The organism is Brevundimonas sp., assembly GCF_035627475.1.
Taxonomy (GTDB): Bacteria; Pseudomonadota; Alphaproteobacteria; order Caulobacterales; family Caulobacteraceae; genus Brevundimonas.
On record NZ_DASPLR010000015.1, the window covers coordinates 54130 to 103760 of the forward strand.

A 49631-nucleotide genomic window follows, 5' to 3' on the forward strand; every position below is an offset into this window, starting at 1 on the left:
GGTCGGCACGGGCGGGACCATCACCGGCGTCGGACAGGTGCTGAAAGCTCGAAAACCGTCGGTGCGGATGATCGCCGTGGAGCCGACGGCGTCGCCGGTCCTCTCCGGAGGCGAGCCAGGTCCTCACAAGATTCAGGGCATCGGGGCAGGGTTCATCCCGGCCAACGTCGATCGCTCGGTGATCGACGGGGTCGAGCAGGTTTCGAACGAGGACGCCTTCGACATGGCCCGCAAGGTGGCGCGCGTTGAGGGAATCCCCGTCGGCATCAGTTCGGGCGCCGCGCTGGTCGCCGCTTTCCGGCTGGCGGCCCTGCCAGAGAACGCCGGCAAGGTCATCGTGGCCATCATTCCCAGCTTCGCCGAGCGCTATCTGTCGACGGCGCTGTTCGAAGGTCTCTAGGCGCCAGGGACCTGTGAGCGGGTCGCGCACCGTCACAGCCGGTTAACCCGGCGGGCCTTAACCTTTCCGGCGACATGTCCGAGCCCGCTCTCACGCCAGAGGAAGCCGCGCCGCCAGGCGCCTTCCGCGCGCGCCACGCGCTGCTGAAGCGTCTGGCCGATGTCGTGTCCCTGCCGACCAGCCGGATCAACAGCTTCGAGCGCTCCGTCACGGGTGACCTTCTGGTCGAAATGCTGCGCCTCGCGTCGCACGATGATCGCAAGCGCGTGGCGGCGCGGCTGGCGCCGCTGGCCGAACTGCCCAATGCGCTGGCGCGGATGCTGCTGCGCGACGAGGCGGATATCGCGGCCCTGCTGATCGAACAGTGCGCGTCGCTGTCCGATGCCGACCTGGTCGCCTGCGCGCGTGATGCGGGACCGGATCACCGGTTCCTGATGGCCAATCGGCGGGGTCTGTCGGAGGTGGTCACCGAAGCCCTGATGAGCTTTGGCGAGACCCAGGTGATCGAGGCGGTGCTGCGCAATTCGACGGCCCGGTTGAGCCAGGTCGCCGTTGAAGGCGTGGTCAGCCTGAGCCGGACCGAGCGCGGGCTCTGCCACCATCTGCTGAAGCGGCCCGAGCTGAGGCCGTCCGGCGCCTATGTGATGTTCTGGTGGTGCGATCCGGATGACCGCCGCACCATCCTGCAGAGGTTCGCCGTCTCCCGCGAGGTCATGCAGGAGGTGGTCGAGGACGTCTTCGCCATGGCGGCGGAGGAGAACTGGCAGGATCCGGTGTCGCGCAAGGCGCTGCAGTTCATCGAGCGGCGACAGAGAAACCGGGCCGCGGTCGAGAAGAGCCCATACGCAGGACTTGAGCAGGCAGTCGAGGCGGCCGCCGCCAACGGCCTGACGCGCGAGGTGGCGACGGAGATCGCCTACCTTGCGGGGGTCAAACCAATCACCGGCGCGAAGATCCTGGGCGATCCGGGCGGCGAGCCGCTGGCCATCCTGTGCAAGGCGACCGGACTGACCAAGTCGAATCTGGCCGGCCTCTGGCGATCGATGCGGCGACCCGAAACGGAGGCCGACGGTTCGGTTCATCCGGCATGGGAACGGGTCCAGATCACCTATGACATGCTGGCCGTCGACCGGGCGCAAACGGTGTTGCGCTACTGGAACTGGTCGTTGTCCTCGGCCCTGACCCCGGCTCTACTGAGGGCCATCCGGGATGGCGAGGAAGACGAGGTGGACGACTATTCGACGCCCGAACGCGCGGCGATGCTGGCGCTGGCGGAAAACTTCGGCCGTTGATCTCCGCACCAAGTAGAGTGCTGCTAGTCTGATAAGCGCATGCGCTATGCCTAATGAATACGCTATTGCGTGAATCATGCCTGATCTATATTGAGCGCGCGACAGGCTGGCGATGAACGTTCGGCCGATCCAAATCCGATCACAAAGGTGAGGCCGCGCGCATGGAAGACAACTCGCAACTGCTCGAGATGACCGCCGACATCGTGTCGGCCTATGTCGGCAACAATAATGTGCAGGCCGCTGAAGTTCCGGGCCTGATTTCCAGCATCCACGCGGCCTTGTCGCAGGTTTCGAGCGGCGCCGTCGAGCCCGAGCCGGAACCCAAGGAGCCGGCTGTTCCGGTCCGCAAGTCGATCACACCGGACTACCTGATCTGCCTGGAAGATGGCCGCAAGTTCAAGTCGCTGAAGCGCCACCTGCGCACGAAGTACAACATGAGCCCCGAGGAATACCGGGCCAAGTGGGGCCTGCCGAAGGACTATCCGATGGTCGCGCCAAACTACGCCAAGGCGCGTTCGGACCTGGCCAAGCAGATGGGCCTGGGCCAGGGCGGCCGCAAACCGGCCCGCGCCGCAGGCCGCGCCAAGAAGTAGTCCGGCGCCAATAATCGGCTGAAGCGGCCGCTCCGGTGACGGGGCGGCCGTTTTGCATCGGGGATCAGGCGGCCTGCGCGCCGCGCCGCATGCGCCAGAAGCGCAGGGTCCTGAGCGCGGCCTCGCGGGTCAGTTCGGCATACATGCGGGCGTAGGAATGCGCCTTGGCCATGGCGTCGCCGTCGTCGTTGAGCAGAACGACCGCATAGGTCAGGAACAGGGCGCGATCGAGATCGGCGGCCTTGCAGACCACCGCCAGCGCATCCAGTTCTCGCCGTTCGACGATCTGGCGCGCGGTGTGGAAGTCGATGTCGGCCAGCTGGGCCAGGGCGATCAGGAAGGCGGTTCGGCCCCCCGTCCGGTCGCCCGAGCGCAGGAAACGGGCGAGCATCTGGGGGGTGAGCTGCCCCGCGGCCCTGAGTTCTTCGACATAGGCCGAACATTCGGGGTAGTCGGCCGGCAGGGCGCCGTCGTCGGTGGCGATGCGCGCGCGACCAGCGGCCAGGGCGCTTTCCAGCAGGGCCGGGTCCATGCTGGCGTTCTGTTCGAGGATCCGGTTCCGCAGCCGCGCCTCGACGACGAAATACATGTCGTTCAGCAGGTCGGGCGGCAGGGTGGCGCGCGAAACCGTGGCCTCGTGCAGGGCCGGATTGACCTTGGCCCGCTCGACGGCCGCCTCGGAAGCCTTGCGCGACAGCCTGGCGCCGTCATTGCGCAGCAGAGTCCCGAGGGTTTCGTCGTCGCCGCGCTCGACGATGACGTCGGAAACGGCTTCGGACACCGAAGGACGGGCGGAGACGGCGCGCAGGTGATCCTGTCCGTGGCGGCGCACCACCCCCAGCAGATCCTCGTCGGTGAGGACGGGCGAGGCGGCCAGGACCGCGCCGGCGACCGCGGCCTCATCATTGGCCAGACGTCGGATCAGGGTGTGCGGCGCATCGGGAGCGTTGGCGAAGCGGGCGGACAGTTCGGCCCGGACGGCGCTTTCCATGTCATCGGCCAGCTTGACCAGGACGGCGTCGTACAGGGTGTCCTCGGCGGCGGTGCGCGGCGATCCGCCGAAGAAGTGATCAGTCAGTTCCCGCAGAAGGGTTCGCCGCTTCTCGCTGGATTCCTCCTCGGCGAGGGCGATCAGGTCAGGCAGACGCGACAGTGTGGACGTCTCGCTCACTGGTGGTCCCCGTCGGACGAGGCCGGTACGGGGCGCATGGACCCGTTGCGATCGCGGATGAGGGTTGGTCCGGCCTCGGGCTCCGCGAGATCCTGCGTCGCCGGGGTCTCCGCCATGGTCAGCACCAGGGCGTCGACATAGGTCGGCTCAGGCATGACCATGGCGTCAGGCTCGCGCCCGTTCTGCCGATGCACCGAATAGTAGCGGGCGCCCTCCCGGGACGGCCGCTCTCCGGAGTTCGCCACTTCCATGACGCGTTCGGGCTCGGGAGGCGCGCTGGACCGCGCGGCTTCGGCGCGCGGCGCCCCCTGTAGGGACGAGGCGGAGGCGGAGGCGGGCTCGGGCCGGGGCGACGCCGGCGCGGTCTGCTGCATCCGGAAGACGGGGGCGTCACGGCGGGGAGCCATCGGGTCCGCGGACGCTGGAACTTCGGCGAGGGGCGCGGGCGCCGGATAGATCGCCTCGGCGGGCGCCGGTTGGCCCCGCCGGCCCTGGTCGGGCAGGTATTCGGGTTGGGCGGGCGGCCGCGGCGCGGGCGCGGACGGAGGCGGGGCCGCAACGGCCGTGGGGACGGCGGGCGAAGCCGGAGCCGGAGCAGGAGCGGGGTCGGGCGCCGCCGGCTTGGGCTGAAGCCATGCGTTGGCGGGCGTCAGGGTCCGTCGAGCGGCTCCAGGCGCGGGCGACAGGCCGCGGGGGGGCGCCGGCTCAGGCGCGGCGAACCCGCCGTGCGGGATGACGCGGTTCGACCGGCGGAGGTCGGCCCGGGCCGAAGAGGGCTGGGCATCGTCGCGGGCAACGGAAGCCGCCGCTTCGCCACGACCCTGCCAGGAGAGGTAACGGAGACCCTGCGCCTGTCCCGCCGACGGGGCCGACCGGTCGGGGGCCGGGCCCGATGACTGGGCCGAGGCGACGCTGGCGAGCGCGAGCGCGCCGGTGGCGGCGAGGGCGGTGGCAGCGAGGGTCGAGGCGCGGCGCAAGGGCAGGCTCCGGGCACGGGAACTGGAGCGCGACGGTAGCCGTGCGGGGCTTAACCCGCCGCTAACGCGGCGCCCGTTCAGGCCAGCCGCCGGCGTACGGCGCCTTCCAGCGCTCCGACCGCGGCGTGCAGGCCCAGGCCCATGAACATCAGGCAGGCGAGGGCGGCGAGCATGTCGGCTGTACGCAGGCGATTGCCGGCCTCGAGCAGTCGCCAGGCCAGACCCTGCGTCGCCCCGGAACCGGAGACGAACTCGGCCACCACGGCGCCGATGATCGACAGGCCGGCGGCGACCCTCAGGCCTTCGAGGATGAAGGGCAGCGCCGTGGGCAGACGCAGACGGATCAGCCGCTGGATTGGCGAGGCGCCGTAGAGGTCGAACAGCCGTTCGAGGTCCGGGTCGGCGGACTTCAGGCCGGTGAGGACACCCGAGAACAGCGGGAAGAAGGCCACGGCGGCTGCGAGGGCGACGACGGCCCGGTCGGCATGGTCGAGGCCCGCCCAGATCAGCACCAGCGGGGCGATCGCCACCACCGGGGTGACCTGCAGGGCCACAGCGAGCGGCCGGACGGCCCGTTCGGTAGTCTGGTCCAGAGACACCGCCAGGGCCAGGCCTCCGCCAAGCACAAAGGCGGCGAACAGCGCCTGGAAGGCCATCCAGAAGGTGGCGAGGGCGGACGACAGCAGCAGCGGGGCGCGCTGGACCAAGGCCAGGCCGACGGCGCTCGGCGGCGGGAGCAGGTAGACCGGGACGTTCAGGGCGCGGCAGGCGATTTCCCAGCCGACGAGCAGAACCGCGACAAGGAGCAGGGACGGAAGCAGGCGGCTCATGCCGAGGAGCCGCTCTCAGCGGGGAGGAGCGCCATGGAGCGAGCCAGTGCAGCCGCCAGCTTCTCGACCGCCGTACGATAACCGGGGTCGGCTCGCCATCCCTCGGGCCTGGGCAGCGCCCCGGGAGACGCGAGTTCCTCGACCACGTCTCCGGTCGCAGCGTCGAGGACCACGGCCCTGTGGGCCAGATAGACCGCCTCCTCCACGTCGTGGGTTACGAAGACGATGGCGGGACGCGGCGACCGCTGGGCCCAGAGGCGGTGCAGGTCTTCGATGAGGCGCCGCCGCGTAACGCTGTCCAGGGCGGCGAACGGTTCGTCGAGCAGAAGAAGGTCGGGTTCGGTGACGAGCGCCCGGGCGAGCGACACCCGCATCGCCATGCCTCCGGACAGCTGGCGCGGACGGGCCGACAGGCGGTCGCCGAGGCCGACGGCATCAAGCGCGGCAGCGGCGCGGGTCCGGGCTTCGGCGCGGGGAATGCCTGCCAGTTCCAGGGGCAGGGCGACATTGGCGAGGACGCTGGCCCAGCTCATCAGGGTCGGGGCCTGGAAGACGAAACTGGTCGTCGCGCCGGGGGTGCGGGCGACGGCGCCGGACGCGGGTGTCTGTTCCAGGCCGGCGAGGAGCCGGAGCATCGTCGACTTGCCGGCGCCCGATGCGCCGACAAGAGCCAGTATCTCGCCGGGATGAACGATCAGGTCGAGCGGCCCCAGCGGCCGCCGGCCGGGAAAGGCGATCACCACTCCGGACAGGTAGGCGGCGTACTCCGGTCCAGAGTCGTCGGCGCCGCGCAGCCTAGCCACGGCCGGGCAGGTACTGGGTCGTGAAGGCCTGACGCCAGTCGAGGCCGGCCGGATAGACGCCCGCCTGGGACGTCACCTCGAAGAAGGCCTGCCAGCGTTCGGACGTCATGGCGCCCAGACCGTAGAGGGCGGCGTCGCCGCCATCGACGATGCCGTGCGCCTTCAGCTTGGCCCGCGCCTGGTCGAGGATGTCCTGGGTCATGTCCGGGTTGTCGCGCCGGATGAGGGCGTCGGCGGCCTTGCCGTCGCCCTGGATGTAGTCGCGCCAGCCCTCCGCCGAGGCGGCGATGAAACTGCGCAGGGCGCGGGCGTTGTCGCGGGCGAAGGCGTTGGGGGCCAGCACCATGGTCGCATAGGAGGGATAGCCCTCGTCGGCCAGCAGGAAGACCCTGGGCGTGAAGCCGGCCTCCTTCTCGATCGTGTAGGGCTCGCTGGTCAGATAGCCCTGCTGCACAGCCCGTTCATCGGCCAGGAAGGGGGCGAGATTGAACGTATATTTGCGGACCTGATCATCGGTGAAGCCGTATCGGGCCTTCAGCCAGACCCAGAAGGCGTTGATCGAGGCGTCGGCCAGCAGGATGGGTCGGCCGCGCAGGTCGGCGATGGAGTTCAGCGCCGGATCCGGATGCGCGATCAGGACCTGCGGGTCCTTCTGGAAGAAGGCGGCGACCGCTTTCACCGGCGCGCCCTCGGCGACAAGGTTCATCGGGATGAAGCTGTTGGAGCCCATGCCGAGCTCGACGGCCCCCGAAGCCAGCAGTTGCGGCACGTTGACCGACGGGCCGCCCTGGATGATCTGCACGTTGAGGCCGCGCTTCTCGTAGGCGCCGGAGGCCAGCGCCTGGTAGAAGCCGCCGTGCTCGGCCTGGGCGCGCCAGTCGGTGGCGAAGCGGAGCCGGACCCGACCGTCGTCGTCGACGGGAGCTTCGGAGCGCCCGCAGGCGGCCAGCGCCGTCGTTACCGCCAACGCCCCTGCGCCCGCGATAAGGGTGCGGCGGTCAGGCGACGATGGACGATTCCCGCGACGGTTCATGGCCTTGGTTTACGGCTCAGGCCGAGGGAAGGAAAGGGAGGGTTTTGGGGCGCGTCAACGGCCAAGCGGGCGCCAGAATTGAGCGAGGGGACGAAGATCCCCGCAAGCGGTTCTCCTCGTCCCCTCGCCAAGTCCGGGTTGGACTTGGCCATTGAGGTTCAGAACCCTGGCCTCAGCATCAGCGAGGCGAACCCCGGTGATGGTCGGCTGTATTCTGTCGCGCTCCTGGTCTCCGGCGTTCCACGAGGTCGAGCCCCGCGCCGTCCATCGATCCCGATCCGGTTCCTTCAGGGTCTTCCGGGGCCGAAGCCTTCGAAGAGCCCTTTGGGCCTTGATCCTGCCCCCCGCTCGTTAAGGTCCGAAAACCCCCCGGTAGCATCAGGTCAGAGAGCCGGGCCGGTCCGCTTTGAGCCCCGGGTCTCCCCGGATTTCCGCGCCGCCGTGTCCCTCGGCCTGTTGACGTTCGCGCCAAATCGGTTAGACGGCAAGCGCCCGAATCCGGCCGGCTGTGCGGAACCGCCCCGGCCCCGGTGGATAACCCTGTGCATATCTGTGGGCGGACTGAATTCGCGTCAGCGGATCAGGTATTTGCGTTTTCCACAGAAAGCCGACTTAAGCGCCCAGAGACTCGCGTTTCGCCTCCAATTCCAGCCATTCCTCCTCAGCGGCGGCGAGCAGGGCGCGGGCCCGGTCTGCGTTGGCGGTGGCGCGGTCGAAGGCCTTGCGGTCCCGGGTGTAGAGATCGGGATCCGCCAAGGTCGCCTCGTGGCGGGTGATGTCAGCGGGGAGGGTGGCGAGCAGTCCCTCGAGCTCTTTCAGGCGGTGGGTGTCCTTGAAGGACATCTTCGCCGGCTTTTTCGGCGTGGGAGGTGGAACGGACGCCGGCGCCGGCATCGTCTCGGCGCGGCGAGCCGCCTCCTTGTCCTGCGGGCGGGGATTGGCGCCGGGCTGCAGGAAGCCCGGGTTCTGGCGGATGAAGTCGGTCCAACCACCCGGGGTTTCGACGATGTCGCCTCGGCCGTTCATGGCGATCGTCGAGGTGGCGAGCCGATCGACGAAATCGCGGTCGTGGCTGACCAGGATAAGGGTGCCGTCGTAGGACTCGAGCAACTCCTCAAGCTTGTCGAGGGTGTCCATATCGAGGTCGTTCGTCGGCTCGTCGAGGACCAGCATGTTGGCGGGCTTGGCAAGCGCTCGCGCCAGCAGGAGGCGGTTGCGCTCGCCGCCCGAGAGGGTGGAGATCGGCTGGCGCAGCTGACCTTCCTGGAACAGGAAGTCCTTGGCGTAGGCGGCGACGTGTTTCGACACGCCCCGGACAAGGACGGAGTCGCCGCCGCCGGGCGTGAGGGCGTCCCACAGCGTCGTGTCGCTGCGCAGGCCCTCGCGGGACTGGTCGAGATAGACCGGGTCAAGATTGGCGCCGAGACGGACCGTGCCGCTGTCGGGCTCGAGCTCGCCGAGCAGGATCTTCACCAGCGTGGTCTTGCCCGCGCCGTTCGGCCCGACGATCGCCAGGCGGTCGCCGCGGATGACGCGGGTCGTGAAGGGCTTGATGACCGTGCGCTCGCCGAAGGACTTGGTGACGCCCTTCAACTCCGCGACCAGCTTGCCGGACGTCACGCCGGAATCCACGCCGAGGTTGAGTTCTCGAGGAACGTCCTTGAGCCGTTCGGCGCGGTCGGCTCGCAGGGCATCCAGGGACCGGGCCCGGCCCTCGTTACGGGTGCGGCGGGCGGTGATGGAGCGGTAGAAGGTCTCGGTCTCGCGCTCGATCGTCTTCGTCAGCCGTTGCAGGGACTGGGCTTCTTCTTCCTGGACCTTTGCGGCCCATTCGTCGAAGGCCGCGAAGCCCTTGTTGAGGGTGCGGACGCGGCGGCCCTCCAGCCAGTGGCACGACTGTGTGACGCGGTTCAGGAAGGCCCGGTCGTGGCTGACGACCAGCACGGAGAAGCGGGCGCTGAGCAGCTCGTTCTCGAGCAGTTCGATGGCGAGGATATCGAGGTGGTTGGTCGGCTCGTCGAGCAGGAGGAGGTCGGGCTCTTCGGCGAAGGCCTTGGCGAGGGCCGCGCGGCGGATCTCGCCGCCAGAGAGGTTCACGGCAGGCTTGGCGGGATCGAGGCCGAAGGTCGTTAGCCACGCCTCGGCGGTCCAGGGCTGGGCGTCGCCGGAGACGGCATAGTCGAGGAGGGTGTCGCCAGTGATGACAGGTTCCTGCGGCACATAGGCGAATCGAACTCCGGCCTGGACCGAGCGCTCGCCCGCGTCCGGCTCGATCAGACCCATGACCAGCTTCATCAGGGTCGACTTGCCAGCGCCGTTCCGGCCGACGAGGGCGGCGCGGGTGCGCGGCTCGACGGCGATGTCGACGCCATCGAACAGCGGCCGCGGTCCATCCTGCAGACGGACGTCCTTGAGGGCGACGAGAGGGGGACGAGCAGCCATGGGTGCTTTCGGACGGAAGGCGGAGTATGGGGAGCGCGTGGATGTAGAGCGTACCGACCCGGCGACCAAGCCCTTCTGGCAGACCAAGCGTCTGGAGCAGATGACCCGCGAGGAATGGGAGAGCCTGTGCGACGGCTGCGGCCTGTGTTGCCTCGTGCGGTTCGAGGACGAGGACACGGGTGAGGTCGTGCCCACGCGGGTGCACTGCAAGCTGTTCGATCCGGTGCGCTGCACCTGTTCCGACTATACCAATCGGCGTGAGCATGTGCCCGACTGCATCAAACTGACGCCCTGGAATATCGAGGCGCTGGAGTGGATGCCCAAGTCCTGCGCCTATCGCAGGATCCACGAAGGACGACCGCTGGCGAAATGGCACCCGCTGGTGTCGGGAGATCCCGAGAGCGTGCATGAGGCCGGCGTGTCGGTGCGCGGGCAGACGGTGTCGGAGCTGGTGCTGAACGATCCGGAAGACGCCCTGGACTTCGAGGCCCCGGAATGGGTCGCCGAGCGCGGCGGCGAGGGCTGACTGCGATTTGGGGGCCGCTGTAGCAGCGGGCGGCGGCGCGGAATGGCGCGACCGTCCCTGAGGATGACGCTGTGCTTACTATTCTGGAATCTATAGTCGGGTTCGAGGAAAAATGGTTAGCCCTATCAGCCACATAGAGAATTCTCGAGACAATCTTCCATCCTGAGAACGCTGGCGGCGCATACTGTGGGAACGTCGGAGAAACAGGTGGCCCCCCGTTGAACGGGCGGCGGAACGCCTGATCCGGCCCTGACCGGGCGCCGCAAGGGGTCCGACTGATCCGGAGATCACCATGCTGAACTGGCGGCGACCCTTCGGGGGGCGACGGAGCGTTGTCGCGCCCGAGACCAAGGATAGTCGGGTCGGTCCGCTGATCGCCCTGACCAGCGCGGGACGGCCGCGATGGACGCCGAGGGACTATGCAAGCCTCGCGAACGAGGGGTTCGCTCGCAACGCGGTGGCCTATCGATGCGTGCGGATGGTGGCCGAGGCGGCGGCGTCGACCCCGCTGAGCGTATTCATCGACGGGGAGAGGCGCGACGATCATCCGCTCGCCAGGCTGCTCGCCCAGCCTAATCCGGAGCAGTCGGGCACGGAATTTCTCGAGGCGCTTTACGGCGGGCTGCAGACGGCGGGCAACGCCTATGCCGAGGCGGTGGGTGACGAAGTACCCCAGGAGCTTTGGGTGCTGCGGCCGGATCGGGTGAAGGTGGTGCCGGGTCGCGCCGGCTGGCCCGAGGCCTACGAATACTCCGTCGACGGCCGGTCGCTGCGGATCGGGCGTCAGGCCGACGGCTGGATGCCGGTGATGCAGCTGAAGCTGTTCCATCCGACAGACGATCACTACGGCTTTTCGCCGCTTGAGGCGGCCGCGTCGGCGATCGACGTGCACAACGCCTCGGGCGCCTGGAACAAGGCGCTGCTGGACAATGCGGCGCGTCCTAGCGGGGCGCTGGTCTATGGCGCGCAGGACGGCGAGCGGCTGACGGCGGAGCAGTTCGAGGCCCTGCGGGCGCAGATCAACGAAAGCCACTCGGGGACACTGAACGCCGGCCGGCCGATGATCCTGGAAGGCGGGTTGGACTGGAAGCCGATGAGCTGGACGCCCGCCGACATGGATTTCATCGCGGGCAAGCACGCGGCGGCGCGCGAGATCGCGCTCGCCTTCGGCGTGGCGCCGCAACTGCTGGGGATTCCGGGAGACGCGACCTACTCCAACTATCGCGAGGCGAATGGCGCCTTCTGGCGGGGCACGGTGGCGCCTCTGACGAGGAAGACAGCGGCAGCGCTGACCGGATGGCTGGGCTCGCGGTTCCCGGGCGCGAGGATCGAGGCGGACCTCGATGCCGTGCCGGCGCTGCAGCCGGAGCGCGACGCCCTGTGGGCGCGACTGGAAGCCGCCAGCTTCCTGACCGACGAGGAACGGCGGCGCATGGCTGGAGTAGGTGTGTGATGGATATGCGGAAGATCCCGGTCGCGGTGATCGCGGCGCTGGCGGTGCAGACAGCCGGGGCGCTGGTCTGGGCTGGCGGCGCGGCGGCGCGGATCGCCACCCTGGAGGACCGGGTCGGCGAGCATCGTCAGGTGGCCGAGCGGCTCGCGCGGCTGGAGGAGCAGAGCAAGGCCACCCGGGCCGCGGTGGAGCGGATGGAAATCCGGTTGGAGCGCGGCGAATGAGCATGACGAGTTCGGATCCGATGGTGGCTGCAAACGTCGGCGCGTCCGAACTGGCGATCGAGGGCTACGCCTCCCTTTGGGGCGTGGCCGACCTGAACGGGGATGTCGTCGCGAGAGGCGCCTTCGCGACCAGCCTGGCAGCGGCGGGAGCGCGCGGGGTTCGGATGCTGCACCAGCACGAAGGCCGGGCGCCGGTCGGCGTCTGGGACGAGATGCGCGAGGACGACCGCGGCCTGTGGGTGCGCGGGCGGATCATGGACTGGTCGGCCGAGGCCCGCTTCGCCCGGGCGCTGGCCCGCGCCGGTGCACTGGACGGCCTGTCGATCGGGTTCCGGAGCCAGCGGGCGCGTCGCGAGGGGCGGCTGCGGGTGCTGGTGGAAGTGGACCTGTGGGAGGTTTCGCTGGTGACCTTTCCGATGCTGCCGGGTGCGAGATTCCGGCCGGCAATCGGGTCCAGGCCGGTGGGGCCCCGAGGCGGCCGTCTCGGCAGGACGAAGCTTTCTTCGGGCGCGGACGACGCCCCCATCCCAACCGCACATCGCGGTTCCTGAAAACCGGAGACACCATGAAAGAGACCAAGACGGCCTCGGGCACCCCCGAGGCGCGCGCCGCCATGCACGAAATGATGGCGGCGTTCGAGGCGTTCAAAGGGGCCAACGACGCCCGGCTGGACGAGATCGAGCGCAAGGCGTCGGCCGATACGCTGCTGGAAGAGAAGGTGGCGCGGATCGACCAGGCCGTGAGCAGCGCCCAGGCGCGGCTCGACCGGGTGGTCAGCGAGGGGCGGCGCCCGGAGCTTGGCGTCACCGGCCCCTCCACCGCCTTGCGATCTCCCTCCCCTTTCCATGGGGAGGAGAAGAGCGCGTTCGACGGCTATCTGAAGACGGGCCAATCGTTTGGCCTGGAGCTGAAGGCGGGGCTGTCGACCGCGTCCAACTCGGCCGGCTATGTGGTGCCGGAGCAGACCGAGCGGGCGATCGAGCGGCGGCTGATGGCCGGTTCGCCCATGCGCGAGATCGCCAGCGTGCGCACGGTTGGCGCCGGGGTGTTCAGGAAGCCGGTGTCAACCGCCGGTCTGGCCGCGGGCTGGGTCGCCGAGACGGCGGCGCGACCGGAGACGGACCCGGCGACGCTGGCGCTGCTGGAGTTCCCGTCGGCCGACCTGTACGCCAGTCCGGCGGCCACCCAGAGCCTGCTGGATGACGCGCTCATCGACCTGGACGAATGGCTGGCGTCGGAGGTCGAGGACGCCTTCGCCGCGCAGGAGACGAGCGCCTTCGTGAGCGGCGACGGCGTTAACAAGCCGAAGGGGTTCCTGAGCTACGACATCGTCGCCGAGGCGAGCCATGAGTGGGGCAAGATCGGCTATGTGGCTTCGGGTGCGGCGGGGGCGTTCTCGTCTTCCAGTCCGACCGACCGGCTGATCGACCTGGTCTATGCGCCGAAGGCCCGATATCGGCCGAACGGCCGCTTCGTGATGAACCGCAGGACGGTCTCGGCGGTACGCAAGTTCAAGGACAGCGACGGCGCCTACGTGTGGCAGCCGGCGCAGCGGCCGGGGGAGACCGCCAGCCTGCTGGGCTATGCAGTGACCGAGATCGAAACCATGCCTGATGTGGCGGCCAACGCGGCCGCTATTGCGTTCGGGGACTTCCAGCGCGGTTATCTGATCGTCGATCGCGCCGGCGTCCGGGTGCTGCGGGATCCGTATTCCGCCAAGCCGTATGTGCTGTTCTACACCACCAAGCGGGTCGGCGGCGGGGTGCAGAATTTCGACGCCATCAAGGTGATGAAGTTCGCGGCGACCTAGTCGCGGAGGTCAGTAGGCGAGCGGCGACAGGGTCGTCGCTCGCCCGACTTCGGCCGAAACTGGCGATCGCTGATGAGACGCGCGGGTCCTGAATCCTCCGTCCCGCGATCTCCGCCCCATCGAGAAAAGCGAGATCCAGATGACCGCACCGGTGTCTCTCACCGAGGCGAAGCTGTTCCTGCGCGTCGAGCACGACGCCGAGGACGAGCTGATCCAGACCCTGATCAACGCCGCCCAGGCGAGGGTCGAGGGCGACGTTGGCCTGGCGCTGACCTCGACTTCGCCGGCGCCGTTGCGGCTGGCGACCCTGATGCTGACCCTGCGCGCCTATGAGCGGGGTGACAGCGAGATGTCGATCCAACCGGTCGAGGCCTGGATCGCGCCGTATCGCGTGGTGCGGTTGTGAGGGTGCTGGCCGGCCTGTTCGAAGGCGTGGAGAGCGAGACGCCCTATGGCGGACGGGCGGTGAGCTGGGAGCCGGTCGGCTCCGCTTGGCTGAAGCTGGGTCCGCGGCGACGGCGTGAGAAGAGCGAGCCCGGCGGTGCGCGGATCGTTGAGACCCTGACGGCTGAAGCCCGGGCCGACACGAGCCTGAGCCCGGAGCGGGTGCTGAGATTCAGCGGCGCCGACTGGCGAATCCGGTCGACCGAGACAGTGGGCGGACAGGCGATCCTGACTCTGGAGCGGACGACATGAGCCATGAACTGGCTTTGCAGAAGGCGCTTATCGCGCACCTGGCCGCAGACCCTGCCTTGTGCGCCCTGCTGGGGGAACCGGCGCGCATCTGGGATGCGGCCCCCGACAAACCTGCCTTTCCGCACCTGCTGATCGGACCGTCCGAAAGCCGGCCGGTCAGCGCCGACGGGGGCGGGGTGGAGCATGCGTTGACCCTGACCGTCGTGTCGCGGTTCCGCGGCACGGAGGAAGCCAAGGCGACGCTGGCGGCGCTGCGGGTGAAGCTGACGGACGCCTCGCTTGCGGCGGACGGCGTGCGCACCATCAGCCTGAGGCTGACATTCGCGGACGTCTATCCGGCAGCCGACGGGCTGAGAACATTCGCGGTGCTGCGTGTGCGCGCCGTCACCGAGGAGGACTGAAGATGGCGGCGCAACGCGGCAAGGACATCCTGTTGAAGATCGAGGGCGCTCCGGGCGTCTTCACGACGGTGGCGGGGCTTAGGGCCCGGACGCTGTCTCTGAACGCGCGAACGGTGGACACCACCGACGGGGACAGCGCCGGACGCTGGCGGGAACTGCTGGGCGGCGCGGGCGTGAAGTCGGCGGCCGTCGCGGGGCAGGGCATCTTTCGCGATGCAGCCTCGGATGCGCTGATCCGGGAGGCGTTCTTCGACCAGGCGGCGCGGACCTGGCGTTTGGTCGTGCCAGACTTCGGCTTGCTGGAGGGCCCCTTTCTGGTGTCGGCCCTCGAATACGCCGGCGAGCACGAGGGCGAGGCGACGTTCGCGATCAGCCTCGCCAGCGCGGGCGAGCTAATATTCGGAGCGGCGTGATGTCGGCCAATGGTGCGAGAGGCGAAGTCTTAGCGATGCTTGCCGGGGCCGAGCGGCGGCTGTGCCTGACGCTAGGCGCCTTGGCGCAGATGGAGACGGCGATGGGCTGCGACGGGCTGGTCTCGCTCGCGGAACGGATGCGGTCCCTCTCGGCCCGCGACCTGACTACGGTTCTCACGGCGCTGCTCAGGGGTGGGGGCGAGGACGCTTTGGCGAATGGACTGGCCCAGGCGGCGATTGATCCGCGCGAGGCAGCGGAGGCTGTGGCCAAGACGTTCGCGGCGGCCACTTGAAGACGCCCTGGGGGGCGATGCTGCGCGCCGCCGGTCATTTGGGCGTACGCCCCGGGGCCTTCTGGCGACTGTCGTTGAAGGAATGGCGGATGCTGACGGAAACCTCCCCGGCGGGAGAGCCGATGCGGCGCAGCGAATTCGAGCGAATGGCGGAGGCGTGGCCCGATGACTGACGAGCCTGGACGAGACGGCGTGGACTCCTTGCCCCGCCGGGCGGCCGAAGCGGCCGCGGCGCTGGAAGGCCTCAGGGAGCCCGCCGAGAGAGCGGCGGCGTCGATCGAAAACGCCTTCGACCGGGCGGGCGCCAGCCTGACGCGGTCGCTGGCGCGGGCCGCGGCCGACGGAGAGGTCTCCCTGGCCGAACTGGCCCGCAGCGTCCTCGCAGCGATCAATACGGCCGCCGGCGGAGGGGCGGGAGGCCTGTCGAGCGCGATCGCACAGGCCGCCGGATCGATGTTCTCGGGCGCACGCGCGGACGGCGGTGCGGTCTCGGCGGGAGGAGCGTACCTGGTCGGCGAACGCGGACCGGAACTGTTCCGACCGGCAGGTTCCGGCATGATCGACCCGACGGGCGGCGGGAACGTGACAGTGAACGTAAGCGTCGACGGCGGGGCGGAGTCCCTTCTGAGATCGGAGGCGCAGATCGCCCAGGCGCTGGCCCGGGCGGTCTCTTTGGGAGCGCGCCGGCTCTAGGCCCGCCCGGGTCAAAACACCCCAGGAGATGATGTCATGGCCTTTCACGAGGTGAGGCTGCCCGTGCGCCTGGCGTTCGGATCGACGGGCGGGGTCGAACGGCGGACGGAGATCGTGACGCTTGGTTCCGGCTTCGAGCGGCGTTCCACGCCGTGGGCGCAGGGACGCAGGCGCTATCTGATCGGGGCGAGCCTGAAGTCGCTGGACGACATGGCGACTTTGACCGCCTTCTTTGAAGCGCGGTTCGGGCGGCTGTACGGCTTCCGCTTCAGGGATTTCGCCGACTTCAAATCCTGCGCGCCGAGCGGAGCGATCACGCATCTCGACCAGAGTCTCGGCGTCGGCGACGGAGCGCGCACCTCCTTCGAATTGAGCAAGCGGTACGGCGAAGGCGAAGAGACAGTGACGCGCCGGATCCACAAGCCGGTCGCGGGCACCGTGAAGGTCGGGGTGGACGCCGTCGAACTGGATGCCGGCGCCTTCGAGGTCGGTCCGGCGACAGGGTTGGTCACCCTCGTCACGCCGCCTCCCGCCGCGGCCCTCGTCACAGCGGGATTCGAGTTCGATGTGCCGGTCCGCTTCGACGCCGACAGGGTCGATGTGACGCTGGAAAGTTTCGCGGCTGGGCGGATGGCGGCCGTGCCCCTGATCGAGGTGAGGGTCTGAAGCATGCGTCCGATACCGGCAGAACTGGCGACTCGCATCGAGAGCGGAGCGTCGACCCTGTGCTATGCCTGGCTGCTGAAACGCGCCGACGGCGTAGAGGCGGGATTCACGGATCACGACCGCGATCTGGAGGTTAACGGCATCCCTTGCCTGGCCGCCAGCGGATGGACCCTCGGCGCCGCTGAAAGCTCTGTCGGCCTCGTGCCGGGCTCGATAGCCGTGGCCGGCGTCCTCGACGACACCTCGATCAGCGAAGCCGACATCGCGGCGGGCCTGTACGATCGAGCGGAGGTGGCGTTGTGGCGGGTCGATTGGCGAAGACCGGACCTGAAGGTGCGGCTGTGGGTGGCGCGGCTGGCGCGCGTACGGCGCATCGGGGACGGATTCAGCGCCGACCTGGAAGGTCCGATGGCGGCGCTGGAGCGCGTGATTGGTAGAACCTATGGCCGCGACTGCGACGCTCAGTTGGGCGACGCGCGATGCAAGGTCGATCTCGGCAGTTTCCCCGGGGTCCACTGCGACAAACGCTGGGCAACCTGCACGAACGCATTCGCCAATGGCTTCAACTTTCAGGGATTTCCCGACATTCCGGGCGATGATTTCCTGACGGCCGCGCCGGTGCAGGGCGGACGCAACGATGGCAGGAGCCGGCGGTGAGGAGGCGAGCCGTCGCGGCAGCCCGCGCCTGGCTGGGGACGCCGTATCGGCATCAGGCCAGCTTGCTGGGGCAGGGCGCCGATTGCCTCGGCCTTGTGAGGGGTGTGTGGCGTGACCTGTTCGGGACCGAGCCAGAGTCCGCGCCGCCCTATCGGCCGGAGTGGGCCGAGCTCGGAGGCGAGGAGACGCTGCTGCAGGCCGCGCGCCGCTGGCTGAAAGAGATACCGGTTGAGCAGGCGAGCGCCGGCGACGTGTTGCTGTTCCGCATGGCTCCGGGCTGTCCGGTCAAGCACTGCGCGATCATGAGCGAGGGCGCGCTGCTCGGACAGGGCGAGCCACGCATGGTGCACGCGTACTGGGGCCGGGCGGTCGTGGAAAGCTGGATGGGAACATGGTGGCGGCGACGGCTGGTGGCGGCCTTCGCGTGGCCGTCCCGCGAGACTGATCGGGAGGTCGGCTGATGGCGCAGGTTGTTCTGGGCGGGGCCGGCGGAGCGGTCGGCGGGGGTATCGGACAGAGCATCGGGGCGGCTGTTGGCGGCATGCTCGACCAAGCGTTGGTCGCTGGACTGGAGCCCGCACGCCAGAAGGGGCCGAGGCTGAAGACACTGGCCCTGCAGACGACAGCCGAGGGCGCGCCCATGGCATGCCTTTTCGGGCGCGCCCGCGTCACCGGCCAGGTGATCTGGGCGGCGCGGTTCCTGGAAGGCCGCAACACCTCGTCGGCGGGCAAGGGAGGGCCTCGCACCGTCGAGTACGACTATTCACTAAGCTTCGCCGTGGCCCTGTGCGAAGGCTCCGTCGACGGGATCGGCCGGGTGTGGGCCGACGGGCACCCGATGGACCTGACCGGCGTGACGATGCGCCTGCATCGTGGCACGGACAACCAGATGCCGGATCCGCTGATCGAGGCAGTCGAGGCGGAGGCCCCGGCGTATCGCGGCACGGCCTATGTGGTGTTCGAGGACCTGCCCTTGGGGCCGTATGGCAACCGGCCGCCCCAACTGGCCTTCGAGGTGTTCCGGCGAGCGCGGGGAGCGGATCCCGGGCTGGAGGATCGGCTGGAAGGCGTCTGCCTCATTCCTGGCGCGGGAGAGTTCGTGCTGGCCACCGACGTGGTCCTGCGGCGTGAAGGGCTTACGCGGACGACGCCGGAGAACCTCCATGCCGGCGATGGACGGACAGATTTCACCGTGTCTCTGGACCAACTGCAGGCCCAGCTTCCCAATCTGAAGCGCGTCAGCCTGGTGATCGGCTGGTTCGGCGACGATCTCAGGGCCTGTAATTGCACGATCCGGCCGGGTGTTGAGCGTCTGGACAAGCCGACCGAGCCGCTGACGTGGTCCGTCGCAGGCCTCACACGCGCCGGCGCGCATCAGATTTCGCAGAGCGGCGGCGGCCCGGCCTACGGCGGCACCCCTTCGGATGAAAGCGTGCGGCAAGCGGTAGAGGAACTGAAGGGCCGCGGCCTGGAGGTGACCTTGTATCCTTTCGTCTTCATGGACGTGCCGCCGGGCAACGGCTTGCCAGACCCCTATGGCGGTCTGGAACAGGCGGCCTACCCGTGGCGGGGGCGCCTCAAGGGACAGGATGGAGCTGGGGCGGGCGCCGACGTTGGCGCAGTTTTCGGTGAGGCGGGTGGCTGGGGACTGCGGCGGCTGGCCCTGCACTACGCGGCGCTGGTCGCGGAGACCGGGGCCGATGGGCTGTTGATCGGATCCGAGATGCGCGGCCTGACCTGGACCCGCGATGGTGCGGGCGAGTTTCCGACGATCGAGGCGTTGCGGGCGTTGGCGACGGAATGCCGGGCGATAGTGGGGGCGGGCGTGAAGCTGTCGTACGCCGCGGACTGGTCGGAGTATTCCGGCTGGCGCGACGGCGCGGAGGTAGTGTTCCACCTCGATCCACTGTGGGCCCATACGGACATCGATTACGTCGCTGTCGACTGGTATCCGCCGCTTGGCGACTGGCGGGACGGAGGCGGAGGCCTGGACAGCGTGGCTTTCGCCGGGCCGGATGATCCGGCCGCGCTGGCGGCGCAGGTGGCGGGCGGGGAAGGCTTCGACTGGTTCTACGCCTCGGCGGAGGATCGTCTCGCACAGACCCGCACACGGATTGTCGACACGGCGCACGGTGAGGACTGGGTCTTTCGGTCCAAGGATCTGAAGGGCTGGTGGTCACACGCCCACCATGACCGTCCGGGCGGGGCGCGGGCGGCGGAGCCGACAGCCTGGACGCCGGGGATGAAGCCGATCCGGTTGACCGAGTTCGGCTGTCCGGCCGTCGATCGAGGCGTGAATGCGCCGAACCTGTTCTCTGACCGCAAGAGCGCCGATGGCGGCTTGCCGCCGTTCTCCACCGGCGCCCGAGACGATCGGATGCAGCGACTGGCGCTGGAAGCGGTGCTGACCCACTTTGCGGACCCTGCCAACAACCCGGTTTCGCCCGCTTACGGCGGACCTATGCTCGAGAGCGCGGACGCCTGGTGTTGGGATGCGCGGCCGTGGCCGACGTTTCCTGCCCGATCCGACGTCTGGGCCGATGCGCCGGCGTGGCGAACGGGGCACTGGCTGAACGGCCGACTGAGCGGCGACACCCGCGATCTGGTCGCCGAAATCCTGAGGCGAGGCGGCCTTTCCGAGGCCGAGTATGAGATCGGGACGCTCGGGGGCGCAGTACAAGGTTACGTCATCGACCGGCCGATGCGCACACGCGACGCTCTGGAGCCGCTGTTGAACGGTCTGGGAGTGGTCGTGGCCGAAACCGGGGGACGGGTCGCCGTCATCGGGGACGAGCCGGCCGCGCTGGCGTTGACGTCGGAACGACTGGCGCTGCCGGCGAACGGCGCGAGCGTGCGGGCTGACCGGTTGCTCGAGCCCCGACCGGGCACGGCGCGGGTGCGTTTCATCGACGGCGCCGCCGACTATCAGACCGGCTCAGCTGTCATCCGGACGACCGGCGAAGGCGGCGGTCTCGACCTTGACCTCCCGGCCGTCTGTTCGCGGGCCTTGGCCCTGGCCGCCGCGGCGCGAGCGCTGGAGACAGAACGTGACGATCGGCTGACGGTCGCGCTCGGAACGCTCGAGGCCTTGGCGCTGGAGCCGGGCGACACTGTTCAGGTGGACGGCGATACCCGCGACTGGCGGGTGCTACGGCTGGGCTTGGATGAGACGCCTTCGGCCGTCCTCGAACCGGTATCGACGGTGCGCCTCGGCGAGGATGACGGAGCGCCATCCACGGGACGGCCAGCGGCAGTGACCGGCGCGCCGTTCTTCCGGATGATCGATCCTCCGCCGCTGTTCGGCGCAGAGGGCGACCGGCGGCCGATCGCGGTCGTCGCCGGGGAGCCGTGGCGCCCGATGCGCGTGTTCGCCGGACCAGAGGCGATGAGCCTGACAGCGCGCGGCGACGTGGAGGAACCCGCCACCGTTGGCGTCCTTGTTTCGAATCTGGCCTCCGGCGTGCGCCATCGCTGGGACGCGGCTAACGTCCTCGACGTCCGGATCGAGGGGCGGGCGCCGGAAAGTCTGTCGACCGCCGCAGTGCTGGCCGGTGGAAACGCTCTCGCCCTGGAGACCGCTTCCGGCTGGGAGATCATTCAGTTCCGGGCCGTCGAACTGATCGGTGATGAGGTCTGGCGCCTGACGTGCCTGCTGCGGGGCCAGCAGGGGACGGAGGACGCGATGGCGGCGGGTGCGGAAGGCGGGGCGCTCGTCGTGTTTCTTGCCGACGGACTTCGGCGGATGGAGTCTCCGGGCGCCGAACGAGGTCTGCCGCTGATCTGGCGAGCAGGTCCCGCAGGGACACCGCCCGGAGGCGCGGGCGTGAGCCAGACAGCGTTCACGCCCTCAGGTCGCCACGACCGACCGTGGAGTCCGGCTCACCTGCGCGGCAGGATGCGCGACGACGGCGGGTTCGATCTGACCTGGCTGGCCAGGACGAGGATCGACGGGGATCGTTGGGATGGGGAACTGGCGGTTTCCGATCCGCCGCGATACCAGGTTCGTGTGCTCGCCGGCGGGGCCGTGATCCGGGCGTTCGAGGCCGGGGCCGGGTTCGCGACGTACGCAACAGCTGACGTCACCACCGATTTCGCCGGCGGCCTCGTGGATGCCGAGGTGGCGGTGGCCCAGTGGGGTGATGGCTACGGCTGGGGCGCGGAGGCTCGCATCAGACTGGCCTGATCGCCGCTGCCGAGGAGAATTGGAGCGCCCGGCTTTGCGCTCCGATGCGAATGCCCTAACTGACTGGTCGGACTTGGCGCGGCAGGAGCGGACTCGAACGTGGCGGGCGATCCCTACAAGGAACTGGGCGTTTCGAGGGGCGCGAGCGCGGACGAGATCAAGAAGGCGTTCCGCAAGCTCGCCAAGGAACTGCACCCCGACAAGAATCCCGGCAACCGCGACGCGGACGAGCGCTTCAAGCGCGTGACGGCCGCGTTCGACCTGCTGGGTGACGCCGAAAAGCGGGCGCGGTTCGATCGGGGCGAGATCGACGCGGACGGACGTGAGCAGTTCTCAGGCTTCGGCGGTGGCGCGAGGGGCGGGCCGGGTGGGCATCCGTTCGGCCAAGGTGGCGCCCAGCGCGGCGGTTTCGAGAACATCGACCTGGACGAACTTTTCGGCGGCATGTTCGGCGGCGGCGCCCGCGCCGGTGGAGCGCGGGGCGGGTTTTCCTCGCGCGGGGCGGACGTCAAGGCGACCCTTGAGATCAGCCTCGAGGACTCCATCTCGGGCGCGACCCGGCGCATCCAATTCTCGGACGGCCGCACCCTCGACGTTACCATTCCGAGGGGCGCCGCGGACGGCCAGACGATCCGGCTGCGGGGGCAGGGCGCGCCCGGCGCGTCCGGCCGGAGCGAGGCCGGCGATGCGCTTATCACGCTGAAGATCGCGCCGCACCCGGTCTTCCATCGGGACGGCGCGGATCTGACCATGGATCTGCCGGTGACGCTGCCCGACGCCGTGCTTGGCGGTAAGGTCCCGGTGCGGACTCCCGAGGGGACTGTCAACATGACGATCCCGCCCGGCTCCAACTCCGGCAAGGTGCTGCGGCTGAAAGGCCGAGGCGCCTTTGTCGCTGCAAGGCGCGGCGATCTATTGGCCAAGCTGATGATCCAGTTGCCGGACAGCCCGGACGACGGCTTGACGAAGCTGGCGCAGGAGATGCGGGACAAGGGCGCCTACCGCCCATGGCGGGATTGATGTCAGGAAAGCCGAACTCGAAACCGGAGCGGCCGTGGTTCTCGTCCGGGCCGACGGCGAAGCGGCCGGGCTGGTCCAGCCAGGCCATTCCGCATGAACTGCTCGGTCGCGGAATCCGTGCCCCTGAGGTCGTGGAGCGGTTCGCTGAGGCCCTCCGGCTAACACGGGACCTGCTGCAGGTTCCGACCGACTGGCGGCTGGTCTATGTGCCGGGATCCGACACGGGGGCCGTCGAGGCGGCCATGTGGTCGATGCTGGGCCAGCGACCGGTCCAGGTGATGGCGTTCGAGAATTTCGGCCAGGTCTGGGCGACCGACCTCCGCGACCATCTGCAACTCGATCCTGAAATCCTCACCGCCAGGTGGGGCCGCTTTCCCGACGTCGCCAGGGTCGATCCCGCCAAGGATCTGGTCCTCCCGTGGAACGGAACCACCTCGGGCGTGAAGGCGCCGGCCGGCGACTGGATTGCGGCGGATCGCGAAGGCCTGGTGATCTGCGATGCGACCTCGGCCGCCTTCGCCATGCCGCTGCCGTGGGAAAGACTGGACGTGGTGACCTTCAGCTTCCAGAAGGCGCTCGGCGGGGAAGCGGGCCTGGGCATCGCGGCCCTGTCGCCCAAGGCGGTCGAGCGGCTGGACCACTACACGCCGCCCCGGCCCATCCCCAAGGTGCTGCGACTCAGGAACGGCGAAGGTTTTGACGCGACGCTGGCCACCGGCTCTATGATCAACACCTTCTCGGTCTGGACAATCGAAGACTGGATCGATGGCGTAGAGTGGGGCCTGTCGATCGGAGGCCTCCCGGCCTTGGTCGCGCGGACCGAGGCCAATGCCGCCTCGCTCGACTCCTGGGTCAGGCGCACGGACTGGATCGACTATCTTGCAGAGGACCCGGCGACCCGGTCGACCACCTCCGTCTGCCTGAAATTCGTCGACCCGCGGGTGACGGCGATGGACGAACCTGCACGACAGGCGCTGGTGAAACGGATCAAGGCGCTCGTCGAAGCTGAGGGCGCTGCGTTTGACATCGAAAGTCACCGCAACGCGCCGGCGGGTCTGCGCATCTGGTGCGGCTGCACCGTCGATATGGCCGACATCGAAGCGTTGACGCCCTGGCTCGATTGGGCGTTTGAAACTGCTCTCGCCGATTAATCGGCCCGTTGGGACGACATCGGCCGATTCCCTCGCTATAGGCTGCGCCCGCATTCCGAAGTCCCGGTAGCGGAGAAATCGTCTTGGCGAACGTTGCGGTGGTCGGCGCCCAGTGGGGTGACGAGGGCAAGGGCAAGATCGTCGACTGGCTGTCGAACCGGGCGGACGTTGTCGTGCGCTTCCAGGGCGGCCACAACGCCGGCCATACGCTGGTCGTGGACGGCAAGGTTTACAAGCTGGCCCTGCTGCCCAGCGGCGTGGTGCAGGGCAAGCCGTCGATCATCGGCAACGGCGTGGTCGTCGATCCCTGGCACCTGGTCGGCGAGATCGAGAAGATCGTCGCCCAGGGCATCGCCATCAGCCCCGAGGTGCTGATCGTCGCCGACAATGCCTGTCTGATCCTGCCCATCCACCCGGCTCTTGACGTCGCCCGCGAAGCGGCGGCGAGCGCCCCGGGCGCCCGGATCGGCACGACCGGGCGGGGTATCGGTCCCGCATACGAAGACAAGGTCGGGCGGCGCGCGATCCGCGTCTGCGATCTCGCCAGCGCCGAGGACCTGAAGGTCAAGATCGAGCGCCTGCGCGCGCACCACGATCCGCTCAGGGCCGGCCTCGGCCTCGAACCGATCGATCCGGAGGCGCTACTGCGCCAGTTGCTGGAGATCGCGCCGAAAATCCTCCCGTACGTTCAGCCGGCCTGGCGCGTCCTCGACAGAGCGCGTCGCGACGGCAAGCGGGTGCTGTTCGAGGGCGCCCAGGGGGCTTTCCTCGACGTGGACCACGGCACCTATCCCTATGTGACCAGCTCCAACACGGTCGCCGGTCAGGCCGCTGCGGGCGCGGGGATCGGCCCCCGCGGTGTCGGCTATGTGCTCGGCATCGTGAAGGCCTACACGACCCGCGTCGGCGAGGGGCCGTTCGCCTGTGAACTGGACGACGAGGTCGGCCAGCATCTGGCGACGGTCGGCCGCGAGGTCGGCGTCAATACGGGTCGGGCGCGGCGTTGCGGCTGGTTCGACGCCGTGCTGGTGCGGCAGTCGGTAGCCATCAACGGCATCGACGGCATCGCCTTGACCAAGCTCGATGTCCTCGACGGCCTGAAGACGCTGAAGATCTGCACCGGCTACCGCATCGGCGGCGAGGTGCTGGACTATCTGCCCTCGAGCCTGAAGGATCAGGCGGCGGCTGAGCCGGTCTTCGAGGAGCTGGAGGGCTGGAGCGAAAGCACTGCCTCGGCACGCAGCTTCCGCGACCTCAACGCAAACGCCATCAAGTACGTCCGTCGCATCGAGGAACTGATCGGCGCCCCGGTGGCCCTGCTGTCGACCAGTCCCGAGCGGGACGACACCATCCTGATGCACGACCCATTCCAGGGCTGATCGTCGGCCCGGTTCAGCGTTCAACGGGTCTTAACCGGCCAGGGTTAAGGATCGCGGCCCTGTCTGGAGGCTGCGTCTTGTTTGCTGTCGATCCTCGCGTTCTGGCGAAGCTGGCGCCGGTGTTGAGGCGGGTTCTGGTCGTCGACCCGAACCCACACGCCGCGCGTTTGCTGACCGAGATCATCAAGGGCATGGGCGCGGGCGAGATCGTTGTGGAGGCGAGCGAGCCGCGCGCCATGAAGGCTGCGGCGGAGCTGGAGCCAGGCATCATCTTCACCGAACGCAACGGCGACAACCTCGACGGCGAGTCGCTCGCCCGATCCCTTCGCCGATCGAGCTTCGCCTGCCGCCGGGCGCCGATCATCATGGTCACCGCCGACGCGACGGCCAGCACGATCCTCGGGGCTCGCGACAGCGGCGTACACGAATTCCTTCGCAAGCCGTTCACCAGCGCCGACCTGCTGAAGCGGGTCGAGAACGTCGCCCTGAAGCCTCGCGACTGGGTCGAGGCCGTCGGCTATGTCGGACCCGACCGGCGCCGTTTCAACTCGGGCGAATTCACCGGAGACCGCAAGCGGCGGGCGGACAAGCCGGCCAGCGGCGCCGCGGCCATGGCGGCGGCGAAGGATCAGGCCATGCGCATTCTCGCGGCCGCCCTCGATCAGTTCGACAGGGATCCAATGCAGGCGGTGCGGGCCATTCGCGAGCAGGCCGCAACGCTGAAGTCTCTGGCCATGAAGGCGTCCGACTCACGGCTCGCCGTGGCCGTGGGCGCTCTGGAGGTCACGTTGGCCTCGGGCCCGCCCTGCAAGGCGACGCTCGCCGCGCCGATCGGCTCGCTGCTGGCCATGGCGCCGCCCGAGCCGATGAAGCGGGCAAGTTGAAACCGGTCGACTGATCAGGCGTCGACCAGGTTCCGCTCTTCGGCGGCGGCGCGCATGGCCTTCTGCAGCTTCTCGAAGGCGCGGACCTCGATCTGGCGCACCCGCTCCCGCGACACGCCGTACTGGCCCGCCAGCTCTTCCAGGGTAACCGGATCGTCCTTGAGGCGCCGCTCGGTCAGGATGTGCTTCTCGCGATCAGTCAGCTCCTGCATGGCTTCCTCGAGCAGGCCCATGCGGATCGACTTCTCCTCGTCCTCGGCCAACTGGGTCTCTTGTGAGACGGCGGTGTCGTCGGCCAGCCAGTCCTGCCATTCGCTCTCGCCGTCGGCGCGCAGGGGCGCGTTCAGCGAGGCGTCGCCGCCGAGGCGACGGTTCATGTTGGTGACCTCTTCCTCCGACACGCCCAGCTTGGTGGCGATGGCGGAGAGGTGTTCCGGACGCAGATCCCCTTCCTCGAAGGCCGAGATCTGGCTCTTGGCCTTGCGCAGGTTGAAGAACAGCTTCTTCTGCGCGGCGGTCGTGCCCATCTTCACGAGCGACCAGCTGCGCAGGATGTATTCCTGGATCGAGGCGCGAATCCACCACATGGCGTAGGTCGCCAGCCGGAAGCCCTTGTCCGGGTCAAATTTCTTGACCGCCTGCATCAGGCCGACGTTGCCTTCGGAGATCACCTCGCCGATCGGCAGACCGTAACCGCGGTAGCCCATGGCGATCTTGGCCACGAGGCGAAGGTGCGAGGTCACGAGGCGGTGGGCGGCCTCCGGATCTTGGTGCTCGGTCCAACGCTTGGCGAGCATGAACTCCTCGTCCTTCGCCAGCATCGGGAATTTGCGGATTTCAGTCAGGTAACGCGAGAGTCCCTGTTCAGGCGACATCACCGCGAGCGATCTAGCTACAGCCATCTGGTCCCTCCGACCGTGTATACAAGCGGGCCCTGCGGAGACGGCCACCCAAATGTGCGCCGACGCCTCACCCCTCAACCGGTGAGATAGGGTCGGGTTTCCGCATTTGTCAGAGGCGGATCGTCACACAGAAGCGTGACCGTTGCCCCGGCGCCACTGCACCGAATGAGCGAGTGTATAGCGCAGAGTGCGTCCTTAATCAAGACGGACTAGGCAAGCCCCAGGATCTGGCGGTACGTCGGGTGCACGACGTCGGCCTGCTCAGGATGCTTTTGCAGCCAGGCCGAGAAGAAGGGGCAGACCGGCAGGATCAGCAGGTTTCGGCTCCGGGCGTCATCGATGACGTGCTTCGCCAGCCGACTGGCGATCCCCCGACCCTCCAGCGCCTCGGGGACGAGGGTTTCGGTAATCATCAAGTTTCGGTCGGAAAGGTTGTAGACGACCACCGCCACCTCGTCGCCGACCGGCAGTTCGTAGCGATGGCTCTCGGCGTTGTCGCGGATGTCGGCGTCGGCCATCGCGGGTCTCCTGAATGGTGGGTCAGCGTCACAGCTCGGCGAGTCGGCGCTCGAGCTCCGCCATATCATTCGGCGGTGGGGTCTCGAAACGCAGCGCCTCGCCGGTCACCGGATGGACAAGGCCGAGGACGGCTGCGTGCAGGGCCTGTCGCTTCAGCCCCGCTTCGGCGATCGCGGCGCGCACGGTCGCGGCGGGGCTACCCGAGCCGTAAACCGGATCCCCGAGGATCGGGGCGCCCTTCGAGGCCAGATGCACACGGATCTGGTGGGTCCGGCCGGTGTGCAAGGTGCAGGCGACCCGCGCGGCCAGCGGGGCGCCGCCGGCCTTGGCCGGGAGCCCGAACGTCCGTTCAACGACGTAATCGGTGACCGCTTTGCGGCCGCCGCTCCTGAGCACCGCCATCTTCTTGCGGTCCGAGGAAGACCGTCCGATCAGGGTCTCGATCCGGCCCTTCGGGGGACTGGGCGCGCCCCGTGTCAGGGCTACATAGGTCCGCTCGATGTCGTGGGCCGAGAACAGGGCGGACAGACCGGCGTGGGCCCGGTCCGTCTTGGCGGCGACCATCACCCCTGACGTGTCCTTGTCGAGCCGGTGCACGATCCCCGGCCGGGCGACGCCGCCGATGCCCGACAGCGAGGTTCCGCAATGGGCCAGCAGGGCATTGACCAGGGTTCCGGTCTCGCAGCCCGGGGCCGGATGGGCGGCCATGCCGGCGGCCTTGTCGACGACGATCAGGTCCGCGTCCTCGTACAGCACGGTCAGCGGAATGGCCTCGGGCAGGGGTATGGCCGACACCACGGGCGGGACCGCGATGGCGTACAGTCCCGGCAGGGCCTTGGCCGAGCCGCCCGAAACCGGTTCCCCATCCCGGCTGACGACCCCTTCCGCCAGCAGCGCCTGTAGCCGCGCCCGGGAAAGGGTCGGAAAGATCTCCGCCAACGCCTTGTCCAGCCGCGTCCCGCCCGCCTCGAGCCGGCCCTCCAGCACCGTCGCCTCGTCGTCTTCGATCAGGGGGTCGTCGGACACTGCGCGCTCCGCCGCCGGGACAGGCGGTCACCGATCTAGCACGTCGCGACGGCGCGCGGGCAAGCCCGCCAGCTTGGCTGTTGGGCAGATTTGGGTCATGGTGAACACGGGTGTCTGGGGAGACGGGACAATGAGACTTCTGATCATCGCGGCGGCGGCCGGTGGGGCCGCGCTTGCGCTCGGCAGTTGCGCGACCATGAGCGCCGAGCAGTGCCTGGCAGGAGACTGGTCGGGCCAGGGCTATGTCGACGGCCAGTCGGGCCTGACCATGAGCCGCCTGGACGACTATGCCGAGGCCTGCGCCGAGCACGGCGTCACGCCGGACGCCGCCGCCTATGCGGCGGGCCGCAGGCAGGGCCTGGTCTACTACTGCACGCCCGCCAAGGGCTTCGAGGTCGGGCGCACCGGCTCGGGCTATGCCGGGGTCTGTCCCTCCGAACTGGAGGCGGACTTCATGTACGCCTATCGCGACGGCCAGGTCGTGCACGCCGCCGAACAGGCGCTGGCCAACGCCCGCAGCCGGGTCGACAGCCTCGGCTCACGGCTCGAGGAGCTGGACGACAAGATCACGGCCAAGCAGGCCGAAGCCCGGGCGGAGGGCCTGACCGACGAGCAGCGCGAGCAGATTCGCAACCGTATCCAGGAGATCCGCCGCGAGCGCGCCGACACCGAACGCGACTGGCGCCGCGCCCAGGACGAGATCGACGACGCCGAGCGCGACGTCCGCGACGTCCGCTGGCGCTTCCGGGATCAGTACGGCAACTGGTGAGCAGGCGGCCGGTGCGTCACGCGCCGGCCCCCAGGCGTCAGGCCGCCTTCTTCTCCAGCTTCTTCTCCCACTGGCCCAGCGAGGCGAGGCCGTTCATGCGTGCGCGGTGGTGGAAAGCCGCCTGGCAGGCGACGGCGTTCTCGGCCTTGCCGGCCCAGGCCCGCTGAGGTGCGGCCTGTAGCGCGCGGCCGTAGGAGAAGGTCATCTTCCACGGGAAGCCGCCGATGCGGTTCATGGCGTCGAGGTGCGCAGTGGCCTGCTCGTCCGTTTGACCGCCGGACAGATAGGCGATGCCCGGCACGGCCGATGGCACGGTGGCCTTCAGCGCGGCGATGGTGCGCTCGGCGACCTCATGGACCTTCGCCTGACGCACGCTGCCCTTGCCGGAGATGACCATGTTCGGCTTCAGGACGATGCCTTCCAGCGCCACGCGCTGTTCGTAGAGTTCCTGGAACACCGTCTGCAGCACCCAGCGGGTGACCTCGTCGCATTTGGCGATGTCATGTGCGCCGTCCATCAGGACCTCGGGCTCGACGATCGGCACGATCTGCTCCTGCTGGCAGATACGGGCGTAGCGGGCGAGGGCGTGTGCGTTGGACTTGACGCAGCCCCAGGTCGGGATGCCGTCGGCGATATCGATGACGCCGCGCCATTTGGCGAACCGCGCGCCGCGCTCGTAATGGGCGCGCAGCCGCTTGGACAGGCCGTCCAGGCCCTTGGTCACGGTCTCGCCGGGGAAGCCGGCCATCTTGGTCGCGCCCTTGTCGACCTTGATGCCCGGGATCGAGCCTGCCGCCTTGATTATGTCGACCAGCGGCGTGCCGTCCTTGGCGTCCTGGTACAGGGTCTCCTCGAACAGGATCACGCCCGAGATGTGCTCGCGCATGGTCTGCTCCGAGCGGAACAGGCATTCGCGATAGTCGCGGCGGTTCTCTTCGGTGTTCTCGACCCCGATGGCGTCGAAGCGCTTCTTGATGGTCCCCGTGGACTCGTCGGCCGCCAGAATGCCCTTGCCGGGCGTGACCATCGCCTCGGCCACCGCGTTGAGCGCCGCCAGATCCATCGAGTCCTCCTGAGCTTTGTGTTTGGGGGTGATCTAGCCCTCTCAAGGCCCAAAGTCACGCATTGTTACAGCGGCTTGGCCGGCGTCCGGCGCGAGTCTCAGGCCCTCAGCGCCTCCACTCCGGGCAGGGGCTTGCCCTCCATCCACTCCAGGAAGGCTCCGCCGGCGGTGGAGACGAAGGTCATGTCGTCGGCCACGCCCGCGTGATGCAGCGCCGCGACGGTGTCTCCGCCGCCGGCCACCGCCACCAGCGCTCCCGACTTGACCAGCTGGGCGGCGGCCTGCGCCGCCTTCACGGTGCCTGCGTCGAACGGCGGCACCTCGAACACGCCCAGCGGTCCGTTCCAGATCAGGGTGCGCGACAGGGCCATGGCCTTGACCAGCTTCTCGACCGTCAGAGGGCCGGCATCGAGGATCTTCTCGTCGTCGCCGATCTGCTCGCGCGCCAGCACGGTGCGGGTCTCCGCCCCCGGCTTGACCTCGGTCGCCACCACCACGTCGATCGGCAACAGGATCTCGCACCCCTTCGCCTCCGCCTCGGCGAGGATCTCGCGGGCTGTCTCGGCCATGTCGCGCTCGGCCAGCGAGCCGCCGATGTCCACGCCTTGGGCGAACAGGAAGGTGTTGGCCATGCCGCCGCCGATGGCCAAGCGATCCAGTTTGCCGACCAGGTTCTTCAGCAGGTCCAGCTTGGTCGACACCTTGGCGCCGCCGACGATGCCCAGCACCGGCTTGGCCGGATTGCCGAGCGCCTTGTCCAGCGCCTCCAGTTCGCGCCGCATCGACTCCCCGGCGTAGGCCGGCAGCCGCCGCGCCAGCCCCTCGGTCGAGGCGTGGGCCCGGTGCGCCGCCGAGAAGGCGTCATTGACGTACAGGTCGCCCAGTTCCGCCAGCTGCGCCGCGAAGGCCGGGTCGTTCTTCTCCTCCCCGGCGTGGAAACGGACGTTCTCCAGCAGCACCACCCCGCCCGCGTCGACATCGGCGATCATCGTCTTCGCCTCGTCGCCGACGCAGTCCTCGGCGAACCGCACCGGCGCGCCCAGCAGCCGCTCCAGATCGTCGACCACCGGCCGCAGGCTCATCGACGGAACGCGCTGCCCCTTCGGCCGGTCGAAATGCGCCAGCAGCGCCACCTTCGCCCCGGCGTCGCGCAGCTTCTCGATGGTCGGGATGGCCACCCGCAGCCGGGTGTCCTCCGTCACCTTCCCGCCCTCCATCGGCACATTGAAGTCCACGCGCACCAGCGCGGTCTTGCCGGCGAGGGAGGGGGCGTCGTCGAGAGTGCGGAAGCTCTTCGCCACCATCAGAGGAACTTCGCCATCACAAGCGCGGTATCCGCCATCCGCGTCGCGAAGCCCCACTCGTTGTCGTACCAGCTCAGCACGCGGGCCAGCTTGCCGTCGACCACCTGGGTCTGGGGCAGGGCGGCGGTCGACGAGGCGGCGATGTGGTTCATGTCCATCGACACAACCGGATCGGTGGTGGTGTGCAGCACCCCCTTCATCGGGCCGTCGGCGGCGGCCTGAAGCGCGGCGTTGATCTCGTCGACCGTGACCTCGCGGCCCGCCACGACCTTCAGGTCGACGACCGAAACGTTGGGCGTCGGCACCCGGATCGACGAGCCGTCCAGCTTGCCCTTCAGCTCCGGCAGCACCAGGCCGAGGGCCTTGGCCGCGCCGGTCGAGGTCGGGATCATCGACAGGCCGGCGGCGCGGGCGCGGTACAGGTCCTTGTGCATCGTATCCAGCGTCGGCTGGTCGCCGGTGTAGGCGTGGATCGTCGTCATGTAGCCGCGCTCGATGCCGAACAGGTCGTTCAGCACCTTGGCCACAGGCGCCAGGGCGTTGGTGGTGCACGAGCCGTTGGACACGACGATGTCGTCGGCGGTCAGGGTCTCGTGATTGACCTTGAACACGATGGTCTTGTCGGCCCCGTCGGCCGGCGCCGAGACCAGCACCCGCTTCGCGCCGGCCTTCAGATGGGCCGAGGCCTTATCCTTGGAGGTGAACAGGCCGGTGCATTCAAAGGCGATGTCGACGTTCAGATCCTTGTGCGGCAGCTCATCCGGATTGCGGATCGCCGTCACCTTGATCTTGCCGAGGCCGACGTCGATCCAGTCCTCGCCGCTCTCCACCGTGCCCGGGAACCGGCCATGCACCGAGTCATACTTCAGCAGGTGGGCGTTGGTGGCCACCGGGCCCAGATCGTTGATCGCCACCACCTCGATATCGCGACGGCCATGCTCGACGATCGAGCGCAGGACGAGGCGGCCGATACGGCCGAAACCATTGATGGCGACGCGAACGGTCATGAGGGCGGTCTCCTGGAGCGGGTGTTGTCGTTGGCGCTTCAATGGAACCGGCGGCCCGGGGTTTCAACCCCGCGCCTGTAACAAGCCGTGATCAACTGTAACGCTTTGTCGTGCCGCGCCTCAGGCGTTCGCGCGCGCCGCCGGGTCGAGCGGGAGCTCCAGCCGGGCGGTCAGTCCGCCGCCGGGCCGGTTGGTCAGCGTCACATCGCCCCCGTGCGCTCGCGCCGCCTGGCGGGCGACCGTCAGGCCCAGCCCTGCTCCCCCGGTCTCCCGGCTGCGCGACCGCTCGCCGCGGTGAAAGGGCTCGAACACCGCCTCCAGTTCGCTCTCCCCGAGCCCCGGCCCGTGATCCGAGACCTCGACCACGGCGCGGTCGTCCCGCGCGAAGGCCATCACCCGCGCGGCGCCGCCGTATTTGACCGCGTTGGAGATCAGGTTGGCCAGCGCCCGACGCAGGCCCGCCGCGTCGCCTTCGACCGGCAGCGGCCGCCCGCCCTCGAACGTCACCGCCGCGCCTGTCTCGGTGAAGCCGCCCGCACAGTCCGCGGCCAGCGCATCCAGATCGAGCACCTCGCGCCGGTCCGGGGTGGTCTCGCCGCGCACGAAGGCCATCGCCTGGGCGATCAGGGCGTCCATCTCCTCGATGTCTGACGCCATCCGGTCGCGCACGGCCCCGGGCGCCTGCTCGGCCCGGAAGCGGAGACGGGTCAGGGGCGTGCGCAGGTCGTGGGCTATGGCGGCGATCGTCTGCGTCCGCTGGCGCATATGGTCGCGCAGCGACGCCTGCATGTCGTTGAAGGCGTGGATGGCCGTGCGCACCTCGCTGGGGCCGGAAGGAGCCAGCGGCTCGGCGTCCGGATCCGCTCCCAGCCGTTCGGCGGCCTCCGCGAACACACGGATGGGGCGCGTCAGCCTTCGGGCCATCCACCAGACCAGCGGCGCCAGCAGCAGCATGGAGATGCCGAGCGCCAGCAGCAGACGCTGCTGCCACGGTGAAAGCAGCCCCCGCGGCGGCTCGACCGTCGCCCATCGCCCGTCCGGCTGCAGCACCGAGGCTGAAAAGGGCGCGAAGGTGAGCCGGTCGGCGACGACGGTGAATTCACGGGTCGTGGTGTTGAGAACGATCGCTCCGTCGTCACCGCGCGGAGCCATGTGCCGCATGTGCAGTTCGGCGACGGCCGTGAGGTCTTCGCGGGAAGGGCTTCCGGCGGTCTTCTCCGGGGCCGATGGACGAACCCGCGGAGGCGGGGTCGGCGCGCCCGGTCGGACATAGACGAAGTTCACTTCGCCTTTTTCGGTCGGCGCGGGCTCACGGCGCAGCCCGATTCGCCGCGGGCGGTCTCTCCGGTCGATCGTCACCCTCACCTTGTCCGGTGTGACGTCCATTCGCCGTGCGAGCCCGGCGGAGATGGCGAGGGCCATCGGATCGACCTCGTCGATGCGCGCCGGCGAAACGGGGGCGTCCGTGATCCGCCGTTTCAGGGGCCGACCGTCGGACGTCTCGGCCGGCCGGCCCTTCAGGGCGTCGGCCGCCGCCTCGATGCTGAATCCCGTCGGGCGCGGCTCCGGCGCCAGCACCACCACCGCGAACGCCACGGCCTGCGACATGACCACGGCCAGCGCCGCAAGCGCCGCCACCTGCACCAGGACCGGCAGGGACGAGGGGCGCTTCACGAGGCGCTCCGGCCGGCGCCGTTAACGCGCTCGACCCGGACGTCGAACATATAGCCTTCCCCGCGCAGGGTCTGGATCATCTCCAGTCCCGACCCGTCGTCGAGCTTCTTCCTCAGCCGGCTGATCTGCACGTCCATGGCCCGATCGAACACGTCGCTGTCCGCGCCCCGCGCCCGCTCCAGCAACTGGTCGCGGGTCATGATCCGGCCCGGCCGTTCCGCGAAGGCGCGCAACAGGGCGAACTCGCCGGCCGACAGGGCCACCGTCTGGCCGTCGGGCCGCATCAGTTCGCGCCGCATCAGATCCAGCCGCCACCCCGCGAACGTCAGGCAGGGTCCGTCGGCCTCGGCGGCCTCCCGGGGCCGGCGCAGCACCGCCCGCACCCGGGCCAGCAGCTCGCGCGGATTGCATGGCTTGGCCAGATAGTCGTCGGCGCCCAGTTCCAGGCCGATGATCCGGTCGGTGTCCTCTCCCATGGCCGACAGCATGACGATGGGCGGGCCCTTGCCGGCGATCCGCCGGCAGACCGACAGCCCGTCCTCGCCCGGCATCATCAGGTCCAGCACGATCAGATCCGGCGGGCGGGTGGCGATGGCGCGGTCCATCTCGGCCGCCGTCGCTGCTCCCTCGGCCGCATAGCCGTGCTGGGACAGGTATTCGGTCAGCACCTCGCGGATGCCGGGGTCGTCGTCGACAACGAGGATACGCGGAGCGGCTTCGGCTTGCATGGACCCATTGTGGCGAACCGTGGTCGCGCCGTCATTTCAGGGCTGAAACAATTCGGCGAGCCGGTGAAACACTGGCGAAAGCCCCCCGTGGTCGAACAGGGGTCTGTTCAACGGGAGCCGATCGCTCATGCTGACCCTCATCGCCCTTTCCGCCGCCCTCCTGCAGGAGCCTCCGGCTCCGCCCGCGCCGCCCGAAGTCCATACCCAGGTGATGGTCGTGGGGTCGCATGGCCCCGGCTCGCTCGACAAGGACGGGGACGGCCAGGTGTCGCGCGAAGAGTTCGCTGCGCCGTTGAACGACCATTTCGCCCGCATGGATACCGACGGCGATGGCCGTCTGTCGACGGAGGAACTGTCGGGCGGTCATGGCCCGGATGGAGACGGGAACATGATGATCTTCCGGGGCGGACCTGACGGAGCGCCCGGCGCCCACCGCTTCGAGATGCGCGGTCCTGGTTCCGGCGAGCCGGGTGCGCGGGAGGAGCACGAGATCATCATCCGCAGAGCCGGCGGACACGGCATGCCGATGATGATCCACGGTCCTGGCCACCACGGGACGGGCGGCGAGGCCCGGGTCGAAATCCGTCACATGGGCGGCCCGGGCGATCACGGGGATATGGACAAGGACGGCGACGGGAAAATCAGCGAGGCCGAATTCACCGGACCCCTGCGCGAGGCCTTCGCCCGCATGGACGCCGACCGCTCCGGCTTCATCGAGGAAGGCGAGCGCGGCGGCGACGGCGACGTTCGCGTCTTCACCCATCGCATCGAGACGCGTGACGGCGACGAGGATTGATCGGGTTCAGCGCTTTCGTGATTTGAAGAACGAAGGTTCGCCGCTCTAACGTGGCGCCGATGAACCTCCGCCGCCTCCTTCTCCGACTGACCGGGTCAGCCGCGATGAGTCTTGCGCTCGTCGCGGCGCCGGCGTGGGCGCGCGATCCCGCCCTGGCGCCCGCACCGACAGCGTCCCCCGCCGCCGCGGATGTCGCCGCCACCGATGCTCCTTCGGCGCGGCCGTCGCGTGAGCGGGCGCGGATGAACCAGCGCGTCTTCGACAGGGTCTGGACCGAGGTTCGGAGCCAGTATTACGACCCGGGGCTGCATGGCGTTGACTGGAACGCGGCCCGGCGCGCCTATCGGCCCCGGGCGCTCGCCGCGCCCGACGACCGGGCGCTGTACCGCGTGCTCGGCGAGATGCTCGCCCTGCTCGACGACGAACACGCCGGCGCCTCCGCGCCCGCCGTCGCGCGGCGCATCGACACGGTTCGCCAGGCCCGCCCCGCCATTGGCGTGAGCCTGCGTCCCGATCCCGACCACCCCGGCGTCTATGTCGTCGAAATGGTGCGCGAGGGTTCTCCGGCGGAGGCGGCCGGCATCGCCGCCGGCTGGCGGCTGGACGCGACCGCTCCCGGGGCGTGGTATCCCGAGCTCGATGTCGTCGACGGCCAGACGGTGACCCTCGCCTTCGCCGTGGCCGATGGCGGTCGCCGCACCCTGACGGTGACCCCGCGGATCATGCAGCCGCGCCCGGCGTTTGCCGTGGACCGCTCCCGCCCCGGCGTCGCGGTCCTGCGCGTCGATGCCTTCGATCCGGGCCTCGGCGACTGGATGGGCCGACAACTGGCGGCTCTGCCGCCCGAAACCGATGTCATCCTCGACCTGCGCGGCAATCCCGGAGGACGGCTGCTCGAGGCCGACGCCGTGCTGAGCTGTTTCCTGCCCCGCGACCTTGCCTGGGCCACCCGCACCACCCGCTCGGGGAGGGCCATCGTGCTGCGGACCGCGGGCGGTTGCGGCGACCTTGACGCGCCCGCACCGAACGAGGTCGCCGTCCTCGTCGACGCCAACAGCCGCAGCGCCGCGGAACTGACCCCGGCCGCCCTGCAGGAAGCCCGGCGCGCTGTCGTGGTCGGCGAGCAGACCGCCGGCGCGGTGTTGATCTCGCAGGACACCCGCCTGCCCGACGGCGGCCGTCTCAGCCTCAGCCGTTCCGACTTCGTCACCGCTGGCGGCGTCCGGCTGGAGAAGCGCGGCGTCACCCCCGACCTGACCGCGCCTCTCGGGCAAGACGGCCCGGGGGGTCAGGATCTCGCGCTGGACCTGGCCATCGCCGCGCTTGCCGGCGCCGGCGCCCAGCAGGTCCAGGCCGCGGACGCCGCCCCGCTCTAGCCCGCCACCGGCCTGACCTTCGACGCCGCCTCGCGCGCCCGCTCCCGCGCCTGCTCGACTGTGTCGCCACGCGCCGTCGCCACGCCCATCCGGCGGCGCTCATAGCTCTCCGGCTTGCCGAACAGCCTCAGGTCGGCGGTCGGAACCGCGAGCGCCTCGGCCACGCCCTCGAAGGCGATACCCGTCGCCTCCATGCCGCCGTAGATCACCGCGCTGGCCCCGATGTCGCGCTGGCTGACGTCCACCGGCAGGCCAAGGATGGCGCGCGCGTGCAGGGCGAACTCGCTCATGGTCTGGGTCGCCAGCGTCACCAGACCGGTGTCGTGCGGCCGCGGCGACACCTCCGAGAACCACACCTGGTCGCCTTTGACGAACAGCTCGACCCCGAACACGCCCAGCCCGCCCAGGGCATTGGTGACCCTTCGCGCGATGTCCTGCGCCGCCGCCAGCGCCGCGGGCGTCATCGCCTGCGGCTGCCAGCTCTCGACATAGTCGCCGCGTTCCTGCCGATGCCCGATCGGGGCGCAGAAGTCCGTCCGCACCGCGCCGTCTCTCACCGACCGCACGGTCAGCAGGGTGATCTCGAAATCGAAGTCGATCCGCCCCTCGACGATCACTCGCGCCGTCTCGACCCGCCCGCCCGACTGGGCATAGGCCCAGGCGGCGCCCGCGTCCTCCAGCGCCTCGATCATCGACTGACCCTTGCCCGACGACGACATCACCGGTTTGACGAACACCGGCAGGCCGATCCGGTGCGCGGCCTCGGCCAGCTCCGCCGCGCTGCCGACGAAGGCGTAAGGGCTGGTCGGCAGGCCCAGTTCCTCGGCCGCCAGCCGCCGGATGCCCTCCCGGTTCATGGTCAGATGCACCGCCCGCGCGGTCGGTATGACCACCGCATGCCCCGCCGCCTCGATCTCGACCAGCACCTCCGTGGCGATGGCCTCGATCTCCGGCACGATGATGTGCGGGTGCTCGGCGGCGATGATTCCGACCAGCACATGAGGATCGGTCATTGGGATGACGTGACTGCGGTGCGCCACCTGCATGGCCGGGGCGTTGGGATAGCGGTCGACCGCGATCACCTCGGCGCCCAGCCGCTGCAGCTCGATCGCCACCTCCTTGCCCAGCTCCCCGGCGCCCAGCAGCATGACGCGCGTGGCGTTGGGGGTCAGCGGGGTGCCGATGCGCATGGGTCTAGTCTCCGGTCCGGGCGGGTTCGATCAGGTCCCAGGCGTTGCCGTACAGGTCCTCGAACACCACCACCTTGCCATAGGTCTCGTGCCGCGGCGCCTCCCGGAACCGCACTCCGGCCGCCGCCCACGCCGCGTGGTCCCGCGACAGGTCGTCGGTCTCCAGGAACAGCCACACCCGCCCGCCGGCCTGATCGCCGACGCGGGACCGCTGCTCGTCCTTTGTGGCCTTCGCCAGCAGCAGAGAGGTCTCGCCGCCCTTCGGCGTCACCCGAACCCAGCGCTTGCCGCCGCCCATGTCGGCATCCTCACTGAGTTCGAAGCCGAGCGTGCCGACGAAGAAGTCTATGGCCTCGTCGTAGTCCCGGACCAGCAGGCTGACGGCCCCGAGACGCGCCATCGTCAGAGGCGCGCCTTCACCGCCGCCACGACCGCTTCGGCCGTGATCCCGAACTTCTCGTACAGCACCTCGGCCGGGGCGCTGGCCCCAAAGCCCGTCATGCCGACGAAGCCGCCATCCTCGCCGATAAACCGCTCCCAGCCCTGCTGGATGGCGGCTTCCACGGCCACCCGGACCGTGCCGCGGCCCAGCACCGACGCCCGGTAGGCGGCGTTCTGCTTCTCGAACAGTTCGAAACAGGGGACCGAGACTACCCGCGTCGGCGTGCCTTCCGCCTCCAGCGTCTCCGCCGCCGCCAGCGCCAGCGGAACCTCGGTGCCGGTGGCGAACAGGGTCGCCTTCGCCTCGCCGTTCGCCGCCTTCAGTTCATAGGCGCCGCGGGCCGACAGGTTCTCGCCCGCCGCCACGGTGCGCACCGCCGCGGTCTTCTGCCGCGACAGGGCCAGTGCGGATGGGGCCGTCTTGTGCTCCAGGGCCAGCTTCCAGCACTCCATCGCCTCGACCGTGTCGGCCGGGCGGAACACCAGCAGGTTCGGAATCGCCCTCAGCGCCGCCAGATGCTCGACCGGCTGGTGCGTCGGCCCGTCCTCGCCGAGGCCGATGCTGTCGTGGGTCAGCACATGGATGACCCGAACGCCCATCAGGGCCGCCAGACGGATCGACGGGCGGCTGTAGTCCGAGAACACCATGAAGGTGCCGCCGTAGGGGATGACCCCGCCATGCAGCGCCATGCCGTTCATCGCCGCGGCCATGCCATGCTCGCGGATGCCCCAGTTGACGTAGCGGCCCTCGTAGGTCGGCGCGTCGAGGATCGGCGTGCCCTTGACGAAGGTGTTGTTCGAACCGGTCAGGTCGGCCGAGCCGCCGATCAGTTCCGGCACGGCGGCGAACAGCTCGTCCAGGGCCGCGCCCGACGACTGCCGCGTCGCCTGCGCCGGCTTCGTCTCGACGAGTTCGGCGATCTTCGCGTCCAGCTTGGCGAAGGCGCCCTCCGGCAGGTCGCCCTTCATCGCCCGGGTGAAGTCCGCCGCCTGCGATGAAGCCGCCAGCCGCGCCTCCCACGCCTTGCGTTCCTTCGCCCCGCGTCGGCCCACCTTCAGCCATGCCTTGTGGACGGCTTCGGGCAGTTCGAACGGATCGTGGGTCCACGACAGGCCCAGCCGCGTCGCCGCCACCTCGGCCGCGCCAAGCGCCGCGCCGTGGGTCTTGTGGCTGCCTTCCATGGTCGCCGCGCCGCGGCCGATCTTCGTGCGGCAGGCGATCAGCGTCGGCTTGTCCTGTCGCGTCGCCCACTTCAGCGCCGCCTTGATCTGCCCCATGTCATGGCCGTCGATCGCCTTGACCGCCCAACCCGCCGACTTGAAGCGCGCCTTCTGGTCGGTGGCGTCCGACAGGCCGACCTTGCCGTCGATGGTGATCTCGTTGTCGTCCCACAGAACGGTCAGCTTGTTCAGCCTGTAACGGCCCGCCAGGGTGATCGCCTCCTGCGACACGCCCTCCATCAGGCAGCCATCGCCGGCGATGACCCAGGTCCGGTGGTCGACCAGGTCCTCGCCGAACCGCGCCGCCAGATGCCGCTCGGCCATGGCGAAGCCGACGCTGTTGGCCAGACCCTGTCCCAGCGGTCCGGTGGTCGTCTCGACCCCCGGCATGTGGCCGAACTCGGGGTGGCCCGCGGTCTTCGAGCCCCACTGCCGGAAGTTCGACAGCTCCGCCTTCGTCGCCGCCTTGTAGCCGGTCAGGTGCAGCAGGGCGTAGATCAGCATCGAGCCGTGGCCGGCGGACAGGATGAAGCGGTCGCGGTCGGCCCAGTCCGGCCGGCTGGCGTCGAACTTGAGGAATTTGGAGAACAGCACCGTCGCCACGTCCGCCATCCCCATGGGCATGCCGGGGTGGCCGCTCTTCGCCTTCTCGACCCCGTCCATGGCCAGGACGCGGATCGCGTCCGCCATCTGCTTCGGCGTGGCTTTTTCGGATACGGTTGTGGCGTCGGTCACGGGGGGACCTTTCGTCGGGAGGCGGAAAAAGGGAGGCGCGCCGCTTTACCCCGACGCGCCAGCGGGTTCTATACGGATTCTGGAGGAAGTGACCTGCATGGACGCTGCATCGGCCGCCAAGGACCGGGTTGATCGCGCTCTGGCGCTGCTCGAACGCCGCCTGCTCGACCTGAAGAGCCGCGCCGCCGCGACCGGCCGCGCCCCCGACGACGACCTGTTCGCGCCTCAGCCGTCCAGCGAGACCGACCGCATCCGCATCCACGAACTCGAATCCGCCGGCCGCGACGCCGCCGAGGTTCTCGCCCGCGCCGCCGACGCCATCCGCGAAAGCCTGGCCGAGCAGGGGGGCCGCTGATGGCGACGGTGACCGTCGAGATCAACGGCCGACCCTACGCCGTTGGCTGCGCGGACGGGCAGGAGGAGCGCGTCCGCATCCTCGCGAAACAGTTCGACGGCCATGTCCGGCAGGTGGCGGGCGAGGTCGGCCACGTCGGCGACATCCGCCTGTTCCTGATGGCGGGCCTGCTGCTGGCCGACGAGCTGCACGAAGCGCGCCTGGCCAATCCTGCCGCCGAGCCGCAAGCGCCGGCCGCCACGACCGACGGCGTCGCCGAGGCGCTCAACGCGGTCGCCGCCCGCCTCGAGAAGATCGCCCAGGGACTTTAACGCCTCCCGTCGGCCCAAAGCCTGTCGGATTTGTCATTTGCGCCGATATGTAAGCGCTTATACATCTGCCTCATGCCCCATTCGTTGCGAACCCATGGCGTCCTGCTTCGCCGGCTGATCGACCACCTCGACGGCGCCGTGGAGCAGAGCTACGACCTGGCCAACCTCGACTACCGGCCGCGGTTCACCCCCATCATGCGCGCCTTGCTGAACAGCGGGCCGGCGAGTCTGCGCACCCTGTCCGAGCGCACCGGCGTGACCCATTCGGCCATCAGTCAGACGGTCGCCCAGATGGGCAAGAGAGGCTGGGTCTCCGTGGCGGTCGGCCGGGACGGGCGCGAGCGGATCGTCGCCCTCACTCCCTTCGCCATGGAGCGAGTGCCGGCCCTCGAACGCTGCTGGGCAGCCACGGAGGCCGCCTCCGCCACCCTGGACGACGACGTCGGCCAGCCCCTCGCCGATGTGCTGATCCGGGCCCTCGAGGCGCTGGATCGTCGTCCTTTCGCCGACCGCCTTGCGGCGGCCTCAACTGATCAGCCCGGAGATATCCGATGAACCGCGCCCGCCTTCTCCTGTCCGTCTGCGCCCTGGCCTGCCTCGCCGGGACGCCCGCCGTGGCCCAGAGGGCCGCACCGACAGCGGTCGCCCGCGTGGAGGCTGTGGCGCCGCTGACCGCCACGCAGCGCGCGGCGGCCGTCGCGGACATCATCCGGACGGTCGAGACCCGGTACGTCTTTCCCGATCGCGTCGCCGCCATCCGGGCCCGGCTGAACGAAGGGCTCTCCAGTGGACGCTACGACACCGCTGATCCCGGAGCCTTCGCCGAGAGGATTACGGCCGACCTGCGCGAGTCGAGCAGCGACGGGCACATGTATCTCAATCATGCGCCGGCCGAATATTCGGCCGTCGCCGGCTCGGACGAGCCGACCGCGGATAATCCGGCTTTTCAGGCCATCTGGGCGGCCGCCGCCCTGCGCAGCAATCATGGCCTGTCCGAGATGCGCATCCTGCCCGGCAACGTCCGCTATCTCCGTATCGGCCAGTTCCACTGGGTCGCGGATCGCACCGGCCAGGCCTACGACGACGCCATGCGGTTTCTGCGCGACGGCGATGCGCTGATCATCGATCTGCGCGGCAACGGGGGCGGGGATCATGCCGCCGTGCGCTACCTGCTCAGCCATTTCATGGAGCCGGACCAGCTGGACATTACCTTCCTGGAGGCGGGCGAGGAGCCGGTCCAGTCGCGGACCCTCGACAATCTTCCGGCGGGCCGGGTGCGCGGCAAGCCCCTCTATGTCCTGATCAATCGACAGGTCGGTTCGGCGGCTGAGGCTTTCGCCTACGATGTCCAGCAGTTCCGGTTGGGAACGCTCGTCGGCGCGACCACGGCCGGGGCGGCCAATAACAACACCTTCTTTCCCATAGCGCCCGGCTTCATGTTGAGCGTCTCCTACGGCCGGCCGGTGCATCCCGTGAGTGGCGGAAACTGGGAGGGCGTCGGCGTCAGCCCGGACGTCGCCGTGGAACCGGCGGTCGCGCTGGACACGGCGATGTCCCAGGCCTTGGCGACGCTGCTGGCCCGCGCCGACGCCGATCCCGCCGACCGCGCCGGCTGGGAGTGGGCGGAGGCCGGAGTTCGCGCCCGGCTGAATCCGCCGGCGGTTGCGCCCGCGCACCTGCGGGCGCTGGCGGGATCCTACGGAGGCCGGGTCATCCTGTTCGAGGATGGCGGGCTCGTCTGGCGGAGATCCAACGGTCAGACGTCGAAGCTCACGCCCATGAATGCCGACGGCCTGTTCGCGGTGGAGGGCGCGGACGACCGCATGCGCATCTGGCTGTCGGGCGATGCGCTCGAGATGCGGAGGATCGACGACCCGGCGCCGCCCCGTTTTCCGCGCGACTGACGCCCGCCATTGTTCCGCCCCGGGAGAGCGACTATCTTGTTCGGTGGCGGGTCCTGCTGCGGCCCTCGTCGAAGGCAACATTTCCTCGCGACCTTAATTCACTCGAAGGGATCTGTCCCTGTTTGGGCTCGAGGGCCCGGGCACACGGAGCCCACCTGGCTACCCAGGTCGAGAGGATTTAAACGCCCTTCACGGTTCTTGCGGCGCCGCCACCCTCTTCTCTCCGGTGCGCTATCGCTCGCCGCGCGGCGGCTCGCTGCTTGAGCGCGGACGCGGATGTCTCCTCCCGACGCAGTGGGGAGGGGGCGACGACGACCCCGCCGATGCGCTACGCTCCTGCATGACCGACAAGCACGAACTCCGGGCGGCCATGCGGGCGAACCGAAAGCGGCTGGCCGGCCTCGATCCGGAAGCGTCGTTGCGGGCGGCGGAGCACGCGGACCAACTGCCCTCCGGCGAAGTCGTGGCAGTCTACCGCGCGATCGGCTCGGAGATCGACGCCGAGGCCCTGTCGGCGGCCCTGAGCCGCCAAGGCTGTCAGCTCTGCCTGCCGGTGGTGATCGAGCGCGACGCCCCGATGATTTTCCGCCGCTGGGCGCCGGGTGAGCCGCTGGAGCTCGACGTGGCCGGAGTGCCCGCGCCCCTGCCGCTCGCCGAGGTGGTCGTCCCCGACCTGATCGTCACCCCGCTGCTCGCTTTCGACGCCGCCGGCGGGCGGCTGGGGCAGGGAGGCGGCTACTACGATCGGACCTTCGCGGCCCTTCCCGCCGTCATCCGGATCGGTCTGGCCTACGCCGGGCAGGAGATCGAACATCTGCCCGTCGAACTGCACGACATCCGGCTGCATGGCGTTCTGACCGAGAGGGGCTATAGAGCCGTTCCATGAGGCAGAGCGTATGAGACTGGCGTTTTTCGGCGACGTCGTGGGCAAGTCCGGTCGCGACGGGCTCAGCGACCACCTGCCCGGCCTTAAGCGCGACCTGAAGCTCGACTTCGTGGTCGTCAACGCAGAGAACGCCGCCGGCGGCTTCGGCATCACCGAGAACACCGCCCGCGAGCTGTTCATGGCCGGAGCCGACTGCCTGACCCTGGGCAATCACAGCTGGGACCAGCGCGAGGCCCTGACCTATATCGTGCGCGAGCCGCGGCTGATCCGCCCGCTCAACTATCCTCGCCTGATGGACGCCCCGGGGGCGGGGGCCAATCTCTTCGAGACACATTCCGGCAAGACCGTCCTGGTCATGAACGTCCTTGGCCGAATCCATATGGACCCGATGGACGACCCGTTCAGCGCGGTCGAGAAGGAGCTGGCGGCCTGTCCGCTTGGCATGGCCGCCGACGCCATCATCGTCGACATGCATTGCGAGGCCACCTCCGAGAAGATGGCCATGGGCCATTTCTGCGACGGCCGGGCCAGCCTCGTGGTCGGCACCCACACCCACGTGCCCACGGCCGACTGCCAGATTTTGACCGGCGGGACCGCCTATCAGACAGACGCCGGCGGCTGCTGCGACTACGACTCGGTGATCGGCAACGAGAAGGAAGAGCCGCTCCGGCGCTTCACCACCCGACTGTCCGGCGGCCGCTACGTCCCCGCGCACGGCCCGGCCACGATCTGCGGCGTTTATGTCGAGACGGACGACAGAACCGGCCTTGCGACCCGCGTCGAGCCCATCCGCGTCGGGGGACGGCTGAGCCAGGCGGTGCCGGTGGTCTGATCCTGTCGAAGAGTTAATGGCGCGGCCTGCATCCAGGGCCGCCCGCCGCCGCCTCTCTCCGCGAACATCCTTGCGGAGCCTTCGATGCTGAAGATCCTCGCCGCCGTCGCGGCTCTCGTCCTGCCGACCGTGGCCCTGGCCCAGACGCCGGAACCCGTAGAGGTCATGATCGTCGGCGCCTACCACATGGGCAATCCGGGCCAGGACCTCCACAATGCCCGCATCGACTCCGTCACGACGCCGGAGAAGCAGGCCGAGCTCGAGGCGGTGGCGGAGGGGCTGGCCCGCTTCCGTCCCACCGCCGTCGCGGTCGAGCGCATCGCCGGCGACCAGTCCACCCTGCTGGACCAACGCTACCCGGGCTTCACCCCCGCCGACCTGCTGACCAACCCGGACGAGCGGGTCCAGCTCGGCTATCGCCTGGCCCACCGTCTCGGCCTCGAACGCGTCTACGCCATTGACGAGCAGGACCGCGAGGGCCAGCCGTCCTACTTCCCGTTCGAGGACGTGCAGAACTGGGCCGCAGCCAACGGCGGCGGCGAGCGGCTCGGCGCCATGCACGGTGAGGTCGCCGCCATGCTCGCCGAACTCGAACGGCGGCAGGCCACGGACAGCGTCGCTCAGCTGCTGACCCGCATCAACGCGCCCGAGAGGGTCCGCCGCGACCAGGGCTTCTACGCCCGCCTGATGAGCTTCGGAGCCGGCGACGATCAGCCGGGCGCTGTCCTCAACGCCCGCTGGTACGCCCGCAACGCCCAGATATTCGCCCGGCTGCTGCAGGTCGCCCGGCCCGGAGACCGCATCGTGGTGATCTACGGCTCGGGCCACAACTACTGGCTCCGCCAGATGGTCGAGACGACGCCGGGCTTCCGACTCGTCGAGCCGGCCGGCTATCTGCCCACGGACTGAGTCAGGCTAGAACCACACGCCCATCCCCGCTCGCCACCGCGAAGGTCGCCCGGGTGGTCAGCGTCCCGCCCTTCTCCGAAACCTTGTCCAGCACCTTGAACTCGGTCTGCCAGCGCTCCGGCGTTACGTCGCAGACGACATAGCCGCGCTGGGCGTTGTTGAACTTGAGGAACGGGTTGTCGGCCAGATAGCGGCGGCCGTCCGGGCGCTGGTCCACCCCGTCCCCGGACGAGCTGATCGAGGTGGTGACGAATTCCGCCGCCACCGGCGCCCCTTCGGGGTTGCGGCTGTCGACGTACAGCTCGCCGGCGTAGTTCTGATGCTCGTCGCCGGTCAGCACGATGGTGTTGGCGATCCGACGGTCGCGCAGCCGATCCAGCAGCCGCTGCCGCGGAATGTGGTAACCCGCCCAGGAATCGAGGTTGTAGCCCGGCTCCGGTCCCTCCTTGCGGTCCAGATCCATCACCATGATCTGCTGCGCCAGCACCTTCCAGCGGGCGTCTGAACGCTCGAGGTTCCGGTAGAGCCAGGCCTCCTGCGCCTCGCCCAGTACCTGCGCCCGCGGGTTCGAAACGCCCTCGCAGGTCGTAGCCCAGTTGTCGCCGCAGGGCTGGTCGGTGCGGTGCTGCCGCGTATCGAGCAGATTCAGGTCCAGCAGGTTTCCCCACGACGCATGGCGATACAGCTGGATGTCGGAGCCTTTCGGGAAGGCCGACCGCCGCAGCGGCATGTGCTCGTAGAAGGCCTGCGCCGCCGCCTGCCGCCGCAGCAGGAAGACCTCGGGCGGGACGCCGTCGTCGCGGTCCGAAACCCAGTTGTTGGCCACCTCGTGGTCGTCCCAGGTCACGAACCAGGCCGCCGCCGCGTGGCTGGCCTGCAGGTCTGTATCCATCTTGTACTGGGCGTAGCGGCTCCGGTAGTCGTCCAGCGAATAGGTCTCGCCGCCGAAATGCTGGCGCGGGTTCTCCATGGTCCCGCCCGAGCCCGTATACGTCCGGCTGCCCCGTCCTTCGTAGATGTAGTCGCCGTAGCAGTAGACGAAATCCAGGTCCTCGGCCGCCGCCTTGCGGTGCGCCGTGTAGAAGCCCTGCTCATAGGCCTGGCAGCCCAGCACGCCGAACCGCGCCCGCGCCACCGACGCGCCCGGCGCCGGGGCGGTCTTCGCCCGGCCGGTTGCGGTGCGTTCGGCGCCGGCGATGAAGCGGTAGAAATACTCGCGGCCGGGTTCGAGGCCTTCGACCTCGACATGAACGGCGTGCCCCATCTCGGGCCGCGCGATCGCCTCGCCCTTCTGCGCCACGTTGGAGAAGCCGCGGTCTGTCGCGACCTCCCACTTCACCGGGACGGGCGCCGAGGGCATGCCGTGGCCGATCTCCAGCGGGCGCGGGGCCAGCCGCGTCCAGATCACGAACCCGTCGGCGGTCGGATCGCCGGCCGCGATGCCCAGCTGGAACGGGTATTCCGCGAAGACCGGGTCGGCGAGGGCCTGCCGCCCCGCGCCCAGCGCCGCGCCGCCGGCGGCCAGCGCCAGCATGAGGCCCCGGCGGGATACGGATTCGGGCAGGCTCATGTCAGGCGCTCCAGGGTTCGAACGCCGCAGAACTAGCCCGGAAATATGACGGTCGTCACTCGCCCGCTGTTTCGCCCGGCCGCCAGGCTTCGAGGGCGGCGATCTCGGCCTTGCGCGCGTCTATGGTGCTCCGGGCCAATTGGCGCAACGCGGGGTCGGACGTCTCGCGCAGCGACGCCTCGGCGCGGGCTATGGCTGACCGGTGTTCCTGGATGGCCGCCCTGACGTAGGCCTGATCGCCGGTCGCGGGCCGCCCTGCCTCGATCTCGGCGGTGGTCGGCGTCGCCGCGGCCTGCCGCGCCGCGGCCGCCTCGCGCAGCGCCTGTTCCACGGGGTCGCCGCCACCCTCGCAGGCCGCCAGACCGAGCGCGAAGCCCGTCGTCAGCGTGATGGCGGCGAGGCCGCGCCTCATGCCCGGCCTTCGATCCAGTTCGGGAGCCAGCTCTCGTGCATCTCGCGCAGGTGATCGAGCGGCAGGCGGAACAGGTCACCCTCCGGCCCTCCCGAAGCGAAGTCGCGCCCCTTGGCCCGGCCCACGACGCTGGCGTGAAGCCCGGCCGCCTGGGCCGCCGCGATCACGTCCGTCGCCTCGGGCACGGCCACCAGGTACCGAGCCTGATCCTCGCCGAAGAGCAGGATGTGGGCGTGCGCCGCCGAGGTGGCGTCCAGCTCGACTCCCACGTCCGAGGCCAGCGCCAGATCCGCCGCGGCGCCGATCAGGCCGCCGTCCGACAGGTCGTGGACCACGGTCAGTTCGCCCGCCTCGATCAGGCCCCGCACGAAATCGCCGGTCTTCTTCTCCAGAGCCAGGTCGACCGGCGGCGGGGCCCCGTCCTCGCGGCCCAGAACCTCGCGCAGATAGAGCGACGAGCCCAGCTCGCCGACCGTGTCGCCGATCAGCACCAGCACATCGCCCTCGTTCATGCCGCCGAAGCCGGTGACCACGTCGTAGTTGGGCAGCAGGCCGACGGCGCCCACCGTCGGCGTCGGCGGAATGGCCGCGCCGTTGGTCTCGTTGTAGAGGCTGACGTTGCCGCTCACGACCGGGAAGTCCAGCACCCGGCAGGCCTCGGCCATGCCGTCGATGGCGCGGACGATCTGGCCCATGATCTCCGGCCGCTGCGGATTGCCGAAATTGAGGTTGTCGGTGATGGCGATCGGCCGCGAACCGACGGCGGTCAGGTTGCGCCACGCCTCGGCCACCGCCTGTTTGCCGCCCTCATAGGGGTCGGCCTGGACATAGCGCGGCGTGCAGTCCGAGGTCATGGCCAGACCCTTGTCGGTGCCGTGCACCCGCACCACGCCTGCATCCGCTCCGGTCGCCGAGTCCTGCAGGGTGTCGGCCATCACGTGGCGGTCGTACTGCTCCCAGATCCAGCGCTTGGAGGCCATGTCGGGGCAGCACACCACCTTGATCACCGCATCGACCCAGCTGTCCGGGGCGGGGATGGTCTTGGCGTCCAGGCGCGGCTGCAGCTCGGGCTGGACCCACGGCCGGTCGTACAGGGGGGCGTCGTCGAACAGCGGGGCCAGCGGCACGTCGCACACCGTCTCGCCGTGATGCTTGAGCACCAGCCGGCCGGTGTCGGTGGTCTGGCCGATGACGGCGGCGTCGAGGCCCCACTTCTTGAAGATGCGGTAGCCGTCCTCCTCGCGGCCCGGCTTCAGCACCGCCAGCATCCGCTCCTGGCTTTCGGACAGCATCATCTCGTAGGCCGTCATGCCTTCTTCGCGCTGGGGCACCATGTCCATGTTCAGCTCGATGCCGACCTCGCCCTTGCCGGCCATTTCGACCGAGGACGAGGTCAGGCCCGCCGCCCCCATGTCCTGGATCGCGGCCACCGCGCCCGAGGCCATCAGCTCCAGCGTCGCCTCGATCAGCAGCTTCTCGGCGAAGGGGTCGCCGACCTGCACCGTGGGGCGCTTCTCGTCGCTGTTCTCGTCGAAATCGGCGCTCGCCATGGTCGCGCCGTGGATCCCGTCGCGGCCAGTCTTGGAGCCGACATAGACGATCGGGTTACCGATGCCGGTCGCGGCCGAGTAGAAGATCTTGTCGGTCCTGGCGACACCGACGGTCATCGCGTTGACGAGGATGTTGCCGTTGTAGCTCTCGTCGAAATTGA

The 49631-nt window shown here is 69.3% G+C and carries 52 protein-coding genes, 1 other RNA gene and 1 pseudogene (1 of these 54 running past the window's edge); 34 read left to right on the plus strand and 20 right to left on the minus strand.

Translation table 11 applies throughout. From position 1 onward, the window contains the following. The 3 genes from cysK to VEA62_RS03960 form a co-directional block, all read left to right on the plus strand. A protein-coding gene (gene cysK / locus VEA62_RS03950; protein WP_324818689.1) for a cysteine synthase A crosses the window boundary here: on the plus strand, positions 1-400 show its end. It extends 581 nt beyond the left edge of the window; the window shows 400 of its 981 coding nt (coding positions 582-981); its start codon lies off the left edge, out of view; its stop codon occupies positions 398-400. A gap of 74 nt (positions 401-474) precedes the next feature. Beyond that, positions 475-1692, plus strand: coding sequence for a DUF2336 domain-containing protein (locus VEA62_RS03955; RefSeq protein ID WP_324818691.1), 1218 nt, complete (start codon positions 475-477; stop codon positions 1690-1692). 161 nt (positions 1693-1853) lie between these two features. Next, on the plus strand, positions 1854-2285 hold the full coding sequence (locus tag VEA62_RS03960; protein WP_324818694.1) for a MucR family transcriptional regulator: 432 nt from the start codon (positions 1854-1856) through the stop codon (positions 2283-2285). A 64-nt stretch (positions 2286-2349) separates the two neighbouring features. Here VEA62_RS03960 and VEA62_RS03965 read toward each other — a convergent pair whose 3' ends face one another. From VEA62_RS03965 to VEA62_RS03990, 6 genes are all read right to left on the minus strand, one after another. After that, positions 2350-3456: a DUF2336 domain-containing protein gene (locus tag VEA62_RS03965; protein ID WP_324818696.1), complete on the minus strand. Its 1107-nt coding sequence runs from the start codon at positions 3454-3456 to the stop codon at positions 2350-2352. After that, a complete protein-coding gene (locus VEA62_RS03970) occupies positions 3453-4433 on the minus strand; it encodes a hypothetical protein (RefSeq protein ID WP_324818699.1) in 981 nt (326 codons plus the stop codon). Before VEA62_RS03970 ends, VEA62_RS03965 begins: the two co-directional genes overlap by 4 nt. Positions 4434-4510: 77 nt before the next feature. Beyond that, positions 4511-5263, minus strand: a complete 753-nt coding sequence (locus VEA62_RS03975) for an ABC transporter permease (RefSeq protein ID WP_324818701.1) — start codon at positions 5261-5263, stop codon at positions 4511-4513. Beyond that, on the minus strand, positions 5260-6066 hold the full coding sequence (locus tag VEA62_RS03980; RefSeq protein ID WP_414641811.1) for an ABC transporter ATP-binding protein: 807 nt from the start codon (positions 6064-6066) through the stop codon (positions 5260-5262). Before VEA62_RS03980 ends, VEA62_RS03975 begins: the two co-directional genes overlap by 4 nt. Continuing rightward, positions 6059-7099, minus strand: coding sequence for an ABC transporter substrate-binding protein (locus tag VEA62_RS03985; protein ID WP_324818704.1), 1041 nt, complete (start codon positions 7097-7099; stop codon positions 6059-6061). The genes VEA62_RS03980 and VEA62_RS03985 overlap by 8 nt, the downstream gene beginning before the upstream one ends. A gap of 612 nt (positions 7100-7711) precedes the next feature. Further along, the gene (locus VEA62_RS03990) at positions 7712-9541 is read right to left on the minus strand and encodes an ABC-F family ATP-binding cassette domain-containing protein (RefSeq protein WP_324818707.1); all 1830 of its coding nucleotides are present in this window, start codon (positions 9539-9541) and stop codon (positions 7712-7714) included. 37 nt (positions 9542-9578) lie between these two features. Between VEA62_RS03990 and VEA62_RS03995 the strand changes: the two genes are divergently transcribed. From VEA62_RS03995 to VEA62_RS04090, 20 genes and pseudogenes are all read left to right on the plus strand, one after another. Beyond that, positions 9579-10067 (plus strand): YcgN family cysteine cluster protein, encoded by a 489-nt coding sequence (locus VEA62_RS03995; RefSeq protein WP_324818710.1) that lies wholly within the window; start codon positions 9579-9581, stop codon positions 10065-10067. 292 nt (positions 10068-10359) lie between these two features. Then, positions 10360-11520 (plus strand): phage portal protein, encoded by a 1161-nt coding sequence (locus VEA62_RS04000; RefSeq protein WP_324818713.1) that lies wholly within the window; start codon positions 10360-10362, stop codon positions 11518-11520. Beyond that, on the plus strand, positions 11520-11744 hold the full coding sequence (locus VEA62_RS04005) for a hypothetical protein (protein ID WP_324818715.1): 225 nt from the start codon (positions 11520-11522) through the stop codon (positions 11742-11744). The genes VEA62_RS04000 and VEA62_RS04005 overlap by 1 nt, the downstream gene beginning before the upstream one ends. A gap of 20 nt (positions 11745-11764) precedes the next feature. After that, positions 11765-12184, plus strand: a pseudogene (locus tag VEA62_RS04010) (HK97 family phage prohead protease); the annotation flags it as partial. Between the two features lie 125 nt (positions 12185-12309). Continuing rightward, entirely contained in the window at positions 12310-13554 is a 1245-nt protein-coding gene (locus VEA62_RS04015; protein WP_324818718.1) for a phage major capsid protein, read from the plus strand. Between the two features lie 139 nt (positions 13555-13693). Continuing rightward, positions 13694-13960, plus strand: a complete 267-nt coding sequence (locus VEA62_RS04020; protein WP_324818721.1) for a head-tail connector protein — start codon at positions 13694-13696, stop codon at positions 13958-13960. Next, positions 13957-14250: a head-tail adaptor protein gene (locus VEA62_RS04025; RefSeq protein ID WP_324818723.1), complete on the plus strand. Its 294-nt coding sequence runs from the start codon at positions 13957-13959 to the stop codon at positions 14248-14250. Before VEA62_RS04020 ends, VEA62_RS04025 begins: the two co-directional genes overlap by 4 nt. Further along, on the plus strand, positions 14247-14651 hold the full coding sequence (locus VEA62_RS04030; protein WP_324818726.1) for a DUF3168 domain-containing protein: 405 nt from the start codon (positions 14247-14249) through the stop codon (positions 14649-14651). The genes VEA62_RS04025 and VEA62_RS04030 overlap by 4 nt, the downstream gene beginning before the upstream one ends. A 2-nt stretch (positions 14652-14653) precedes the next feature. Continuing rightward, on the plus strand, positions 14654-15064 hold the full coding sequence (locus VEA62_RS04035) for a phage major tail protein, TP901-1 family (RefSeq protein ID WP_324818728.1): 411 nt from the start codon (positions 14654-14656) through the stop codon (positions 15062-15064). Then, positions 15064-15357 (plus strand): GTA-gp10 family protein, encoded by a 294-nt coding sequence (locus VEA62_RS04040; protein ID WP_324818731.1) that lies wholly within the window; start codon positions 15064-15066, stop codon positions 15355-15357. Before VEA62_RS04035 ends, VEA62_RS04040 begins: the two co-directional genes overlap by 1 nt. Positions 15358-15374: 17 nt before the next feature. Further along, the gene (locus VEA62_RS04045) at positions 15375-15530 is read left to right on the plus strand and encodes a phage tail assembly chaperone (protein ID WP_324818734.1); all 156 of its coding nucleotides are present in this window, start codon (positions 15375-15377) and stop codon (positions 15528-15530) included. Next, a complete protein-coding gene (locus VEA62_RS04050; RefSeq protein ID WP_324818737.1) occupies positions 15523-16050 on the plus strand; it encodes a phage tail tape measure C-terminal domain-containing protein in 528 nt (175 codons plus the stop codon). Before VEA62_RS04045 ends, VEA62_RS04050 begins: the two co-directional genes overlap by 8 nt. Positions 16051-16086: 36 nt before the next feature. Beyond that, positions 16087-16716 carry a DUF2460 domain-containing protein gene (locus VEA62_RS04055; protein WP_324818740.1) on the plus strand — a complete coding sequence of 210 codons (630 nt, stop codon included), beginning with the start codon at positions 16087-16089 and terminating at the stop codon, positions 16714-16716. Between the two features lie 3 nt (positions 16717-16719). Then, entirely contained in the window at positions 16720-17373 is a 654-nt protein-coding gene (locus VEA62_RS04060) for a baseplate hub protein (RefSeq protein ID WP_324818743.1), read from the plus strand. Further along, entirely contained in the window at positions 17370-17834 is a 465-nt protein-coding gene (locus VEA62_RS04065; RefSeq protein WP_324818746.1) for an NlpC/P60 family protein, read from the plus strand. The genes VEA62_RS04060 and VEA62_RS04065 overlap by 4 nt, the downstream gene beginning before the upstream one ends. Continuing rightward, a complete protein-coding gene (locus VEA62_RS04070; protein WP_414641813.1) occupies positions 17834-21556 on the plus strand; it encodes a baseplate multidomain protein megatron in 3723 nt (1240 codons plus the stop codon). Before VEA62_RS04065 ends, VEA62_RS04070 begins: the two co-directional genes overlap by 1 nt. A gap of 99 nt (positions 21557-21655) precedes the next feature. Continuing rightward, on the plus strand, positions 21656-22576 hold the full coding sequence (locus VEA62_RS04075; protein WP_324818750.1) for a DnaJ C-terminal domain-containing protein: 921 nt from the start codon (positions 21656-21658) through the stop codon (positions 22574-22576). Further along, the gene (locus tag VEA62_RS04080; RefSeq protein WP_324818753.1) at positions 22576-23727 is read left to right on the plus strand and encodes a phosphoserine transaminase; all 1152 of its coding nucleotides are present in this window, start codon (positions 22576-22578) and stop codon (positions 23725-23727) included. The genes VEA62_RS04075 and VEA62_RS04080 overlap by 1 nt, the downstream gene beginning before the upstream one ends. 83 nt (positions 23728-23810) lie before the next feature. Further along, the gene (locus VEA62_RS04085; protein ID WP_324818755.1) at positions 23811-25106 is read left to right on the plus strand and encodes an adenylosuccinate synthase; all 1296 of its coding nucleotides are present in this window, start codon (positions 23811-23813) and stop codon (positions 25104-25106) included. Between the two features lie 77 nt (positions 25107-25183). Next, on the plus strand, positions 25184-25990 hold the full coding sequence (locus tag VEA62_RS04090) for a response regulator (RefSeq protein WP_324818757.1): 807 nt from the start codon (positions 25184-25186) through the stop codon (positions 25988-25990). 14 nt (positions 25991-26004) lie between these two features. Here the strand turns inward: VEA62_RS04090 and rpoH are convergent, their stop codons facing one another. From rpoH to VEA62_RS04105, 3 genes are all read right to left on the minus strand, one after another. After that, positions 26005-26892, minus strand: a complete 888-nt coding sequence (gene rpoH, locus VEA62_RS04095; RefSeq protein ID WP_324818760.1) for an RNA polymerase sigma factor RpoH — start codon at positions 26890-26892, stop codon at positions 26005-26007. Between the two features lie 209 nt (positions 26893-27101). Further along, entirely contained in the window at positions 27102-27410 is a 309-nt protein-coding gene (locus VEA62_RS04100; RefSeq protein WP_324818763.1) for a GNAT family N-acetyltransferase, read from the minus strand. Positions 27411-27438: 28 nt separating this feature from the next. Continuing rightward, positions 27439-28437: an RluA family pseudouridine synthase gene (locus VEA62_RS04105; RefSeq protein ID WP_414641814.1), complete on the minus strand. Its 999-nt coding sequence runs from the start codon at positions 28435-28437 to the stop codon at positions 27439-27441. 130 nt (positions 28438-28567) lie between these two features. On the opposite strand from VEA62_RS04105, the gene VEA62_RS04110 reads away from it, so the two are divergent. Beyond that, positions 28568-29206 (plus strand): DUF2799 domain-containing protein, encoded by a 639-nt coding sequence (locus VEA62_RS04110; protein WP_324818765.1) that lies wholly within the window; start codon positions 28568-28570, stop codon positions 29204-29206. Positions 29207-29243: 37 nt separating this feature from the next. Here VEA62_RS04110 and VEA62_RS04115 read toward each other — a convergent pair whose 3' ends face one another. The 5 genes from VEA62_RS04115 to VEA62_RS04135 form a co-directional block, all read right to left on the minus strand. Further along, positions 29244-30269, minus strand: a complete 1026-nt coding sequence (locus tag VEA62_RS04115) for a class I fructose-bisphosphate aldolase (protein WP_324818767.1) — start codon at positions 30267-30269, stop codon at positions 29244-29246. Between the two features lie 98 nt (positions 30270-30367). After that, positions 30368-31573 carry a phosphoglycerate kinase gene (locus tag VEA62_RS04120; RefSeq protein ID WP_324818769.1) on the minus strand — a complete coding sequence of 402 codons (1206 nt, stop codon included), beginning with the start codon at positions 31571-31573 and terminating at the stop codon, positions 30368-30370. Further along, positions 31573-32580: a type I glyceraldehyde-3-phosphate dehydrogenase gene (gap, locus tag VEA62_RS04125; RefSeq protein WP_324818772.1), complete on the minus strand. Its 1008-nt coding sequence runs from the start codon at positions 32578-32580 to the stop codon at positions 31573-31575. Before gap ends, VEA62_RS04120 begins: the two co-directional genes overlap by 1 nt. 120 nt (positions 32581-32700) lie before the next feature. Continuing rightward, positions 32701-34254 (minus strand): ATP-binding protein, encoded by a 1554-nt coding sequence (locus VEA62_RS04130; RefSeq protein ID WP_324818775.1) that lies wholly within the window; start codon positions 34252-34254, stop codon positions 32701-32703. Beyond that, positions 34251-34982, minus strand: a complete 732-nt coding sequence (locus VEA62_RS04135) for a response regulator (RefSeq protein ID WP_324818777.1) — start codon at positions 34980-34982, stop codon at positions 34251-34253. The genes VEA62_RS04130 and VEA62_RS04135 overlap by 4 nt, the downstream gene beginning before the upstream one ends. A gap of 127 nt (positions 34983-35109) precedes the next feature. Between VEA62_RS04135 and VEA62_RS04140 the strand changes: the two genes are divergently transcribed. Both VEA62_RS04140 and VEA62_RS04145 read left to right on the plus strand, forming a co-directional pair. After that, positions 35110-35778 (plus strand): hypothetical protein, encoded by a 669-nt coding sequence (locus VEA62_RS04140; RefSeq protein ID WP_324818779.1) that lies wholly within the window; start codon positions 35110-35112, stop codon positions 35776-35778. 104 nt (positions 35779-35882) lie between these two features. Then, a complete protein-coding gene (locus tag VEA62_RS04145) occupies positions 35883-37154 on the plus strand; it encodes a S41 family peptidase (RefSeq protein WP_324818782.1) in 1272 nt (423 codons plus the stop codon). On the opposite strand, the gene purT is transcribed toward VEA62_RS04145, so the two are convergent. Genes purT through tkt form a run of 3 tightly spaced genes read right to left on the minus strand, consistent with a single transcriptional unit; the run spans position 37151 to position 40696 of the window. Further along, entirely contained in the window at positions 37151-38344 is a 1194-nt protein-coding gene (gene purT, locus VEA62_RS04150) for a formate-dependent phosphoribosylglycinamide formyltransferase (protein ID WP_324818785.1), read from the minus strand. The two genes, VEA62_RS04145 and purT, sit on opposite strands and share 4 nt — an antisense overlap. Positions 38345-38348: 4 nt before the next feature. Next, positions 38349-38744 carry a VOC family protein gene (locus VEA62_RS04155; protein ID WP_324818788.1) on the minus strand — a complete coding sequence of 132 codons (396 nt, stop codon included), beginning with the start codon at positions 38742-38744 and terminating at the stop codon, positions 38349-38351. 2 nt (positions 38745-38746) lie between these two features. Further along, positions 38747-40696, minus strand: a complete 1950-nt coding sequence (tkt, locus tag VEA62_RS04160) for a transketolase (protein ID WP_324818823.1) — start codon at positions 40694-40696, stop codon at positions 38747-38749. A 142-nt stretch (positions 40697-40838) separates the two neighbouring features. On the opposite strand from tkt, the gene VEA62_RS04165 reads away from it, so the two are divergent. The 8 genes from VEA62_RS04165 to VEA62_RS04195 all read left to right on the plus strand — a co-directional run bounded on the left by VEA62_RS04165 (position 40839) and on the right by VEA62_RS04195 (position 45938). Then, positions 40839-41096 (plus strand): hypothetical protein, encoded by a 258-nt coding sequence (locus VEA62_RS04165; protein ID WP_324818790.1) that lies wholly within the window; start codon positions 40839-40841, stop codon positions 41094-41096. Further along, positions 41096-41407, plus strand: a complete 312-nt coding sequence (locus VEA62_RS04170) for a cell division protein ZapA (RefSeq protein ID WP_324818793.1) — start codon at positions 41096-41098, stop codon at positions 41405-41407. The genes VEA62_RS04165 and VEA62_RS04170 overlap by 1 nt, the downstream gene beginning before the upstream one ends. A gap of 72 nt (positions 41408-41479) precedes the next feature. Further along, positions 41480-41962 carry a MarR family winged helix-turn-helix transcriptional regulator gene (locus tag VEA62_RS04175; RefSeq protein WP_324818796.1) on the plus strand — a complete coding sequence of 161 codons (483 nt, stop codon included), beginning with the start codon at positions 41480-41482 and terminating at the stop codon, positions 41960-41962. Continuing rightward, positions 41959-43311, plus strand: coding sequence for a S41 family peptidase (locus VEA62_RS04180; RefSeq protein WP_324818799.1), 1353 nt, complete (start codon positions 41959-41961; stop codon positions 43309-43311). The genes VEA62_RS04175 and VEA62_RS04180 overlap by 4 nt, the downstream gene beginning before the upstream one ends. A 50-nt stretch (positions 43312-43361) precedes the next feature. Next, positions 43362-43522, plus strand: a non-coding RNA gene (gene ssrS, locus VEA62_RS16205) — 6S RNA. A gap of 129 nt (positions 43523-43651) precedes the next feature. Next, positions 43652-44197 (plus strand): 5-formyltetrahydrofolate cyclo-ligase, encoded by a 546-nt coding sequence (locus VEA62_RS04185; RefSeq protein WP_324818801.1) that lies wholly within the window; start codon positions 43652-43654, stop codon positions 44195-44197. A 10-nt stretch (positions 44198-44207) separates the two neighbouring features. Beyond that, positions 44208-45029, plus strand: a complete 822-nt coding sequence (locus tag VEA62_RS04190) for a TIGR00282 family metallophosphoesterase (protein ID WP_324818804.1) — start codon at positions 44208-44210, stop codon at positions 45027-45029. Between the two features lie 84 nt (positions 45030-45113). Then, positions 45114-45938 (plus strand): DUF5694 domain-containing protein, encoded by an 825-nt coding sequence (locus VEA62_RS04195; protein ID WP_324818806.1) that lies wholly within the window; start codon positions 45114-45116, stop codon positions 45936-45938. Position 45939: 1 nt separating this feature from the next. Here the strand turns inward: VEA62_RS04195 and VEA62_RS04200 are convergent, their stop codons facing one another. The 3 genes from VEA62_RS04200 to purL form a co-directional block, all read right to left on the minus strand. Beyond that, positions 45940-47508, minus strand: a complete 1569-nt coding sequence (locus VEA62_RS04200) for an alkaline phosphatase D family protein (protein WP_324818808.1) — start codon at positions 47506-47508, stop codon at positions 45940-45942. A 55-nt stretch (positions 47509-47563) separates the two neighbouring features. Then, positions 47564-47920, minus strand: coding sequence for a DUF305 domain-containing protein (locus tag VEA62_RS04205; RefSeq protein WP_324818809.1), 357 nt, complete (start codon positions 47918-47920; stop codon positions 47564-47566). Beyond that, positions 47917-49631: phosphoribosylformylglycinamidine synthase subunit PurL (purL, locus tag VEA62_RS04210; protein WP_324818812.1), on the minus strand; the 1715-nt coding region annotated here is incomplete at its 5' end. The genes VEA62_RS04205 and purL, both read right to left, overlap by 4 nt.

Bases quoted from the DNA above. Each gene is read 5' to 3' on its own strand.
- VEA62_RS04170 (WP_324818793.1), top strand. From the start codon at position 41,096: ATGGCGACGGTGACCGTCGAGATCAACGGCCGACCCTACGCCGTTGGC.
- VEA62_RS03985 (WP_324818704.1), bottom strand. From the start codon at position 7,099: ATGAACCGTCGCGGGAATCGTCCATCGTCGCCTGACCGCCGCACCCTT.
- VEA62_RS04045 (WP_324818734.1), top strand. From the start codon at position 15,375: ATGCTGCGCGCCGCCGGTCATTTGGGCGTACGCCCCGGGGCCTTCTGG.
- VEA62_RS04145 (WP_324818782.1), top strand. From the start codon at position 35,883: ATGAGTCTTGCGCTCGTCGCGGCGCCGGCGTGGGCGCGCGATCCCGCC.
- VEA62_RS04005 (WP_324818715.1), top strand. From the start codon at position 11,520: ATGGATATGCGGAAGATCCCGGTCGCGGTGATCGCGGCGCTGGCGGTG.
- tkt (WP_324818823.1), bottom strand. From the start codon at position 40,696: ATGGCGGACGCGATCCGCGTCCTGGCCATGGACGGGGTCGAGAAGGCG.
- purT (WP_324818785.1), bottom strand. From the start codon at position 38,344: ATGCGCATCGGCACCCCGCTGACCCCCAACGCCACGCGCGTCATGCTG.
- VEA62_RS04185 (WP_324818801.1), top strand. From the start codon at position 43,652: ATGACCGACAAGCACGAACTCCGGGCGGCCATGCGGGCGAACCGAAAG.
- VEA62_RS04195 (WP_324818806.1), top strand. From the start codon at position 45,114: ATGCTGAAGATCCTCGCCGCCGTCGCGGCTCTCGTCCTGCCGACCGTG.
- VEA62_RS04070 (WP_414641813.1), top strand. From the start codon at position 17,834: ATGGCGCAGGTTGTTCTGGGCGGGGCCGGCGGAGCGGTCGGCGGGGGT.
- VEA62_RS04190 (WP_324818804.1), top strand. From the start codon at position 44,208: ATGAGACTGGCGTTTTTCGGCGACGTCGTGGGCAAGTCCGGTCGCGAC.
- VEA62_RS04180 (WP_324818799.1), top strand. From the start codon at position 41,959: ATGAACCGCGCCCGCCTTCTCCTGTCCGTCTGCGCCCTGGCCTGCCTC.
- VEA62_RS04115 (WP_324818767.1), bottom strand. From the start codon at position 30,269: ATGGATCTGGCGGCGCTCAACGCGGTGGCCGAGGCGATGGTCACGCCC.
- VEA62_RS03975 (WP_324818701.1), bottom strand. From the start codon at position 5,263: ATGAGCCGCCTGCTTCCGTCCCTGCTCCTTGTCGCGGTTCTGCTCGTC.
- rpoH (WP_324818760.1), bottom strand. From the start codon at position 26,892: ATGGCTGTAGCTAGATCGCTCGCGGTGATGTCGCCTGAACAGGGACTC.
- VEA62_RS04140 (WP_324818779.1), top strand. From the start codon at position 35,110: ATGCTGACCCTCATCGCCCTTTCCGCCGCCCTCCTGCAGGAGCCTCCG.
- VEA62_RS04040 (WP_324818731.1), top strand. From the start codon at position 15,064: ATGTCGGCCAATGGTGCGAGAGGCGAAGTCTTAGCGATGCTTGCCGGG.
- VEA62_RS04100 (WP_324818763.1), bottom strand. From the start codon at position 27,410: ATGGCCGACGCCGACATCCGCGACAACGCCGAGAGCCATCGCTACGAA.
- VEA62_RS04120 (WP_324818769.1), bottom strand. From the start codon at position 31,573: ATGGTGGCGAAGAGCTTCCGCACTCTCGACGACGCCCCCTCCCTCGCC.
- VEA62_RS03960 (WP_324818694.1), top strand. From the start codon at position 1,854: ATGGAAGACAACTCGCAACTGCTCGAGATGACCGCCGACATCGTGTCG.
- VEA62_RS04155 (WP_324818788.1), bottom strand. From the start codon at position 38,744: ATGGCGCGTCTCGGGGCCGTCAGCCTGCTGGTCCGGGACTACGACGAG.
- VEA62_RS04165 (WP_324818790.1), top strand. From the start codon at position 40,839: ATGGACGCTGCATCGGCCGCCAAGGACCGGGTTGATCGCGCTCTGGCG.
- VEA62_RS04035 (WP_324818728.1), top strand. From the start codon at position 14,654: ATGGCGGCGCAACGCGGCAAGGACATCCTGTTGAAGATCGAGGGCGCT.
- VEA62_RS04030 (WP_324818726.1), top strand. From the start codon at position 14,247: ATGAGCCATGAACTGGCTTTGCAGAAGGCGCTTATCGCGCACCTGGCC.
- VEA62_RS04175 (WP_324818796.1), top strand. From the start codon at position 41,480: ATGCCCCATTCGTTGCGAACCCATGGCGTCCTGCTTCGCCGGCTGATC.
- VEA62_RS04110 (WP_324818765.1), top strand. From the start codon at position 28,568: ATGAGACTTCTGATCATCGCGGCGGCGGCCGGTGGGGCCGCGCTTGCG.
- VEA62_RS03955 (WP_324818691.1), top strand. From the start codon at position 475: ATGTCCGAGCCCGCTCTCACGCCAGAGGAAGCCGCGCCGCCAGGCGCC.
- VEA62_RS04050 (WP_324818737.1), top strand. From the start codon at position 15,523: ATGACTGACGAGCCTGGACGAGACGGCGTGGACTCCTTGCCCCGCCGG.
- VEA62_RS04205 (WP_324818809.1), bottom strand. From the start codon at position 47,920: ATGAGGCGCGGCCTCGCCGCCATCACGCTGACGACGGGCTTCGCGCTC.
- VEA62_RS04080 (WP_324818753.1), top strand. From the start codon at position 22,576: ATGTCAGGAAAGCCGAACTCGAAACCGGAGCGGCCGTGGTTCTCGTCC.
- VEA62_RS04000 (WP_324818713.1), top strand. From the start codon at position 10,360: ATGCTGAACTGGCGGCGACCCTTCGGGGGGCGACGGAGCGTTGTCGCG.
- VEA62_RS04135 (WP_324818777.1), bottom strand. From the start codon at position 34,982: ATGCAAGCCGAAGCCGCTCCGCGTATCCTCGTTGTCGACGACGACCCC.
- VEA62_RS03990 (WP_324818707.1), bottom strand. From the start codon at position 9,541: ATGGCTGCTCGTCCCCCTCTCGTCGCCCTCAAGGACGTCCGTCTGCAG.
- VEA62_RS04015 (WP_324818718.1), top strand. From the start codon at position 12,310: ATGAAAGAGACCAAGACGGCCTCGGGCACCCCCGAGGCGCGCGCCGCC.
- VEA62_RS04060 (WP_324818743.1), top strand. From the start codon at position 16,720: ATGCGTCCGATACCGGCAGAACTGGCGACTCGCATCGAGAGCGGAGCG.
- VEA62_RS04055 (WP_324818740.1), top strand. From the start codon at position 16,087: ATGGCCTTTCACGAGGTGAGGCTGCCCGTGCGCCTGGCGTTCGGATCG.
- VEA62_RS04020 (WP_324818721.1), top strand. From the start codon at position 13,694: ATGACCGCACCGGTGTCTCTCACCGAGGCGAAGCTGTTCCTGCGCGTC.
- VEA62_RS04200 (WP_324818808.1), bottom strand. From the start codon at position 47,508: ATGAGCCTGCCCGAATCCGTATCCCGCCGGGGCCTCATGCTGGCGCTG.
- gap (WP_324818772.1), bottom strand. From the start codon at position 32,580: ATGACCGTTCGCGTCGCCATCAATGGTTTCGGCCGTATCGGCCGCCTC.